Below are 55872 nucleotides of genomic sequence, written 5' to 3'. Positions count from 1 at the left end.
TGGACCGCGCGGGCAAGGCCCGCTGGCTGGCCAGGTTCGCCGAGCAGGCGAAGGTGCCGCTGTCGCAGACGGTGGCGATCGGCGACGGCGCCAACGACCTGGACATGCTGAACGCGGCCGGGCTGGGCGTGGCGTTCAACGCCAAGCCGGTGGTGCGCGAGGCCGCCGACACCGCCGTCAACGTGCCGTTCCTGGACACCGTGCTGTACCTGCTGGGCATCACCCGGGAGGAGGTCGAGGCGGCCGACGCGGTGGACGGCAGCCTGACCGAGTAGAGCCCGAAGACGCACACGAGGGGCGCGCGGACCTGGTCCGCGCGCCCCTCGTCGTCATCGAAGCCCGGAGCCCCGGAGCCCGTACGGAACTCGGAGCTCCGTACCGGGTCAGTCCTGCGGCGTGTAGTACGAGACCAGCGCGGCGGCGCCCGGCTCGACGCCCTTCCACGAGCCGCTGAAGCTGAGCACCGCGATCGCCGCCGTCGGGAAGCCGCCGAGCCGCAGCCGCTCCAGCGCGTCCCGGTCGCCCGCGTCCCCGGCCAGCACCTGGGTCAGGCCCAGCACGCCGGGGTTGTGCCCGACCAGCACCACGTCCGCGTACTCCTCCGGGGTCTCCTGGAGGACGGCGATGATCTCGCCGGGGCTGGCCTCGTAGATGCGGTCCTCGTACACGGTCCTGCGGGCCCGCTTCGGCAGCTCGTGCGCCGCCAGCTTCCACGTCTCGCGGGTGCGCAGCGCGGTGGAGCAGAGCACGTACTCGGGGTTGATGCCGGAGTCGACCAGCCAGCGGCCGGCGTCCGGGGCCTGGTGACGGCCCCGGTCGGCCAGCGGCCGCTCGTGGTCGTCCACGCCGTTGGGCCAGTCGGCCTTGGCATGGCGGAGAACGATGATCCTGCGGGACGTGTCGGCGCTCATACCCAGCAAGCTTGGCAGAAAAGCCGCTCCGGGGCGCGGTGCTCCCGGATGCCGCCACTCGCAGGGGTGGCGGGTGTCATCATCCGCCGTTCGTCCGGCCTTCCGATAAACGGGGGTGGCCGGTGAACGGCGATGCTACGCGGGGGGGGGATGGACCGGATCAGCCTATGGCGGCGGCGACGGAGGCGATGATCGCCACCAGCACCACGATGCCGGCGATCGCCAGGGCGATCTGGCCGAGCTGCTTGCGGCCGTCGGTCGGGTTGGGATCGAGAACGGGCATGTCCGGGATTCTTCCACCCCGAACACGCCCGTCGGTCACCGACCCCTCGGGGTTGGCCGTCCCTTGGTCAGGCCTTGACCTGCGCCACGGGGTGGACCGCCTCGTCCTCGATGTGCCGGGCCATCGCGGCCCGCAGGCCGAACAGCATCTGCGGCACCAGCAGCAGCGCCAGGAAGCCCAGCGGGCCGTACCACTCGCCGGTCATCTGGTAGATCCGGCCGATCAGGATCGGGCCGGGGATGGAGATCAGGTAGCCGACGCCCTGGGCGAAGGCGGAGAGCTGGGCGACCCCGCCGGCGGTGCGGGCGCGCAGCCCGATCATCGTCAGCACCAGCGGGAAGGCGCAGTTGGACAGGCCCACCAGGACCGCCCAGAGCCACGACGCGCCGGCCGGGGCCAGCGCCAGCCCGGCGTACCCGGCGATGCCGCAGGCGGCCAGCACGACGACGAACAGCCGCTGGTCGCCGCGGCGGGCGGCCAGGTTGGGCAGCACGAAGGAGACCGGCACGCCGATCACCATGGTCACCGCGAGCAGCACCCCGGAGGTGCCCTTGTCGACGCCGGCGTCCTGGAAGATCTTCGGCAGCCAGCCCATCACCACGTAGGCGCCGGTGGCCTGGAGGCCGAAGAAGCAGGCCATCGCCCAGGCCGTCCGGCTGCGGGTGATCGGCAGCCTGACGGCGGCGGCCGCCCCGCCCGCGCGCTCGCCGCGCTCGCGCTTGGTCAGCAGCACCGGGAGCCAGAGCAGCAGGGCCAGCGCGGCGAGACCGGCCCAGACACCCAGGCCGTAGCGCCAGTCGCCGCCGAGCGCGCTGGTCATCGGCACGGTGACGGCGGCGGCCAGCGCGGTGCCGGCCGACAGCGCCATCGAGTACAGGCCGATCATCGGACCGACCTTGTCCGGGAAGTAGCGCTTGATCACCACCGGGATCAGCACGTTGGAGACCGCCACACCGGCCAGCGCGAGCGCCGTCAGCAGCAGGAACACCGCGGTGCCGCCGGCGAAGGAGCGGGAGAGCACGCCCAGGGTGATCGCGCCCATGCCGGCGGTGATCACGGCGATCGGGCCGATCCGCCGGGCCATCGAGGGCGCGGCGAAGCCGAACAGGCCGAAGCAGAGCGACGGGACGGCGGTGAGCAGCCCGGCGAGCGTCGGGTTCATCCCGAGGTCGGCGCGGACCTGGTCGAGCAGCGGCCCGAGGCTGGTGACCACGGGGCGCAGGTTGAAGGCGGCGGCGGCGATCGCGACGGCGAACAGCCAGCCCAGGTACTTGCCGGAGGAGGGCGTGGAGGGCCGCTCGGTCTGCGGCCGGGCCTCGGTTCGTGGGGAGGCGGTGGTGTCTGCTGCGGGAGGCATGGGCACCATCATAGAATGATGGGATGAATCGGCGCACCTTCGAATTGGCATGATGTGCCGACCCGCTCCCCCACCGGACGCCGGCCCTCCCACCCGCCGGCCCCGTCCATCGAACCGTAGCCGCAAGGAGTACCCGTGGCGCTGTCCTCGCCGAGGCGCACCCCGCTGTCCGACCAGGTGATCGCGCAGCTGCGCGCCCAGATCACCTCCGGGGAGTGGCCCGTCGGCTCACGCATCCCCACCGAGGCCGCACTCGTCGAACAGCTCGGCGTCGCCCGCAACACCGTCCGCGAGGCCGTCCGTGCCCTCGCCCACAACGGGCTGCTCGACATCCGCCAGGGCTCCGGCACCTACGTGCTCGCCACCAGCGAGCTGGCCGGGGTCATGCACCGCCGCTTCGCCGACGCCGACCAGGCGCAGGTCGCCGAGCTGCGGGCCGCCCTGGAGACCTCCGCGGCCGGCCTCGCCGCGGCCCGCCGCACCGACCGCGACCTCGGCCTGCTGGACGCCGCGCTGGGCCGCCGCGAGAGCGCCTGGCACTCCGGCGACGCCGAGGACTTCATCCAGGCCGATGCCGCGTTCCACCAGGCCGTCGTCGCCGCCGCCCACAACGACGTGCTGGCCGCCGTCTACGCCGACCTCGGCGAGGTCACCCGCGCCCACCTGCGGCACGACGTCGGCCCCGAGCTGATCCCCGAGCGCTACATCGGCCACGCCACCATCCTCGACGCCATCCGGGCCGGCGACGCCCAGCGCGCCTCCGTCGAGGCCGGCCGCGCCATCGGCGCGTGCACCCCCGCCGACGCCTGAGGCGCCCTAGAACGTCCTGGAACGCCGCTGCCCGGCACCCTCTCGTGGGGGTGCCGGGCAGCGGCGTGCGGCGAAGCGGTCAGGCGCCGATGGCGTGCAGCCCACCGTCGACGTGGATGATCTCGCCGGTGGTCTTCGGGAACCAGTCCGAGAGCAGCGCGACGATGCCGCGGCCGGCCGGCTCCGGGTCGGTCAGGTCCCACTTCAGCGGGGAGCGGTGGTTCCAGGTGTCCGCGAGGTCGCCGAAGCCCGGGATGGACTTGGCGGCCATCGAGCCGAGCGGGCCGGCCGAGATCAGGTTGCAGCGGATGTCCCGCTCGCCCAGGTAGCGCGCCAGGTAGCGGTTGGTCGACTCCAGGGCGGCCTTGGCCGGGCCCATCCAGTCGTACTGCGGCCAGGCGAACTGCGCGTCGAAGGTGAGGCCGACGACCGAGCCGCCGTCCTGCATCAGCGGCAGCAGCGCCATGGTCAGCGACTTCAGCGAGAAGGCCGAGACGTTCATCGCGGTGGCCACGGACTCCCACGGGGTGTCCAGGAAGTTGCCGCCCAGGGCGTCCTGCGGGGCGAAGCCGATCGAGTGGACGATGCCGTCCAGGGTCGGCAGGTGCTCGCGGACCGTGTCGGCGATGCCCGCCAGCTCCTCCTCGCTGGAGACGTCCAGCGGCAGCACGGTGACCGGCTTCGGCAGCTTCTTGGCGATCCGCTCGGTCAGGCTCGGGCGCGGGAACGCGGTGAGGATGATCTCCGCACCCTGCTCCTGGGCGAGCTTGGCGGCGTGGAAGGCGATGGAGGACTCCATCAGCACACCCGTGATCAGGATGCGCTTGCCCTCAAGGATTCCAGTCATGCTCAGTGACCCATGCCCAATCCGCCGTCGACGGGAATGACGGCTCCGGTGATGTACGCGGCCTCGTCCGAACCGAGGAACCGCACGGTGGACGCGACCTCGGCGGGCGACGCGTAGCGGCCCAGCGGCACGCCCGAGACGATCTCCGCGCGGCGCTCGTCGCTGAGCACAGCGGTCATGTCGGTGTCGACGAAGCCGGGGGCGACCACGTTGACGGTGATGTTGCGCGGGCCCAGCTCACGCGCCAGCGACCGGGCGAAGCCGACCAGGCCCGCCTTGGACGCGGCGTAGTTCGACTGGCCCGGCGAACCGGACAGGCCCACCACGGAAGAGATCAGCACGACGCGGCCCTTGCGGGCCCGCATCATCAGCTTCGAGGCGCGCTTGACCACCCGGAAGGCGCCGGTCAGGTTGGTGTCCAGGACGGAGGTGAAGTCCTCCTCGGACATGCGCAGCAGCAGGGTGTCGTTGGTGATGCCCGCGTTGGCGACCAGCACCTGGACCGCGCCGTGCTTCTCCTCGATCTCGGTGAAGGCGGCGTCGACCTGCGCGGCGTCCGTGATGTCGCAGCGCACCGCGAGGACGTCGTACTTCTCCAGGGCCTCGGGCACCTCGCCCGAGCGGCTGGTGATGGCGACCTTGTCACCCGCCTCGGCGAAGGCCTGGGCGATCGCGAGGCCGATGCCCCGGTTTCCTCCGGTGACGAGAACCGAGCGGCTCAACGATCCACCTCTCTCCGTGTGTGCGGACGTACGTCGGAACGCGTACGCAGTGTGACGCTATCGGGCGGTCGGCGGTGTCGGCGCATCGGGCTCCCACAGCGCCGCACCGGAGGAACTGTCGCAATCCGACAATCCGTACCCGCAGCGCCCCGCACCTGCTCAGCCGCCCTGACCGAACCACCGCCGGAGCCGAGCCGGAGCCGCCGTACGGGAACAACACGGCCCCGCGCACCCGTTGCCCCCGTGGTGCGGGCCGACCCGGGACCGGCCGTACCGATCCCCGAAGGGTCCCGCGAGGAACGAAGGCAGGGCGCATGACCAAGGCACGGCCCAGGAGCACCCACCGAAACGGACGGCTGCTGGCCCTGACCGCCCTCGCGGCCGGCCTGGGAGCGGCCGCCTGGTCGCTGCGCGACCTGCCGGCGGCGTTCGGCCGACGGCCGGACGGCGAGCACGAGGAGCGGGTGCGCGACTCGCCGCAGTACCGCGACGGCGTCTTCCACAACGCCCCCTCCACCCTGGCCCGGGCCACCACCGCCCCGGACATCGACCGCGGCACCATCCGCCGGATGCTGTTCGACCGCGAGGGCCGCGTCCCCGCCCACCCCGTGCCGACCGTCCGCCCCGCCGGCGGCCCCGGCCCGGCCGCCGAGGGCGTGGCGATCACCTGGTACGGGCACGCCTCCGCGCTGGTGGAGATCGAGGGCTCCCGGGTGCTGCTCGACCCGATCTGGAGCGAGCGCTGCTCCCCCGCCGCGCACGTCGGCCCCAAGCGGTTGCACCCGGTGCCGGTGGAACTGGAGGAGCTGCCGCAGGTCGACGCCGTGCTGATCTCGCACGACCACTACGACCACCTGGACATGGCGACGGTCAAGCGCCTGGTGCGCAGCCAGTCCGCGCCGTTCGCGGTGCCGCTGGGCATCGGCGGCCACCTGCGCCGCTGGGGCGTCCCGGAGCACCGCATCATCGAACTGGACTGGGACGAGACCTGCACCCTCGGCGACCTGGTGCTCACCCTCACCTCGGCGCACCACTTCTCCGGCCGCGGCCTGACCCGCAACACCACCCTGTGGGGCTCCTGGGTGATCGCCGGCCCCGACCGCAAGGTCTTCTACACCGGTGACTCCGGCTACTTCGAGGGCTACGCCCGGATCGGCGACCGGCACGGCCCCTTCGACGCCGCGCTGGTGCAGATCGGCGCCTACGACGCCGCCTGGGCCGACATCCACATGACCCCCGAGGACGCCGTGCGCGCCCACCGCGACCTCCAGGCGGGCCTGCTGGTGCCGGTGCACTGGTGCACCTTCAACCTGGGCCTGCACCCGTGGGCCGAGCCGATCGAGCGGCTGCTGGTCGAGGCCAAGGCGCAGGCCGTCCCGCTGGCCGTGCCGCGCCCCGGCGAGCGGGTCGACGTGGACAACCCGCCGGAGCTGGACGGCTGGTGGGAGATCGTCGGCTGACCGACCGGCCACCACGGCGGCGCACCGGCCGAAATGCGCTGGCCGAAACCCCCTGGACCGGCCATGATGCGGTGCGGGCGCCCCTGTGCGGCGCCGCACCGCCACCCTCCGCGACCAGGGAGCACGATTGCCTCCGATCCCTCCGGCCGACAGCGTCGGCGCCCCGCACGGGCGCGCCGTCGACCCGCTGTTCCTCGCCTTCCCGCTGCGCACCCTCGCCGACGCCGCCCTCACCCGGGCGCGCGAACTCGGCGCCACCCACGCCGACTTCCGTCTGGAGCGGGTCCGCAGCGCCTCCTGGCGGCTGCGCGACGCCCGCCCGGCCGGCACCTCCGACAGCGTGCAACTCGGCTTCGCCGTCCGGGTGCTGCTGGACGGCGCCTGGGGCTTCGCCGCCGGGGTGGACCTCACCACCGACGCGGCGGCGCGGGTCGCCGAGCAGGCCGTCGCGGTGGCCCGCCTGTCCGGCGGGATCAGCCGGGCCGCCGGCTCCGCCGAGCGGGTCGAGCTGGCCGACGAGCCGGTGTACCGGGACGTCACCTGGGTCTCCTCGTACGAGGTGAACCCCTTCGAGGTGCCGGACGCGGAGAAGACCGCGCTGCTCTCCGAGTGGAGTTCGCGGCTGCTGGCCGCCGAGGGCGTCTCGCACGTCCAGGCGAGCCTGCTGACCGTCCAGGAGAACAAGTTCTACGCGGACACCGCGGGCACCGTCACCACCCAGCAGCGGATCCGGCTGCACCCCACGCTGGAGGCCACCTCGGTGGACGAGCGCACCGGGGCCTTCGACTCGATGCGCACGCTGGCCCCGCCGGTCGGGCGCGGCTTCGAGTACCTCACGGGGGTCCGGGGGCCGTCCCCCGACGGCCGGGGCCTGCCCGCAACGGGCTGGGACTGGGACGCCGAACTCGCCGAACTGCCCACCCTGCTGGCCGAGAAGATGAAGGCGCCGAGCGTCCGGGCCGGCCGCTACGACCTGGTCATCGACCCGTCCAACCTCTGGCTGACCATCCACGAGTCGATCGGCCACGCCACCGAGCTGGACCGCGCCCTCGGCTACGAGGCCGCCTACGCCGGCACCTCCTTCGCCACCTTCGACCAGCTCGGCTCGCTCAGGTACGGCTCCGAGCTGATGCACGTCACCGGCGACCGCACCGCCGAGCACGGCCTGTCCACGATCGGCTACGACGACGAGGGCGTCGCCACCCAGTCCTGGGACCTGGTCAAGGACGGCACCCTGGTCGGGTACCAACTCGACCGCGGCATGGCCGAGCTGAAGGGCTTCGAGCGCTCCAACGGCTGTGCCTTCGCGGACTCCCCGGCGCACGTGCCGGTGCAGCGGATGGCCAACGTCTCGCTCCAGCCCGCCGCCGACGGCCCGGACACCGAGGGCCTGTTCGCCGGGGTGGAGAACGGCCTGTACATCGTCGGCGACCGCTCCTGGTCGATCGACATGCAGCGCTACAACTTCCAGTTCACCGGCCAGCGCGCCTACGCCATCAGGAACGGCGAACTCGCCGGCCAGGTCAAGGACTTCGCCTACCAGGCGACCACCACCGACTTCTGGGGCTCGATGACGGCGGTCGGCGGCCCGCAGACCTACGTCCTCGGCGGCGCCTTCAACTGCGGCAAGGCGCAGCCCGGCCAGATCGCGGCGGTCAGCCACGGCTGCCCGTCGGCGCTGTTCCGCAACGTCAACGTGCTCAACACCCAGCAGGAGGCGGGTCACTGATGACCGCGATGCAGCCCCACGAACTGGTCGAGCTGGCACTCGGCCTCGCCCGCGCCGACGGCTGCGTGGTGATCGCCGACGAGGAGTCCACCGCCAACCTGCGCTGGGCCGGCAACTCGCTGACCACCAACGGCGTCACCCGCGGCCGCCGCCTCACCGTGATCGCCACCGTGGCCGGGGCCGAGGGCACCGCCTCCGGCGTGGTCTCCCGCGAGGCCGTCACCCCGGACGAGGTGGAGGGCCTGGTCCGCGCCGCCGAGGAGGCCGCCCGCGCGGCCGGCCCGGCCGAGGACGCCCAGCCGCTGGTGGCCGACCGGCCGTCCTCCCCGGACTTCACCCGGCCACCCGCCGAGACCTCGATCGCGGTGTTCGACTCCTTCGGCCCGGCCCTCGGCGAGGCCTTCGCCCGGGCCGCCGCGCAGGGCGAACTGCTGTACGGCTTCGCCCGGCACGAGGTGGTCAGCAGCTACCTGGGCACCTCCACCGGCCTGCGGCTGCGCCACGACCAGCCGACCGGCATGGTCGAGATCAACGCCAAGACCACCGACCTGTCCGGCTCCGCCTGGGCCGGCGCCGCCACCCGGGACTTCTCCGACGTGGACGTCACCGCCCTGCACACCGAGCTGACCAAGCGCCTCGGCTGGGGCGCCCGCAAGGTGGACCTGCCCGCCGGCCGGTACGAGACGCTGCTGCCGCCCTCGGCCGTCGCCGACCTGATGCTCTGCCTCGCCTGGTCCGCCGTCGGCCGCGACGCCCACGAGGGCCGCACCGTCTTCTCCAAGCCCGGCGGCGGCACCCGGATCGGCGACAAGCTCGCCGGGCTGCCGCTCACGCTGCGCACGGACCCGGCCGAACCCGGCCTGGAGTCGGCGCCGTTCGTCCTCGCGCACTCGACCGGCGGGGACATCTCGGTCTTCGACAACGGCCTGCCGATCGACGCCACCGAGTGGATCCGCGAGGGCGTGTTGACCGACCTGGTCACCAGCCGCCACTCCGCCGGCCTCACCGGCCTGCCGCTGCGCCCGTTCGGCGACAACCTGGTGCTGGAGACGGCCGACCAGGACAGCGCGCCGACCTTGGACGAGATGATCGCCCGCACCGAGCGCGGCCTGCTGCTCACCTGCCTCTGGTACATCCGCGAGGTGGACCCGGCGACGATGCTGCTCACCGGCCTGACCCGGGACGGCGTCTACCTGGTCGAGAACGGCGAAGTCGTCGGCGCGGTCAACAACTTCCGGTTCAACGAGTCCCCGGTGGACCTGCTGGACCGGATCACCGAGGCGGGCCGCACCGAGCGCTGCCTGCCCCGCGAGTGGAGCGACTACTTCACCCGCACCGCGATGCCACCCGTGCGTGTCGCGGACTTCAACATGAGTTCGGTCAGCCAGGCCTCATAGCCACTGACCAACGGGGGGATACGAGAGACATGATGGACGAGAAGCGGCTGGTCAAGACGAGCAAGATGCTGTCGCGCATCCTGCGGCACGAGCCGGAGCGGGTGGGCGTCACGCTGGACGAGTCCGGCTGGATCCGGATCGACGTGCTCCTCACCGCCCTCGCGGCCAAGGGCAACCGGCTGACCAGGGCCGATCTGGACCACGTGGTGGCGACCAACAACAAGCGCCGCTTCGGCTACTCCGCGGACGGTCTCTCGATCCGCGCCAACCAGGGCCACACGGTGGCGGTCGACCTCGGTCTGGCCGCCACCGTGCCTCCCCCGGTGCTCTACCACGGCACCGCCGACCGCCACCTGGCGTCGATCTTCCGGGAGGGCCTGCGCCCGATGGCCAGGCAGGACGTCCACCTGTCCGCGGACACCGAGACCGCGGTGCGGGTCGGCGCCCGGCACGGCCGCCCGGTGGTGCTCACCGTGAACGCGGCCGCGATGGCGGCGGCCGGCCACGAGTTCCGGATCAGCGACAACGGAGTCTGGCTCACCGACGCCGTCCCGCCGCAGTTCCTCTCCCGGCGGTCGTGAGGCCCCTCGCCCCGCCGTTCCGACTACCCGTTCCGATTACCCGCCCCGATCGGCCGTCCCGATCGGCCGGACAGTCCCCTCGCACACCCGACCGGGTGGGTCCGCCCCACCCGGTCTCGTCGTCCCCGCTGCCCAGGCGTACCGTGAGGAGGCCGCGCGGCGAGTCGCGCGGGAGCGTGGACGAGGGCGGTAGGACATGGGCAAGAGCGCTGACGGTGGGCAGGTCCACCGGATCACGGGAGCGCGGAGCAGCCTCACCGAGGACGTCCGCGGGCGGCAGCGCCGCTACGTGGTCTCGATGCTGCTCCGGACGGTCTGCGTGCTGCTCGCCGTGGTGCTGTGGGACGTCCAGCGGTGGCTGGCGTTCGCGGCGCTGGCCGGCGCCGTACTGCTGCCGTACTTCGCCGTCCTGATCGCCAACGCGGGCCGGGAGCGGGCGCCGGGGCTGCCGAGCACCTTCGACATCCCGCTGGACACCCCGCTGATGCTCGGTCCCGGTGGGACGGGTGGGAGGGGTGGGGCGGACGGGGCCCCCGGTACAGGCGGGGCAAAGACCGCTGCCACCGATCCTTCACAGGGCCCGAACTGACCGTCCGTTTCGAGACGTTTCGAGAAAATCCGGCTCGAAGAAAGCTCAGAAGAAGCTCAGATTAATCATGCAAGACCTCCCCAACCGAGGCCCCTGGCGTGACATACTGCGTACGCGCTCCGCATCCCCCGTCGGAGCGACGGACCGACGCCGGGCGGCTCCCCCCGTGGCTGCCCGGCGTCGCCATGCCCGGATCCGGGCGGGCTCCCTCCGGGCCGCGCGGAGCGCGTGAAACACTGGCGGTGCAGACCACCCGCCTAGCGCTGAGGACGACCCGATGGACACCCCGCAGACGCCGATCTGCTCCGCCAAGGGCTGCCGGGCGGACGCCCGTTGGGTGCTGGTGTGGAACAACCCCAAGCTGCACACCCCGGACCGCCGCAAGACCTGGCTCGCCTGCGACGAGCACCGCGAGCACCTGTCCCAGTTCCTCGGCGTGCGCGGCTTCCTCAAGGAGGTCGTCGCCTTCGCCGACTGGACCCCGGAGACGTCCTAGCCGTCCGGGTCGTCCGAGTCGGCCGAGTCGCCCTGACCTCGCGGGACCCGCTAGCCGCCGATCGCCGACATCGGCCGCTCGGGCTGGTGGAACTCCGGGTCGTCGATCCCGGCCCCGGCCTTCTTGCCCCACATCGCCGCCCGCCACAGCGCGCCCAGCTCGGCGTCGTCCGCGCCCGAGCGCAGGGCGGTGCGCAGGTCGGTCTCCCCGGTCGCGAACAGGCAGTTGCGCACCTGCCCGTCGGCGGTCAGCCGGGTCCGGTCGCAGGCCCGGCAGAACGGGCGGGTGACGGAGGCGATCACGCCGACCCGGGCCGGGCCGCCGTCCACCAGCCAGCGTTCGGCGGGCGCCGCGCCCCGGCGGGCGGACGGCTCCGGGGTGAGCGTGAACCGCGCACCGAGCAGGTCGAGGATCTCCTCGGCGGTGACCATCGCGGAGCGGTCCCAGCCGTGCTGGGCGTCCAGCGGCATCTGCTCGATGAAGCGCAGCTCGTACCCGTGCTCCAGGCACCAGGCCAGCAGGTCGGGAGCCTCGTGGCCGTTGACCCCGCGCATCAGCACCGCGTTCAGCTTGACCGGCGTCAGTCCGGCGGCCTCGGCGGCGGCCAGCCCGGCCAGCACGTCCTGGTGGCGGTGGCGGCGGGTGAGGGTGTGGAACACCTCGGGGTCGAGGGTGTCCAGCGAGACGTTGACCCGGTCGAGCCCGGCCTCGCGCAGCGCCGTCGCGGTACGGGCCAGCCCGATGCCGTTGGTGGTGAGGGACAGCTCGGGGCGCGGCTCCAGCTCCGAGCAGGCGGCGACGATGGCGACCAGGCCGGGGCGCAGCAGCGGCTCGCCGCCGGTGAAGCGGACCTCCCGGACGCCCAGGTCGCGCACCGCGAGGGTGACCAGCCGGACGATCTCCTCGTCGGTCAGCAGCTCGGGCTTGGCCAGCCAGCGCAGGCCCTCTTCCGGCATGCAGTAGGTGCAACGGAGGTTGCACCGGTCGGTCAGAGATACCCGCAGGTCGACGGCCTGGCGTCCGAAGGTGTCGAGCAGCACGTGCGTCCCTTCCCGAGAATGCGGCCGGCCCGGCCACCGTCAAGGCGGGCCGGGCCAGCATAGTCATCGCCGGTCGGTGAGTGGGCGCCCGGTCAGTGGGCGCCCAGCCCGGTCAGCGCCCGGACCTCCAGTTCAGCGTACTTCGCCGGGTCGGGTCGGTCCTTGGAGAGCAGGGTGGCGATCCACCCGGCCAGGAAGCCGATCGGGATGGAGACCAGGCCCGGGTTCTCCAGCGGGAACCAGTGGAAGTCGGTGTCCGGGAACAGCGAGGTCTTCGCGCCGGAGACCACCGGGGAGAAGACCACCAGCACGACCGAGCTGATCAGGCCGGCGTAGACCGAGCTGACCGCGCCGGAGGTGGTGAAGCGCTTCCAGAACAGCGAGTAGAGCAGGGTGGGCAGGTTCGCCGAGGCGGCCACCGCGAAGGCCAGGGCGACCAGGGCGGCGGTGTTGAGCTTGCCCGCGAAGAGGCTGAGCACGATGGCCACCGCGCCGATCGCGACGGCGGCCCACTTCGCCGAGAGCACCTCCTGCTTCTCGGTGGCCTTGCCGCGCCGGATCACGTTGGCGTACAGGTCGTGCGCGAAGGAGGCGGAGGACGCCAGGGTGAGTCCGGCGACCACGGCCAGGATGGTGGCGAAGGCGACGGCGGAGATCACCGCGAGCAGGATCGCGCCGCCGGTGGTGCCGGAGCCTCCGCCGAGCACCTCGGCCAGCTGCGGGGCCGCCGTGTTGCCGGAGGCGTTGGCCGCCTTGATCGCCTTGGGGCCGACCAGCGCCGCCGCGCCGAAGCCGAGCGCCAGGGTCATCAGGTAGAAGACGCCGATGATGCCGATCGCCCAGAGCACCGACTTCCGGGCCGCCTTGGCGGTGGGCACGGTGTAGAAGCGGACCAGGATGTGCGGCAGGCCGGCGGTGCCGAGCACCAGCGCGATCCCGAGGCTGATGAAGTCGAGTTTGCTGGTGTCGCTGGCCCCGTACTTCAGCCCCGGTTCGAGGAAGGCCGCGCCCTTGCCGCTCGCGCTGGCGGCGGCGCCGAGCAGTTCCGAGGGGTTGAAGTGGTACTTGGCGAGCACCAGGACGGTCATCAGCGCGGTGCCGGCGATCAGCAGCACGGCCTTGACGATCTGCACCCAGGTGGTGCCCTTCATGCCCCCTATCACCACGTAGACGACCATCAGCGCGCCGACCGCGACGATGGTCCAGCGCTTGGCGGCGTCCCCGTTGACCCCCAGCAGCAGGGCGACCAGCGTCCCGGCGCCGACCATCTGGGCGAGCAGGTAGAAGATCGACACCACGATGGTGGAGACGCCCGCCGCGGTGCGCACCGGGCGCTGGCGCATCCGGAACGCGAGGACGTCCGCCATGGTGAAGCGGCCGGAGTTGCGCAGCGGTTCGGCGATCAGCAGCAGTGCGACCAGCCAGGCGACCAGGAAGCCGATCGAGTAGAGGAAGCCGTCGTAGCCGGAGAGCGCGATGGCGCCGGCGATGCCGAGGAAGGACGCGGCGGACATGTAGTCGCCGGAGATGGCCAGGCCGTTCTGGAATCCGGTGAAGCCGCGGCCGCCGGCGTAGAAGTCGGCCGCGTCCTTGGTCTGCCGCCCGGCCCAGACCGTGATCGCGAGGGTGGCCAGCACGAACAGCCCGAAGAGGGTCATCGTGATGCCGCGGTGCTCCGTGGCGGAGCTGGCGAGCAGGCTCATTCGGCGGACTCCCGGGGAGCGTGGACGACGGCGCCGTGGGCCTCGCGGATCGCGGCGGCGGTCGGGTCGATCCGCCGGTCGGCGTAGCGGGCGTACCAGGCGGCGATGGCGAAGGTGGTGACGAACTGCAGCAGCCCCAGCACCAGGGCCACGTTGATGTGCCCGACGACCTTGGCACCCATCAGGCCGGGCGCGTAGCAGGAGAGCAGCACGTAGAGCAGGTACCAGAGCACGAAGCCGATGGTGACCGGGAAGGCGAAGCTCCGGAACGAGCGCCTCAGGGTACGGAACTCCTCGCTCTCATCGATGAGTTGGACTTCCGTAGGGGTAGTGGTGATCGGCGGCGAATCCACTCTGTCTCTCCTCACTCCTTCGGCGTAGCGGTCGCACACGGGGAACGATCGGACGTGAGGGGCGTCACAATCCGTGTGCGCGCCGCGCAATGCTAGGAGCGCCGCGCCCGCCCCGAAAGGGGTTGACCGCGATCAGCCAGTCGTTCACCCTCTCGCGCTATCCAATTGGCCGAAAACCACCACTCGCGCCACTTCACAACACCGCCGCCACACGCCGAAGGGGCGGCACCGTCCAGCAGCGCCGCCCCTTCTGACACATCGTCAGAAAGAGATCCGGACCTTCAGCGCCGAGCGGTCGTCCATCGCCCGGTAGCCGTCCGGGACACCGTCCAGGCCCACCGTGCGGTCGAACACCAGACCCGGCTCGATGGCCCCGGAGAGGACGTCCGGCAGCAGGTCGGGGATGTAGGCGCGGGCCGGGGCGACGCCGCCATTGAGCGAAACGTTTCGGCCGAACATCTGACCGATGTCGACGCCCGCACTGCCGCCGTGCGGAACGCCGACGTAGCCCACCGCGCCGCCGTCCCGGGCGATCGAGACGGCCGTGCGCATCGACTCCTCGGTCCCGACGGCCTCCAGGACGGCGTGCGCGCCCTGGCCGCCGGTCAGCTCCTTGACCGCCTCGATCGCGGCCTCGCCGCGCTCGGCCACCACGTCGGTCGCGCCGAAGCGCCGGGCCAGGTCGGTGCGGGCGGTGTGCCGGCCCAGCGCGATGATGCGGTCCGCGCCCAGCCGGTGCGCCGCCAGCACGCCGCACAGGCCCACCGCGCCGTCGCCGACCACGGCGACCGTCACGCCCGGGCGCACCCGGGCCGACACGGCGGCGTGGTGCCCGGTGGCCATCACGTCGGACAGCGCCAGCAGCCCCGGCAGCAGCTTCTCGTCGCCCGCGGCCTCCTTCGGCAGCTTCACCAGCGTGCCGTCCGCGAACGGCACCCGCACCGCCTCGCCCTGGCCGCCGTCGGAGCCGACCTGGCCCCAGAACCCGCCGTGCGGGCAGGAGGTCTGCAGGCCCTCCCGACAGAAGTCGCAGCTGCCGTCCGACCAGACGAACGGCGCCACCACCAGGTCGCCCGGCGCGAAGCCGCGCACCTCGGCGCCCGCCTCCTCGACCACGCCCAGGAACTCGTGCCCGATCCGCTGCCCGGCCACCCGCTGGGCCACCCCGCGGTACGCCCACAGGTCGCTGCCGCAGATGCAGGCGTTCACCACCCGCACCACGACGTCCGTCGGGTGCTGGATCACCGGGTCCGGGACCTCTTCGATCCGGATGTCATTGGGGCCGTGGATCACGGTGGCGCGCATGGGAGTTCGTCCTTACGGAGTCGGCCGTCGGGGGGTGTCGACAGCCGGTGGATGGCGTCGACCGGATAGGCGACGCCTATGCGGAATACTCTATTCCGGTCGCTCGGCCGGAACATTTCGACCGGACACGGGCCCGGCGGCGCTTATCCTGTTGGACCATGCAACCGATCCAGCCCGAGACGTACGGCGCGCCGCGGACCGTCCCGGTCCCCGCCCAGCGCACCGCCGCCCCCGCCGAGGGCTTCGCGGTGGTCGACGTCGAGACCACCGGCCTCGGCCGCTCGGACCGCGTCATCTCGGCGGGCGTCTACCAGCTGGACCCGGACGGCGAGGTCACCGACCACTGGTACACCCTGGTCAACCCCCAGCGGGACCCGGGCCCGGTCTGGATCCACGGCCTCACGGCGGAGCTGCTCTCGGGCGCCCCGACCTTCCCGCAGATCGCCGACGAGTTCGCCGACCGGCTGAACGGCCGGGTCCTGGTCGCCCACAACGCGCTCTTCGACTGGAACATGATCTCGCGCGAGTTCTCCCGGGCCGGCCTGCGCGCCCCGGTCGAGCAGCGGATCTGCACCATGGTGCTCTCCCGCGACCTGCGGCTGCCGCTGCCCAACGGCAAGCTGTCCTCGCTCGCCGCCCACTTCGGCGTCCGCCAGCAGCACGCGCACAACGCCCTGGACGACGCCCGGGTGCTCGCCGAGGCGTTCCGCCCCAGCCTGCACCTGGCCCGCCAGGGCGGCGTCCCGCTGCCGGTGCAGGCCTGCGTGGCGGTCACCGACCTCGGCGAGGACGAGCCCGCCACCCCCGGCCGCGCCTCCTGGACCGGCGCCGCCTACCGCCAGGCCAAGAAGCGCCCGCCCTGCCCGTACCCCAACCCCGGACGCTGGGAGGACGGCAAGCCGCTGGTGCAGGGCATGCGGGTGGCCTTCACCGGCGACACCGCCACCGACCGGGAGCTGCTGGAGGACCGCGCCGCCGAGGCCGGCCTGCACATCGCCACCTCGGTGAGCCGGCTCACCAGCCTGCTGGTCACCAACGAGCCGAACAGCTGGAGCGGCAAGGCCCGCCGGGCCCGCGAGGTCGGCACGCCGGTGGTCGGCGAGGACGCCTTCCTCCAACTGCTCCGCGAAGTCGCGCCGCACCCCGGTGCGTGAGCCGGATGTGAGGTCGGCGTACCGTGCCCATGTGTACCGTTTTCTGCTGACCCGCCAGTGGCTGATCACCATGCTGATCGCGCTGCTGCTGATCCCCGCGACGATCGAGCTGGGCTTCTGGCAGCTGCACCGCCACGAGGCGCGGGTGGCCCGGAACGACCTGATCGGCAAGGCCCTCACCGTCGCCCCGGTGCCGTTCGACACGGTGTCGTCGACCCCCGGCTTCGCGGTGCCCAAGGACCTCATCTGGCACCCGGTGACGGCCACCGGGCAGTACGACACGGCGCACGAGTTCGTCGTCCGCAAGCGGACCGACTCCAGCGGGGACACGATCGGCTACTTCGTCATCACCCCGCTCAAGCTCTCCGACGGCAGGGGCAGCGTCCTGGTCAACCGCGGCTGGGTGGCCGGCGACGGCGGCGCCACCGCCTACCCGACGGTCCCGGCCGCCCCGACCGGCGAGGTCTCCCTCACCGGTCGGATGCGCGCCGACGAGACCACGGGCAGCAGCGGCATCAAGGACCGCGCCGGCCTGCCCGACCGGCAGTTCAACCTGATCAACACCGAGCAGCAGGCCAAGGAGACCGGCGTCACCACCGTGCTCGGCGGCTACCTGGAGCTCACCGCCACCACCCCGGCCCCCGCCGACCAGCCCGAGCTGATCCCCGAGCCCAACCACTCCGACATCGGCCCGCACATGGCGTACGCGATCCAGTGGTGGCTGTTCACCGCGATGATCCCGGTCGGGGTCGGGGTGCTGGCCCGCCGCGAGGCCAAGGACCGGGCCAAGCAGGCCGCCGAGGCCGAGGTGCCGGTCGAGGCCGTACCGGCGGCCTGAGGCCCCGGCGCGGAAGGACGGCCCCGCAAACGCCCCGGAGAACCGCCTACAGCACGTCCTCCAGCTCGCGCAGCAGCCGCGCCTTGGCCCGGGCTCCGACCACCGAGCGCACCGGCTCGCCGCCGCGGAACACCATCAGCGTCGGCATCGACAGCACCCCGTACGCGGCCTGGGTGCGCGGATTGCGGTCCACGTCCACGCTGACCACCCGCAGCCGGTGCGCCTCCTCGCGGGCGACGTCCGCCAGCACCGGCGCCATCATCCGGCACGGCGGGCACCAGTCCGCCGTGAAGTCCACCAGCACCGGACCTTCGGCCGCCAGCACCTCCGCGGCGAACGTGTCGTCCGTCACCGCGGGCACCCCTGGGATCTGCACCATCGTCTACTCCTTCGCCCATTCGTTCGCCAGTTCACAGCGCGGCGGCTGTCCGGAGGGCTCGGCCGCCAGCCCGTCCCGGGCCCGTACCGCCCGGTCGAACTGCCCGGCCACCCGGGCCCGGACGTCCTGCAGCCGGGCGATGCACTCGTCCAGTTCGGCGAGCTTGCGCCGGTACACCTCCAGCGAGGCCGGGCAGGAGTCGCCCTCGGGGTGGCCCGCCTGGAGGCACTCCACGAACGGGCGGGTCTCCTCCAGGCCGAACCCGAAGTCCTGCAGCGTCCGGATCTGCCGCAGCAGCCGCAGGTCCTCCTCGTCGTACGCCCGGTAGCCGTTGCCCGCCCGGCGGGCCGGCAGCAGGCCGAGCTGCTCGTAGTACCGCAGCGCCCGGGTGGTCGTCCCCGCCCGCTCCGCCAGCTCCCCGATCCGCATCCCCGCACCCGCTCTCCCGGCCCGCCTCCGCACGCCGCCGGGACCGACGGTAGACCTTGACCCGGACGTCAACGCCAGCCCGCCCCCGGCCCCACCTCACCCCGGCCCCCTCCACCGCCCCCGGCGCCACGCCACCCCGCCCCCAGCCCTCCCCCTCGCGCCCGCCACCCGGCAGGATGGCCCCATGGATCTTGGACTGAAGGACAAGGTGTACGTGGCCACCGGCGCCACCCGGGGCCTCGGCTTCGCCGCCGCCCGGGAGCTGGCCGCCGACGGAGCCCGGGTGCTGGTCAGCGGGCGCGGCAAGGAGTCCGTGGCCACCGCCGTCGCCGAGCTGGACGCCATCGGCGGCGCCGGGACGGCCCACGGCCTGGCCGCCGACAACGCCGACCCGGCGACCGCCGAACGGCTGATCGCCGAGGCGACCGGGCACTTCGGCCGGCTCGACGGCGTGCTGATCAGCGTCGGCGGCCCCCCGGCCGGCCCGGTGGCCACCGCCCCCGAGGAGGCCTGGCGCGACGCGTTCGAGTCGGTCTTCCTCGGCGCGCTGCGGCTCGCCCGCGCCGCCGCCGCAGCCCTCGGCGAGGGCGGCGTGATCGGCTTCGTGCTCTCCGGCTCGGTGCGCCAGCCGATCCCCGGCCTGGGCATCTCCAACGGCCTGCGCCCGGGGCTGGCGATGGCCGCCAAGTCCCTCGCCGACGAACTCGGCCCGCGCGGCATCCGGGTGGTGGGCCTGCTCCCGGCCCGGATCGACACCGACCGGGTGCGCGAGCTGGACTCCCTGGGCGGCGACCCGGACGGCGCCCGCGCCCAGGCCGCCGCGACCATCCCGCTCGGCCGCTACGGCACCCCCGAGGAGTTCGGCAAGGTCGCGGCCTTCCTGCTCTCCCCCGCCGCCTCCTACCTGACCGGTGTGATGATCCCCGTCGACGGCGGCGCCCTGCGCCCCCTCTAGGACGCACACGGGGGCGGGCGTCCGACTCCGCCCGCCCCCGGTTCACTCCACCCGCGGGGGCCTGCGCCGCCCTCGGCGCCGTCGCGACCCGGGCCGGGCGGCCTGGAGGACCCGGATCCGCAGGTCGGCGGGGAGTTCCGGGAGGCCCAGGCTGGTCCGGGCGTCGGTTCGCGGGCCGGTGTCGAAGTGCTCCACTAGGGCCGCCGGATCGCCACCGGGGGTGAGCCGGACAGCGCCCCGCAGCCGCGGATGCCCGGGTGCGCGCACCAGGCGTACGCCCGCGCGCTCGACTTCGGGGAGCGTGGCCGTCCCGTTCTCCAGCGCCTCTTCCAGCGCCCGGGTGCGGACCCGCAGCCGGAGTCCGGTGGCACCTGGCGTCGGCACGACGAGGCCGGCCGGGCCGCTGCGCCGCAGCTGCGCCACCAGCCACCAGGCGGTGCCCGCGATCACCACGGCCAGCCCGCCGATGACGGTGGGCCACCACCAGGTCGAATCCGCCCAGCGGGTGCGCGAGCGGGCACTGAGCACCGGCTGGTCCGGGGAGGTGAGCGGCCACCAGCCCGGCGGGTCGGCGCCGAGCCGCCGGTACAGGTCGAGCCCGCCGGCCAGCACCAGCACGCCGACGGCCAGCAGCACCGCCCCGACCACCCCCAGCAGCAGCCGGTTGACGCCCGTCCGCCTCATCCCGCCGCCCCCACCCCGGGCACCGCCCGCACGTCGAGGCGCAGCGGCCGGGCCAGCGTCACCCGTGCCAGCTCGTCCCGCAGTTGGCACTGGACCGACACCGGGTCCGCCGCCCCGATGAGGGTGACCCGGACGCGCCGGCGGCTGATCCGGATCCGCAGCTCGTCGATGCCCTGGAGTCCGGCGGCGCGGTCGGCGAGCAGGTGCCCGATGCCGGCCCGGTCGATGGCGGCGCCGGTGTCGCCGTGCGGGCGCAGCGGGAGCCAGCGGCCGAGACCGGGGGCGAGGGCCAGCCAGAGCAGCACCCCGCCGAGGAGGACGGCGGCGCCGGCACCCACCAGCACCCACAGGTCGTCGAGGTGACGGGTGGCCAGTTCGTCGGCGATCCGGGCGCGCCACCGGCGGGTCGGGTACCCGGCGCGGACGGCGACCACGTCGTACAGCAGCGCGCCCGCGAGCACCAGCAGCACGGTGGCGACGAGCGCCGCGACGACGGCCCGCGGCGCCCGCGGCCGCCGCACCTTCTCCGGCGGGGGCCCGTCCCCGACCGCCGTCGCCTCCTCGCCGGGCACCGGTTCGCCCCCCACACTCATGACACTCCCCCGGTCACCAGCCGCTCCACGACGACGACCACCTCGGACACCCTGGTCCCGGTGAACCCGGCGACCTGCGCGGCGACGCGTTCGCGGACGGCCCGGGCGAGCGCCGCGAGGTCGGCGGGGAAGGGCAGTGCGACGGCGACCCGGACGGTCACGGTGCTGCCGGGCACGGCCACCGAGACAGTGGGCGGTGCGCCCTTGGCGGTGCGGCCGGTCCAGGCGTCGGCGAGGGCCTCGCGGGCGGCCCGGGCGGCGATGCGGGCGTAGACGCGGTCGGCGATCCGGAGTCGGCCCCGGGCCGCGGGTTCGCGGCGGGCACTGGTGGTGGGAGCCGCCATCAACGGCGCCGGTCGCGGCCGCGGAGCAGGTCGCCGAGGTCGCCCAGCTCGATGTCGCCCTCCAGCAGGCGGCCGGCCACGAAGCCGACCAGCCCGAGTGCGGCGACCAGCAGGAACGCCGCGAAACCGCCGAAGTACCCGGCGAAGCCGAGGGCCATGCCCACCACCAGGCCGACGATGGCCAGGTTCATCCGCTACTCCTCGTCCTCGCTGCCGCCCGCCGCCGGGCGCTTCGTGGGCTCGCTACTTGAGTTTGGGCCGCTGCCCCGCGACGACCGTCTCCTCTTCCTCCTCCTCGACGTCCGGCTCGTCGGGGAGGTGGACGTCGTTGACCGCGATGTTGACCTCGACGACTTCCAGGCCGGTCATCCGCTCGACGGCGTCGATGATGTTCTCCCGTACCTGCCGGGCGAGTTCGGGGATGACCACGCCGTACTCGACGACCAGGGCGATGTCGATGGCGGTCTGCTTCTCGCCGACCTCGGCCTTGATGCCGCGCCCGACGCCGGACTTGCCGCCCGGCACCCGGTCGCGCATCGCGCCGAAGGTGCGGGCGAGGCCCGAGCCGAGGGCGTGGATGCCGTTGACCTCGCGGGCGGCCATCCCGGCGATCTTCTCGACCACGCCGACGGCCAGCGCCGTGCGGCCGCGCTCGCCGGTCGGCTTGCCGGCGTCGGTCGCGGCGGAGGCCGAGGGCGGCGAGGACGGCGCGTGGGCGGCGGAGCCGGCGGCCGCGGCGTGGCCGGGGTTCTTGTGCATGGTGGCGGGGGTCGGAGTGTCAGGCATGGGGGCGCATCTCCCGTCGTACGGCTCCAGCTATATCGCAAATCCCCATAACTCTGGCATTTCGCCACGTTCCGCGCCCGCCGGGAGGGCCACCGGGATGCCTCCGGAACGCCGAGGGCCCGGCCCGGGGAGCACACCCCGGGCCGGGCCCGTTCACACGACGCAGCCTGGCTAGTCGCCGATCCCGGCGAGGTCCCGCAGGCGGCGGGCCTGCGCCGCCCGTTCGGCCGAGCGCTGCTCGTCGAAGGAGCGGCCGGCGGCGCCCTGGAGCAGGGCCTTGGTCTCGATGACGGCGTTGCGCGGCGCGGCCAGCAGGGCGGCGGCGAGGTCGCGGGCGGCGGCGTCCAGTTCCGCACCGGGGACGGCCAGGTTGGCCAGCCCGATGGCGGCGGCCTCCTCGGCGCCGACCCAGCGGCCGGTGGCGCAGATCTCCAGCGCCCGGGCGTAGCCGACGAGTTCGGTGAGCGGCTTGGTGCCGGCCAGGTCGGGGACGAGGCCGAGCGAGGTCTCCTTCATGGCGAACTGGACGTCGTCGGCGACGACGCGCAGGTCGCAGCCGAGGGCGAGCTGGAAGCCGGCGCCGACGGCATGGCCCTGGACGGCGGCGATGGAGACCAGGTCGGGGCGGCGCCACCAGGTGAAGGCCTGCTGGTAGGAGGCGATGGTGTCGTCGAGCTCCTGGTCGGGGGCGCCGGCGAGTTGGAGGAAGGTGGGCTCGCCGGGGATGCCCTCGGGGGTGAACATGGCCCGGTCCAGGCCCGCCGAGAAGGAGACGCCCTCCGCACGCAGCAGGACCACCCGGACGCCGCCGGGCAGGTCACGGCCCGCGGCGGCGAGGGCGCGCCACAGGGCGGGCGACTGGGCGTTGCGCCGCTTGGGCTGACACAGGGTGACGACGGCGAGCTCGCCGTCGATCTCCAGGCGGACGCCGTCCTGCTCCCAGCTCGGGGCCTGCGGGTCGGTGACGGGGGCGGTCATGCGGGGACCTCCGGTGGCGAGGGGCTTGGCTACCGGAGAGTAACAAACCTGGGCGCGCGCCGGCAGGGCGCCGGCCCGGAAAGATCAGCGGAAGGGGAGCACCGGGGGGCGGACGACACCCCGGGCATGACGATCGGCGGCCGGTCCACTCGACCCGAGGGCGGACGATCGGTTCTCGTCTCCCCGGCCGGCGCCCTGCCGCCGCGCCATCCAGCCATGAGCTGACGGACCGTCAGGAACCGGCCCCGGCGGTCGCCTTGTTCTTGCCACGCGTGGCACCACCGCGGCCCCGGAGAATGACTCCGGACTCGCTCAGCATCCGGTGCACAAAGCCGTACGAACGACCGGTCTCCTCCGCGAGAGCGCGAATGCTCGCCCCGGAGTCGTACTTCTTCTTGAGATCGGCCGCGAGCTTCTCACGCGCGGCACCGGTCACCCGGCTGCCCTTTTTCAGAGTCTCGGCCACCCGTGCCTCCTCGTAGCGTTGCTCGGTCAGATTCCCATGATCACCCATCCACCGCTTCCTGGCCACCCATTCGGCAAGGTCGATGTCGGGAATGCGTGGTCCTGCGGTGGTGATCCGAGCGCAGCAGGGCGCTCACGTAGAGTGCGCGCCCCCGGGCGGATTCCGCCATCCGCCGAGAAAGGGCTGATCAGCAGTGTCGGCCCGACCACGATCGAGTGGCGGGCCGACAGGAAGTCCTTAAACGGAATCCAGGCTTTCTTCATTCCCGGACACGCCGTAAGTACTAGTTTTTCTGGTCCTGAAAGCGGAGATCGCGTCTACACCCGGTCAGGCCAGTGAGACCAGATCGGCGTAGGCCGGGCTCCAGAGGTCCTCGACCCCGTCCGGCAGCAGGATGATCCGCTCCGGCTGGAGCGCCTCGACGGCGCCCTCGTCGTGGGTGACCAGCACGACCGCGCCGGAGAACTCCCGCAGCGCGCCGAGGATCTCCTCGCGGCTGGCCGGGTCGAGGTTGTTGGTGGGCTCGTCGAGCAGCAGCACGTTGGCGCTGGAGACCACCAGCGAGGCCAGCGCGAGCCGGGTCTTCTCACCGCCGGAGAGCACCCCGGCCGGCTTGTCGACGTCGTCGCCGGAGAACAGGAAGGAACCGAGGATCTTGCGGATCTGCACCAGGTCGGTGTCCGGCGCGGAGGAACGCATGTTCTCCAGCACCGTGCGGTCCGGGTCCAGGGTCTCGTGCTCCTGGGCGTAGTAGCCGATCTTCAGGCCGTGGCCCGGGATCACCTCGCCGGTGTCCGGCTGCTCCACCCCGGCGAGCATCCGCAGCAGGGTGGTCTTGCCCGCGCCGTTGAAGCCGAGGATGACGACCCGCGAACCGCGGTCGATGGCCAGGCCGACGTCGGTGAAGATCTCCAGCGAACCGTAGGACTTGGAGAGCCCGCTGGCCATCAGCGGGGTCTTGCCGCAGGGAGCCGGGTCCGGGAAGCGCAGCTTGGCGACCTTGTCGTTCTGGCGCACCTGCTCCAGGCCGGAGAGCAGCTTCTCGGCACGGCGGGCCATGTTCTGCGCGGCCACCGTCTTGGTCGCCTTGGCCCGCATCTTGTCGGCCTGGGAGTTGAGGGTCGCGGCCTTCTTCTCGGCGTTGGCCCGCTCGCGCTTGCGGCGCTTCTCGTCGTCCTCACGCTGCTGCTGGTACTGCTTCCAGCCCATGTTGTAGACGTCGATGGCGGAGCGGTTGGCGTCCAGGTAGAAGACCTTGTTGACGACCGTCTCGACCAGCTCGACGTCGTGCGAGATGACGATGAAGCCACCCTTGTAGGTCTTCAGGAAGTCCCGCAGCCAGACGATCGAGTCGGCGTCGAGGTGGTTGGTGGGCTCGTCGAGCAGCAGCACGTCGGAGTCCGAGAACAGGATCCGGGCCAGCTCGACGCGGCGGCGCTGACCACCGGAGAGGGTGTGCAGCTCCTGGTTCAGGATGCGGTCCGGCAGGCCCAGGGCGGCCGCGATGGTGGCGGCCTCGGCCTCGGCGGCGTACCCGCCCTTGGTGAGGAACTCGGTCTCCAGGCGCGCGTACTTCTTCATCGCGTTGTCCCGGGTGGCGCCCTGGCCGTTGGCCATCCGGTCCTCGTTCTCGCGCATCTTCTTGAGCACGGTGTCGAGGCCGCGGGCGGAGAGGATGCGGTCCTTGGCGAGGACGTCCAGGTCGCCGGTGCGCGGGTCCTGCGGGAGGTAGCCGACCTCGCCGGAGCGGGTCACCGTGCCCGAGGCCGGCATGCCCTCGCCGGCCAGCACCTTGGTCAGCGTGGTCTTGCCGGCGCCGTTGCGCCCGACCAGGCCGATCCGGTCGCCGGCGGCGACCTTGAAGTTCGCGGACTCGATCAGGATTCGGGCACCGGCGCGCAGCTCGAGGGCGTTGGCGGAAATCATGGCGGAAACTACTCCTGGGACGTGGGCGGGCGGCCGGACGGGGCCCGGGGCCGGGCAGCGGGAAGGGGCGTCGTCGGTGGTCGGCACAGCGCACGGGGCGGTGCCGCGCGCCCGCTATTGCCCGGAGAAGTCAGCCATGACGGCAAGTCTACCGGGCCGCGCGGGAACCCCCGGGGCTACCGCCCAGGGGTACCGGCGGTCCGGCGTTACTGCTGGGACTGCTGAGGCTGCTGCGCCTCGGGCTGCATGGGCGACTGGCCATCCACCGGGGCGTCCTGACCCACCGGGGCGTCCTGGGCCGGGCTCGCCGCCGGGTCGGTGCAACCGCCCTGCGGACGGACCGCCGCGAACGGTGCGGACGGGCTGCCGCAGGCCGCCTCGGGGGCGGCCGCCTTGGTGTCGAACACCCGGGCCGGAACGATCGGGCCGTCGGTGATCAGCACCCGGCTGCCGTCCAGCGCCTTGACCGAGGCGCTCGGGCCGGTGTTCAGCTGCCAGCCGGTGCTGTCCAGCCGGTACCCGTTGATGCCGCCGGAGACGGCCTGCCCGGCGCTGTTGGTGCAGCTGCGCGGGACGAGCACGGCGTACTCGGTGCCGACCGTGCGCAGCGGGTCGTAGACGCAGCTGCCGGGCGGCTTGGAGTTGTAGCGCAGGTCACCGTCGGCGTCGCGCAGGCCCATGGTCAGGTTCGGGGTCACCACGGCCACCCAGGCGGAGCCGCCCTGCGGGACGGTGTGCAGGGCCGCCGCGGCCCGCTCCTGGGCCAGCTCCTTGCGCTGCGCGTCGGTGCGCTTGTCGGCGCCGGGCTCGCCGTCGCCGCGCAGCCAGTCCGCCAGGCCGGGCACCGCCCGGTGCCAGCGCACCTCGTGGTCGCCCGGGCGCACCGAGGTGACCAGGCCGTCGTCCCAGACCACGATGGCGTTGTCCCCCGCCATCGACAGGTACAGCGCGGTGGCGCCCTCGCGGCGGTAGGACCAGGCCTGCTCGCCGCTCTGCCGGTGGAAGGCCTCCAGTCCGGGGCCGACCTTCAGATCCAGGTCGGCCGTGCTCAGCGACTGCGTGCTGACCGGCGTGGCCTCCGCCTCGCCCGGCCCCGCCACCCGGTCGCCGAACGGCACCGGCTTGTTGGCGTGCGCCGCCGCACCGGCCGCAAGGACCAGCATCACCGCCAGGGCAGGCAGGGTCGAGCGGGGGGTCAGTACACGCAGCGGCTTCCAGGACACGGCCGGAGCGTACCTTTCACCGGGCACGCGAGTCAGCCTGGAATCGCCCCCGCCCCACCCCTCGGACCGCGCGTCCGGCCGCGCGCGCCCTCCCCGCGCACCCGCCCGCCCACCTGCACCGTCGGTGCCGAGGCCGGGCCGCCGCCCGCTCCGGGGCCCGGCGCCGGGGCCCGGCCGGACCGTTACAGAGCTGATACACGCGGCGAGGCCCGGCCGGGCGTTGCGGCAGACGGCGTTCGAATACCGCCCACTTTAGGGTGACATTCGGCTTTTCCGACGCCCGCCGGGCCTACTGTCGGCGAGCGGAGCGCCACGGTCCGTCCAGCGCGCCCCCGCCCCGCGACGCCCGGAGGAGAGACCATGCGAATCGGCCGCCTGACGCTGGCCGCCGCCGCCCTGCTGCTGATGGCCACGGCCAGCGTCCCGGCCGGGTCGCCGCTCAGCCAGACCGAACGGCACACCCTCTCCTCGGACGCCTTCGAGCCGCGCGGCGCCGCCCCCCGCCCGCCCGTCCAGCGGCCCAAGCACGAGCCGCCGTTCGGCGCCTTCGTCGGTTCCTGGGACGACTACATCCCGCAGATCGGCCGGTACGCGCAGTGGCTGGGCGACGCCAACCTGCAAGTCGGCCACACCTACCTGGCGGGCAACAGCTGGGCCGACGTCGAGGGCGAGCTGATGGTGCTCGGCATGTGGTCGCAGTGGCGGCTGGCCGACCCGTCCCGGACGCTCGTCCTCGGCGTGCCGATGCTGGTGCCCAACGAGGCGAACGTGCCGGACGGCGAGGTCGCCAAGCTGCTCGCCCAGGGCGCGCGCGGGGACTTCGACCGGCACTTCCTGCGGCTCGCCCACCGGCTGCTGTCCCTCGGCGGCGCGGACACCGTGCTCACGCTCGGCTGGGAGATGAACGGCGTCACCTACACGCACCGCTGCAAGCCCGACCCGTCCGCGTGGAAGGCGTACTGGCGACGGATCGTCGGCGTGATGCGCTCGGTGCCGGGGCAGCGGTTCCGCTTCGACTTCACCCCGAACCGGGGCCTGGACGCCATCCCGTGGACCAAGTGCTACCCCGGCGACGACGTGGTCGACATCATCGGCATGGACAACTACGACCAGCCCGCCGGGGGCACCTTCGACGACTACGTGCGCGAGCCGTACGGGCTTCAGGACCAGGTGGAGTTCGCCGCCAAGCGCGGCAAGCCGGTCTCCTACCCGGAGTGGGGGCTGTTCCGCAACGGCGACAACCCGGAGTTCGTGCAGCGGATGGTCGAGTGGATGCGCACCCACGACACCGCCTACCAGACCGTCACCGACTACTGCCCGCACGGCTTCTTCGAGTGCGACCGCAACCCGCGCTCCGCCGCCCGGTTCAAGCAGCTGATGTCCGGGTCGAAGGGGGCGCCGCCGGTGGTGCCGACGGCGCCCCAGGCCCCCGTCCCGCCGATCGTCCCGCCGCGCCCGCCCACGCCCTCGGCCGTGCCCGGGGCCCCGAGCGTGGTGCCCGGCCCGTCCGCGAGCCCGTCGCCGGGCCCCTCGGCCACCACGTCGGCGAGCCCCTCGGCGAGCCCGTCCGCGAGTCCCTCGGCGGCCCGGACGCCCGCCCGGCGCTGAGCCCGGGCGGGGGCGGTCAGCCGCGGCGGCGGGCCAGCAGGGCCTCCTTGAGCCGCGGGAAGCGGGTCCGCAGCACGTGCGCCGCCTGCTGGCGGACGCGCACCGCGCCGGACCGGGCGACGGCCGCCGGCGCCGGCCCGGGCGGACCGAACAGCAGGCGCTGGTTGGACAGCTGGTCCGGCCGCCAGCGCTGCTTGTACGGCTCCTGGCCGCGCAGCAGGCCGAGCAGCGGGACGCCCGCGCCGACCGTCTCGTCCAGGGCGGCGCTGAACAGCAGCCCGGCGATGTCCAGCCGCTCGCGCAGCACCGGGTGCGCGCCGTACATGTACAGGCCGCCGAAGGAGGGGCAGAGCAGCAGCAGGTTCACCGCGACCAGTTCGCCGTTCAGCCGGAACTGGTGGACGGCCGCCCTGCCGGTGGCGACCAGGCCGACGGTGGACTCGGTCAGGTGGCGGGCGAAGCGCTCGGTGCGGTGCTCCGGGGTGACGCCGCGTTCCTGCCACTGCAGGAAGTGCAGCCGCAGCAGGCCCTCCAGCGCCGCCGGCACCTCGGCCGCCGGCGTCGAGCTGACCTGCACCCCGGCCTCGGCGATCTTGCGCAGCTTCACCCGGCTGCGCTGCGCGGTCTTGCCGGGCACCCGCTTGAGCAGCCGGTCCATCGGGACGGCCGGCAGGTACTGGCAGAGCGAGTCCTGGTAGCGGCGGCGTCGGCCGTGCCAGTGCTCGTACACCCGCTGCACCGCCGCCTCGGGGTGCACCTCGCGCAGCTCCAGGGAGTGCCACGGGCGGGTGAGCGGGAGGGCGGCGGCGAACTCGGCGGCGGCCCGGTCGGCGCAGTCGTCGTCGAGCAGCACGTCGGAGTAGTCGACCAGCCCGGCGCCCAGGGCGGTCAGCCCACCGAGCGGGCCGCCGCGGCGTCTGAAGGCACCCGCGCCGACCAGCAGGCCGTCCCGGCGGACGAGCACCACCAGCAGGCGGCCCGGGCTGCCGTAGTGGCGCCACCAGGAGCGCTGCCAGTCGGCGGCCTGGAAGAAGGTGGCGGTCCGGCAGCGGGCGGCCAGGTCGTCCCACTCCTCGGCGAGGGTGTCCAGAGCGTCGTCCTCACGGCGCAGCTCGGTGGTCCAGCCCGGCGCAGCCGGCTGGGCGGGGAGGCCGGCGTGCCGGATCTCAGTGCTCATCGCCCGCTCCCGGCCGCGGCCTTCTCCTTGGCCGGGGGCTCCTCGGCGCTCTTCTTCACGGCAGCGGCCTTCCCGGGCCTCCCTTCCGCCTTCTCCGCCTTCTCCGCCTTCTCGGCCTTCTCCGCCTTCTCGGCCTTCTCCGCCTTCTCGGCCTTCTCGGTCTCCTCCGCCTGGCCGGTCTTGCCGGCCTGGTCGGCGGCGGGCGGCTCCTCGCCGCGCGGGCGGGGGGTGGCCGGCGTCGTCGGCTCCACCGGGGCCCCGGCGGCCCCGGCGGGCTCGGCGGCCTCCGGCAGGGCGGCCTCGCCCCGGCGGCGGGTCATCATCACCAGGGCCCCCACCAGCAGCCCGGCCGCGCCACCGACCGCGACGTCCAGCGTGGCGGACGGGGTGGTCGGCTTGTCCGGCTCGGCGGCCGGGGCCAGCGTCACCAGCCGGACGCTGGTGTCCCTGCTGCTGGCGTTCGCGAAGGAGACCAGCGAGCGGGCCACCGCGTCGGCGGTCTGGGCCGCCTCCTGGGGGCGCGTCCCGGTGCCGGTGATCTCGATCATCGGGGCGTCCGGGGAGGTGGTCCCGTGCACCAGGGACTCCAGCTCGGCACGGGTGTGGCCGGTCTCGGCGGCCGCCACCGCGAGCACCTGCGGCTGGCCCGCCAACCGCCCGTACGCCTGGGCGAAGTTGGTCGCGGTGGCGGCCTCCCCCGGGTTCTGCGGCACCACGAGGACGTAGGCGCTGGCGGCGTACGAGGGGTGCGAGACGACGGCGTACCCGGCGCCGGCCGCGGCGCCCAGCGGCACCGCGAGCGCCACCGGCCACCAGCGGCGGACCAGGTGGCGGGCCCTTCGGCGCGGTGTGGTCATGGGTGTGACTCCTTGGGTATGTGACGGCGGTTCCGGCGGCGGCGGGCGGTCAAGCGCGGGCCAGCCGGTCGTAGAGGGCGCCCAGGTCTGCGGCGACCCGGGCGATGTCGTAGTGGCCGACCGCCGGGGGGTGCGGCAGCGGGTCGGAGTTGTGGTCGTTCAGGTGCCGCAGGTCGCGCAGCGCGGCGGCGTACGCGGCGCCCTCGGACGGGATCCGGCGGGCCTGCGGGGCGGCGCTGGGCGGCAGTTCGTCGAGCGCCGGGCAGGCGCTGTGCCGCACCGGCAGGCCGGCCGCGAGGCCCTCCAGGATGCCGAGGCCGAAGGTCTCCGCGGTGGAGGGGGCGGCCAGCACGTCCAGGGCGGTCAGCAGGTCGGGCACGTCGTCGCGCTCGCCGGTGAGCACCAGCCTTTCCCGGACGCCGAGTTCGGCGGCCCGGTGCTCCAGCGCGGCGCGCTCCGGGCCCGCGCCGACCAGCACCAGCCGGGCGGCCGGGTCGAGAGCGGCGAGGGCCTCCAGCAGCACCTCGAAGCGCTTGCCGGGGACCAGCCGGCCGACTCCGCCGACCGCCCAGCTCCCCTCCGGAAGGCCGAGTTCGGCCCGCAGCCGGCGGCGGGTGGCGGCCCGGTCTGCGGCCGGGCGGCGGTAGCGGGCGGTGTCGATGCCGTTGGGGATCAGTTCGACCCGGGCCGGTGGGACGCCCCAGGAGTGCAGCGTCTGGGCGACCTGCCGGGAGACCGCGACGGTGGTGCTGCCGAGTCGCTCGGCCGCCAGGTAGAGGCCCTTGACGCCGCGGGTGACCGGGCGGCCCTCGATCACCCCGGCGTGCAGGGAGTGCTCGGTGGAGACCACCGCGCGGACCCCGGCGAGCCGGGCCGCCAGCCGGCCGTACAGCTGCGCCCGGTACAGGTGGGTGTGCACCAGGTCGTAGCGGCCGGAGCGGACCAGCCGGACCAGCCGGGGCAGCGCGCCCAGGTCGCGGTTGCCGCGCATGCCGAGGTGGTGGACGGTCACCCCGTCGGCGCGCAGCGCGGCGGCGACCGTGCCGGGGTTGGTCAGTGCGACCACCTCGCACTGCTGGTGTGCGGGCAAGTGCCTCAGCAGCAGGTGGAGTTGGCGCTCGGCGCCGCCCGAGGCGAGGCCGGTGACGATGTGCAGGACCCTCACGGCCGGGCCCCCCGCCGGGCGGCCAGGGGGCTTCGGCGCAGCTCGGTGACGGCGTCGCGCAGCCGCTGCCGGCCGCGTTTGGCGCGCAGCCGCCAGGCGCCGTCGCGGTCGCCGACGTAGCAGCGGGGCAGCGCGAAGCGGCCGGTGAGCGGGGAGTGCGCGATGGCGCAGGCGTAGTCGTAGCCGGCGTCGCGCACGGCCTCGGTGGCGGGCAGGTCGACGGCGCCGTACGGGTAGCAGAAGCCGGTGACCGGGCCGCCGACCACCTCCTCCAGGAGGCGCCGGCTCTCCCGGGTCTGCACCGCCAGGACATCGGCCGGCAGGCCGGGCAGCGCCTGGTGGCCGAGGCCGTGCGAGCCGATCTCCCAGCCGGCGGAGGCGAGTTCGGTGACCTCCTGGACGGTGAGCAGCTGCTTGCGCGGCCCCTTCGTGTCCCAGCCGTTGTCCCGGCCGAGCAGGTCGGCGACCACGTACGCGGTGGCGGTGAAGCCGTACGCCTGGAGGATCGGCACGGCGTGGCGCGCGAAGTCCGCGTAGCCGTCGTCGAAGCTCAGCCCGACCAGTCCGTCGTCCCGGCCGACGGCCCGGGCCCGCATCAGCTCGCGCACGGAGACGCCGCGCCGCCCGCGCCGGTGCAGCCAGGCGACCTGCTCGGCGAACCGCTCGGGGCTGACGGTCAGCTGGTACGGGTCCTCCTTCTCGACCGCCACCGAGTGGTACATCAGGATCCACGGCGAGGAGGGACCGGGGCCGGACGGTTCGCCGAGCGGGCGGTGGCTCCTGGGCAGCTGCGCCTCCGGCCCGGCGGGGTCGGTGTACGGGAGGTCGCCGCGTGGTGCGGCTGCGGCCGGTACGGCCTGGCGGCGGACGCCCGCCTGGGCCGAACGGACGGTTCCCCGTTCATTGTCCATGGGGAAGCTTCCCTTCATCGGCGACGGTTGGCGGGTTCAGGGCCCGGGCCACGGCGAGGACCGGACCGCGCACCTCACGCGCGCCGAGGCCGGTGCCGAGGACGGCGAAGGCCAGCGCCACGGTGAGGCCCCCGAGGAGGGTGGAGAGCAGGGGGCCGGCGGCCAGCCCGGCGACGGCGGCGCCGAGGGCGGTGGCGCCGCCGGCGGCGGCCACCAGCCGGGCGTGGCCGCCGAGCACCCGGCGCAGCCGCAGCGGGATGCCGCGCAGCACCAGGCCGTGCAGCAGCAGTGCGGCGGTGGCGGTGATGCCGGCCGCGTTCCCGGCGGCGAGCCCGAGGGCGCCGAAGCGGGGGGTGGCGAGCAGGCTGACCACGACGGTGACGCCGAGGCCGAGCAGCATCGCGGCGACCGGGAACCAGTCCAGCAGCCGACGGCCGCCGTCCTCGGTGCCCGGATCGTCGGCCCGGCGGACCACCGGGCGCAGCGAGAAGTACGGGCGGATCATCACGCCGATCAGTGCCTGGGCGGGCAGGCCGAAACTGTAGACCCGGATGACGGCGGCGGTGGCGGCGGTGTCCTGCGGGCCGAAGGCGCCGCGCTGGAAGAGCAGCGAGACCACCGAGGGGGCGCAGGCCATCAGGAAGGCGGTGCCGCCCAGGACGACCGCCGCGGCCTGGCCGAGGTCCTTCTCGACCCGGTCCCGGGCGGCGGCGAGGTCCCCGGCCGCCAGCGCCCGGGCGACCAGCGGGAAGGTGACGGTGCAGATCAGGATGCCGGCCGTCATGGCCAGTTGGGAGACCTTGGCGGCGTAGTTGAGGTGCGAGATGGTACCGGGCGGCAGCGCCGAGCCGAGGTAGCGCTCGACGAAGACCTGCGACTGGCGGGTCAGGGTGAACGCGGCCACCGGCAGCAGGGCGAACGGCATCAGCACCAGCGCCTTGCGGGAGCGGCGGGCACGGCCCGCGCCGGGGTGCGATCCCGGGCCCGCGCCCTGGCGCAGCCGGCGCAGGAACGGGGCGACCAGCAGCCCGGCCATCAGCAGGCTGCCGAGCGCGACGCCCAGGGCGGCGGAGCGCACGCCCAGGAAGGACTGGCAGCCGAGCAGCACGGCGAGGATGCCGACGTTGTAGGCGACGTAGATGCCGGCCGGCGCGGTGAAGCGGTGGTGGGCGCGCAGCGCGGCGGCGAGGTAGCCGGCCACGCCGAACGGCAGCACGGTGATCGCGGTGATCCGGGTGCAGGTGACGGCGAGGCCGGGGTTGGCCAGGCCGGGGGCGAGCAGCTCGACCAGCTGCGGGGCGCCGAGGGCGGCGGCCAGCGCGAGCCCGCTGAGCGCGAGCAGCAGCCAGGGCAGGGTGGCGCGGACCAGTTGGCGGACCGGGTCGGGGGCGTCCGGATCCTCCTCGCGCAGCACCAGGGCGAGCGCGAAGGCGGGCACCATGAGGAAGGACATGGCGTCCTCGATCAGCAGCGGCGCGGCCGTCTCCGGGACGGTCCAGGCGACCAGGAAGGCGTCGGTGCCCTGGTTGGCGCCGAAGTAGCGGGCCAGCAGGAGGTCGCGCAGCAGGCCGAGGCCGGATCCGGCGGCGCTGAGGACGGCGGTGATGCCGAAGGCCTTGGCGAGGAAGCCGCGCCGGGGGGCCGGGTCGGGCCCGGACGGCGGGCCGTCGGCGGCGCCGCGCGGGGCGGGCACGGCGGAGGCGAGGGCCGGCTGGTCGGTGGTCATCGCGGGTCGGCCTCCGCGACGCAGGCCCGGGCCGCGAGGCCGAGGACGACGGAGGTCAGCACGGTGGTGGTGCCGCCGATGTCCGCGTACAGGAAGTCGACCAGCACCCAGGTGAGCAGGGCCAGGGCGGCGAGGGCCGGGCCGCGGGAGTGGCGCAGGCAGCCGAGCAGCAGGCCGAGGAAGAGCGCGGCGTAGGCGACGATGCCGATCAGACCCTGCTCGCTGAGCACCAGGAAGTACATGTTGTGCGGGGAGAGCAGCGGTTCGCGCTGGAAGCCGATGGTGGGGTCGGCGGCGTCGCTGCCGGAGGAGAGCCGCAGCGGGGCGTGGCTGTCGCGCAGTTGCTGGAAGGCCTTGGGGCCGGCGCCGTGGACGGGGTGGTCCTGCCAGATCCGCCCGGCGGTGGACCACAGGTCGTAGCGGTCGGAGACGGACTGGTCGGGGGCGGCGGAGACGGAGCCGATCGAGCTGAGCCGCTCGGTGACTCCGGAGGCGCCGAGGCCGAGGCCGCCGACCAGGACGACCGCGGCGGCCAGGCCGAGGACGGCGCCGCGGACGGCGAGCCGGGCGTCGGCGCGCAGCAGCAGCACGGTGGCCGCGGCGGCGGTGGCGATCCAGCTGCCGCGGCTGAACGAGACGGCGAGCGGGAAGGCCAGGAAGGCGGCGGCCGCGAACATGGCGCGCCGCAGCCGGACGTCGCCGCCGGGGCGGCGCTCGGCGAGCGCCAGGGCCAGGGCGGCGAGCAGGCCGTAGCTGACGACCGTGGACATCGCCATGATGTCGAGGGCGCCGAAGGTGCCGACGGCCCGGATCGGCTGGCCGGTGTAGGAGGCGCCGGTCCGGGTGAGGTACTGGTGCGCGCCGACCACGCCCTGGATCAGCGCGGCGAGCACGAAGGAGCCGAGGACCAGCCGCTGGTCGACGCGGTCGCGCAGCGAGCAGAGCACCCCGGCCGGCACCAGGACGAACACCTGGGTGAGCCGGACGAAGCCGGTGAGGCTGGTGGCCGGGTCGATCGAGCCGACGGTGGCGACGGCGGCGGCGACCACGATGCCGCCGAACAGCACGCAGGTGGCGCGGCTGACGGCGGGCAGCCGCCCGCGCAGCAGGTTGAGCGCGGTGAGGGCGACCAGGGCCAGCGAGGCCACGTCGGCGGCGGTGACGTGGACGGCGGCGGCGACGTCCTTCTCGCCGGTGGGCACGCAGACCAGCAGGACGGTCGCCGCGGCGAGCGGGCTGGGCCGGTCCGCGAGCGCGGGCAGCGCCTTGCGTAACGCGAGCCGCGGGACGGCGGGAAGGGTCAGGGCCACGCGGGTCAGCTCCCGTCCGGGTGGAGCATCAGGACCGCGGTGCGGCACAGGATCTTGACGTCCTGCCAGAGGCTCCAGCTCTCGATGTAGCGGTTGTCGAACCGGGCCCGGTCCTCGATCGAGGTGTCCCCGCGCAGGCCGTTGACCTGGGCGAGGCCGGTCAGGCCGACCGGGACGCGGTGGCGGTCGGCGTACTCGGGGTAGGCCTGGCCGAACCGCATGACGAAGTAGGGGCGTTCCGGGCGCGGGCCGACCAGGCTCATGTCTCCGCACAGCACGTTCCACAGCTGCGGCAGCTCGTCCAGCGAGCTGCGGCGCAGCAGCCGGCCGACGGCGCCCATCCGGTGGTCCTGGGAGATGTTCCAGCGGGTCGCCGACTCGTGTTCGTTGCTCGGGCGCAGGGTGCGGAACTTGAGGACGGTGAAGACCTTGCCGTCGAGCCCGGTGCGCTGCTGGCGGAAGAGCACGCCGGGGCCGGTGTCGAAGCGGACGGCCAGCGCGCAGAGCACCAGGACGGGGGCGAGCAGCAGCAGGCCGAGCCCGGCGGCGGTGACGTCCAGGACGCGCTTGGCGGCCCAGCCGGGGCGGTGCATCGCCGGGCTGCCGACCCGCAGGCAGGGGAAGCCCCACAGGTGGTCGGCTCCGGCCAGCGGGCCGGCGGGCAGCGAGCCGTGCTCGCGCAGCGCGGGCACCAGCCAGACCTGGCAGCCGAGCCGGGCGGCGTCGCGCAGGGCGGCGGCGGTCTCGGCCTCGTCGGCGGCGCCGGCGGTGGCGACCACGTGGTGGATCCGGTGCCGGCGGACCTCGCGCTCCAGCACCTCGCGGCCGCCGAGGACGGGCAGGTCGGTGTCGCCGGCGAGCAGCGGCGGGTCGGCGTCGAGGAAGCCGACCGGGCGCATCCCGTACTCGCCGCGCTCGCTGAGGGCGGCGGCGACCCGGCGGCCGAGCCGGCCGGCGCCGAGCACCAGGACGGGGTTGGGGCGGCTGCGGCGGATCCGCCGGACCAGGTGGTAGAGCACGGCGCGGCCGACGGCTGCGATCAGCAGCTGGACGCCGAGCAGGACGGTGAGCCGGGCCGGGGTGGCCGGGCCGCAGTCGGGCCAGCGGCCGTCCAGACAGCCGGCCAGGGTGACGGCGAAGGCGGTGGCGACGACGGCCCGGACGGCCAGCGCGGGCAGTTCGTCCAGGACGGAGAGGGTGAGCCGGGTGCGGTAGAGGCCGCCGAACAGGTTGAGCACGAGCAGCAGGGGCAGGACGGCGGCGGCACCGAGCAGCGGCGCGAGCGGGACGGCCGGGTCGACGGCCCGGTTGGCGAGGCCGGTGGCGGTGCACAGCGCGATCGCGTCGACCTGGACCAGCGCGAGCGGCAGGGCGAGCCGGGATCGGACCGCCCCGCGGTGCCGGCGGGGCGGCGGCACCGTCCGGGTCTGGGCGGATCCGGCCGGGCGGTCGAGCAGCCCGGTGCCGGGCCGCCGCGGGCCGGACAGGGACCGACCGGATCGCGGCACGCTGTCGTGGTCAATAGTCATCAGCGCACGAACTCCCCTGCTGTGTGCCCGGGGTGACGGCGCCCCGGCACCGGATGGCGCGGAGCGGCCGTCCCGGCCCGGTGGGCGCGGTCCTGACAGCACCTGCTACCGCTGGCGGCTTTCGGTCCTCTCGCACCGGGCCCGGCCGCGCGGGGCGCGACCATGAAGGGCTCAGTCGCGAATTCCCGGCGTGAAATCGAAACGAAGCAGGCGAAATCCGACAATACATAACCTGGCTGCGTAGGCTGGAAGTTGACTTGCCGTTTCATTCCAGCCGCCCATTAATAGGTATTTCGGATTTGACGCCTCGTCCCTATCCGGTTGAGGGTGCGAATACGACGGCGCCGGATCGGCGGGCATTCACGGCATGTGAAACGATCAGATCCGCTCTGGGACACGGGCCCGGCGCCGCCCGGCCGCCGGACCGGCACCCAGCAGATGGCGGTACAGCGCGTCCACCTGTTCGACCACCGTGCGGACGTCGTGCCGGGCGACCACGTGATCGCGCAGCCTCGCCCCGCGTCGCTCACACTCGATCGAATCGGACAGTGCTTCCGCCATTCGGGTGGCGAGCGCGGTCACGTCCTCGGGCGGCACCACCGCCCGCCCCCGCTCGGCCTGGGGCAGGCACTCCCGGGCGCCCGGCACGTCGGTCAGCAGCACCGGACGGGCCACCGCCATCGCCTCCAGCGGGGCCAGCGCCATGCCCTCCCAGCGCGAGGGCAGCACCACCAGGTCGGCCGCCGCCAGCCACGGCCTCGGGTCCGGCACGTCCCCGACCAGCCGGACCCGGGACGGCTCGGCCGACTCCCGGACCAGGTCCGCCAGCCGGTTCTCCTCGGGGCCGCCGCCGACCAGCGCCAGCCGGGCCTGCGGCACCGCCCGCAGCACCTCCGGCCAGGCCGCCAGCAGCACGTCCTGGCCCTTCTGGCGGCACAGCCGGCCGACGCAGACCGCGAGCGGGGCGTCCAGGTCCAGGCCCAGCGCGATCCGGGCCGCCCGGCGGTCGGCGGGTGCGTAGTGGCGCACGTCCACGCCGTTGGGCACCACCGCCCAGTCCGCGCTCACCCCGGCGGCGACGCCGTCGGCCCGCTCCTGGACGCTGACACAGAGCAGGCGGTGCGCCCAGCGGCCGGCGAAGCGCTCCCAGTGCAGGGTGGCGGTGGCCAGCGGGCCCTCGACGGCGGCGAAGGACCAGGCGTGCGGCTGGAAGACGGTCGGCACCGCGCCGCGCACCGCCAGCCGGCCGGCCAGCCCGGCCTTGGCGCTGTGCAGGTGGACCACGTCGGGCGCGGCCGCCCGGACGATCCGGCGCAGCCGCCACGCCTCGGCGGCGGTGCCCGGGCCCGGCGAGCGCCCGGCGGGCCAGTCGTGGACCAGCGCGCCCACGGCGGCGGCTTCCTCGGCCAGCCGGCCGCCGCCCGGGCAGGCGACCAGCACCCGGTGACCGGCCTCGCGCTGCCCCCGGACCAGATCGGCGACGACGCGGGCGACTCCGCCGTCCACGGGCTGTGAAATGTGAAGGATCGTCATATGCACGGCGGCGAGCCTAGGGTGGCTCCCCCGTGCCGGGCGGCCCTCGTCACCCGGAGGTGGCGGGCCGTCCACCCGTACGGCTTTCCGCTCGTACGGGTGGGCGGGCCGCTCGAATTCCCGGGCGAATTTCCGTGGGAAAGACGAACTCGACGAACTCGGCGGGCTCAGTGAGCTCGGCGGACTCAGCGAGCTCGCGGACTCAGCGGACCTCGGCGGCCAGGTTGGCCAGCACCTGGTCGTGGATCCGGTTCAGGCCCTTCGGGGCGAAGGTGCGCTCGAAGAAGCCGCCGATGCCGCTCGCGCCCTGCCAGGTGGCCGAGACGACGACCTTCGACCGGCCCTCACCGGCCGCCGAGACGGTCCAGGTGATCACCATGCTGGAGTTGGCGTCCTTCTCCACCAGCTGGTCGGGCGAGGGCGCCGAGACGGTGAACAGGCAGTCCCGCACGCGCTTCTCGGTGGCCTGGAGCTTCCAGTGCACCTGGGTGCCGGCGCCGGTGCCGCCGACCCGGACCTCGTACTCGCTGTACTGCGGGGGCAGCAGCTTCGGACGGGTCACCCGGTAGTCGGCCAGCGCCTCGTACACCCGCTCGGGGGCGGCGTCGTAGTCCCGCTCGGTGGTGGCCTGCACCTGTCCCATGGCCTTGCTCTCCTCGTCCGGTGGTCTTCCGATTCTCACCGGCAAGCCAATCACAGCGCCGGGGGCGGAGGCCGACCGGACGGCCCGCCGCGGTGGCGGGGCGGCGGGATAGGGTGGCCGGTGTGCTCGATCTGGTGACAGCAGTGCGCTACGTCGACCCGCTGCGGTCCGGCGGCTCCGTCCCCGGTGTGGTGGAGACCGACGACCTGGGAACCTACGTGGTCAAGTTCACCGGCGCCGCGCAGGGCCGCAAGGCGCTGGTCGCGGAGGTGATCGTCGGCGAGCTGGCCCGGCGGCTCGGCCTGCGCGTCCCCGAGCTGCGGCTGGTGGACTTCGATCCGGCCGTCGCCGCGGACGAGCCCGACGCCGAGATCCAGGACATGCTCAAGGCCAGCGGCGGTCTCAACCTCGGGATGGACCTGCTGCCCGGCGCGCGGGACTACCGGCCGGGCATGATCCCGGTGGACTCCGCCGAGGCCGGGCGGGTGGTCTGGCTGGACGCCCTCACCGGTAACGTCGACCGCACCGTCCACAACCCCAACCTGGTGGTCTGGCACGGACGGCTCTGGCTGATCGACAACGGCGCCGCGCTGATCTTCCACCACCGCTGGACCACCGCCGAGGCGGCGGTCGGCAGGCGCTACGACCTCAGCGCGCACGCGCTGGGCGGCTCGGCCCCGGACGTCCGGCTGGCCGACGAGGAACTCGGCCCGCTGGTCACCGTCGGCCTGCTGGAGGAGGTGCTGGCGCTCGTCCCGGACGAGTGGCTGGCCGACGAGCCCGGCTTCGACTCGGCGGCCGCCGTCCGGCACGCCTACGTGACCCACCTGGCCGCCCGGGTGGTGCTCTCCGCGCAGTGGCTCCCGGAGGGCTTCGCCACCCCCGAGCAGCTGCGCGAGGCCGAACGCCGCCGGGAGGCCCGGACCCGGGCCGGCCGGCCCGCCTGGCTCCAGGAAGTCCCGGACCTGCACGGCAAGCCGTCGGTGGAGACCGGCTGGGGCCAGCACGTCGAGTGAGCGGGCCGGGGCTCGCCCGGAGAGGTCGGCCGGGCGGGCCCGGGCAGGAAACGACCGGGGAGCGGACCCGGATGGGCCCGCTCCCCGGCTCAGTGTTCAGGTGTCGCCGTGGTCAGCGCGTCAGCGCCACCACTGGACCGCCTTCTCGGCGTTGATGATGCCCGCGCCGTAGAAGCCGTTGTCGTCCGCGCCGCCCTCGCAGGTGGCCTTGTACGCGCCGGTGCCGCCCGGGTTGTACTCGCCGGTCGGGCAGGGGTGCGACTCCGCCTGGTTGGTGAGCAGCTCGGTCAGCTCGTCCGGGTTGGCCCACGGGAAGGTGCTGGCGAGCAGCGCGACCACGCCGACGACGTGCGGGGTGGCCATCGAGGTGCCCTGCATGTAGCCGTACTTGTTGCCCGGGATGGTGGAGAGGATCCGGCCGTTCTTGTCCGGGGTGTCCGGGATCTGGTAGCGGGCGTCGCCACCCGGCGCGGCGACGGTCACGACGCCCTTGCCGTAGCTGGAGTAGTACGCCTTGTCGCCCTTGACGCCCACCGAGGAGACGGCGATGACGCCGGGCAGCTCGGTCGGCAGCGACAGGCAGTCGTTGGTGACCGGACGGGTCACCTTGGTGGTGTCGTCCGGGCTGGCGACGTCAACGGTCTTGTGCGCCAGGTCGATGTTCTCGTTGCCCGCCGCGGCGACGTTGAGGACGCCCTTGCGCTGCGAGAACGAGACCGCCTTGCGGACGGCGGCGCTGATCGCGGCCTGGTCCTTGTCGTTCGGGCAGTTGAACATCCACGGGTCGACGTAGTAGCTGTTGTTGGTCACCTTGAACTGGTGCTCACCGGCCCACACGAAGCCGCAGATCGCGTACTCCGGGTAGATGAACCCGCCGTCGTCGACGACCTTGACCGCGGCCAGCTTCACGTTCGGGGCGATGCCGACGACGCCCTTGCCGTTCTTGGCGGCGCCGATCGTGCCGGCCACGTGGGTGCCGTGGTCGCTGGTGGTGGGCTGCCAGGACTTCCAGTCGGTGTTCGGCTTGCCGCCGTCGATGCAGGAGACCGACTGCGAGGCGTCCACGTTGGCGGCCAGGTCCTCGTGCGTCGCGTCGATGCCGGAGTCCAGCACACCGACGGTGACGTTGCGGTTGCCGAGCGAGAGCTTGTGCGCCTTGTCGACACCGATCTGGCGCATGTCCCACTGGTTGGCCTCGTACGGCTCCTGACCGGCGGCGGGCGCGCCGGCGGGCTCGGCGGCGACCTCGGCCTTGGCCTGGTCGGCGGCGGTGATGCCCTTGGTGCGGCTGGCACCGACGGAGTCGACGCCCTTGGCCTGACGCAGCTTCTGCGCGAACGCGGTGTCGTCCGAGCGGGCGATGACGACGCCGATCTGCTCGTACGAGTACACCACCGAGCCGCCGAGGGCGGTGATCGCCTTCTCGACCTTCTGCACCTGGCCGTGGTTGGCCTTGGTGTTGACGACGTAGCTGAGCAGCGGACCGGTCGTCGAGCCCGCCGAGGGGGCCGCGACGGCGGTGCCGGCCGGGAGCGCGAGGGCGCCGGCGGTGGCGAGCACGAGGCCCACCGCCGCGAACCGGGTCCGGCTGATCCGAGGAACTCTCATAGGGGTTGGCCCTCCCGAGTCGTCATGCGGCAGCTGCGGTGTGGCAGGTGCGCCTGGAATGATCGGGACGCTAATGAATATTCGCTGATAAGCGCAAGAGGTAGTCATCTAATCGTCACATGTTGGCCAACATCGGAAGCGAGGAGTCCGGAGGCCCAACACGTCAACAGAGTTGAAGAGTGTTAAAAAGTGACGGTTCGCCGACGTGCTACGGTGCGCCGGGCAGCGAGTACAGCGCGCGGGCGTTGTCCGCGGCGACCAGCCGGGCCAGCCGCCGCGCGTCCGCCGCCGAACAGGCGCCACCCGCCTGCCAGTCGGCCAGCACCGCCCCCAGTCCGTACCGGAACTGGGCGGCGCCCACCAGGTACAACTCGGGCAGCCCGTACGCGTCGGTGGAGAACAACAGCTTGCCGAACGGCGCCAGTTCCAGCATCTCGCCCAGCACCGCCGCCACCCGCGGGCCGGTGTAGGAGGCGGTCAGCCCGAGGTCGGTGTACACCGTCGGGAAGGCCTGGGCCAGCCACCCGGCCTGGCGGTGGTACGGGTAGCAGTGCAGCAGCACCAGCGGGACGCCGCTCGGCTCGGCCGCGCGCACGAAACCGGTCAGCAGCGACGGATCGGCCCGGTGCAGGGTGAGGTCGGGATCGCCGAAGCCGGTGTGGAGTTGGAGCGGCAGGCCCAGCCCGGCGCAGACGTCCACGGCCGTCCAGAGCAGGTGGTGCAGCAGCACCGGGTCGGCCAGCCGGCCCCGCCCGCCGCGCAGCCAGGCGCCGGCCGCGGCCACCACGGCCGCCCGCGCGGGCCGTTCGGCGGGGGCGGCCAGGCCGTGCCGGTAGGCGAGCACCGACTTGACCGCGACCGCACCCGCGGCCGCCGCCGCCAGCGCCTCCCCGACGGCCTGCGGCCAGGACTCGGCCGGGCCCGCCACCGCCTCGGCCACCGACTCCAGCCGAACCACCTCGTGCACCACCGCCCCGGCGGCCGCGGCCAGTTCGCCGAGCGGCAGCAGCGGAAGGCCCGCGGCGGTGGTCAGCCCGGTGTCCACCAGGCAGGTGTCCAGCCCGGCGGCGGCCAGCAGCCGGCGGGTGGCCTCGGCGCCGCCCAGCTCGCGCCGCCGGGCCAGGTAGTCGGCGGCCGGGGCGTGCGCGGGCAGGCCGAGGGCGGGCGGGCACCAGCGCCGGACGGCCAGGCCGAGTGCGCTGTCGAAGGGCGAACAGCCGGGCGCGGGCGGTCGGTCGGACTCGGTGAGCAGCCCGGCCAGGGCGTCGTCGGCGAGGTCGGCCGCCACCACGCTGTGGCAGTGGTGGTCGACCAGCGCGGGCACCGCCAGGGCCCCGGCGGGCACCGGTCAGTACCGCCAGCGGGTGGCGGCGACCAGCTGCTCGGGGGTGGCGACGGCGTACTGCTCGCCCTCGGCCCGGCGCACCGCCAGCACCGCCTCGTACAGCGGCCCGCCGAGCGCCTCGCGCAGCACCGCCGACCGCTCGTACGCGGCCAGCGCCTCCACCGGGCCGGTCGGCAGCCGGGGCACCGCGCCGGGCTCGGCGGCGGCCGGGTCCCCGGTGAACTCCGGAGGCAGCGACAGGTGTCGGTCGAGACCGGCGAGACCGGCGGCGAGCACCGCGCCGACCGCCAGGTACGGATTGGCGCTGGCGTCGAAGCACTTGACCTCGGCGTTGGCGGCGGCGGCCCGCTCCCCCGTGGAGCCCGTCACCAGGCGCAGCGCGGCCTCGCGGTTCTCCAGGCCCCAGCACTGGTAGGCGCCGGCCCAGTGCGAGGGCACCAGCCGCAGGTAGCCGGCCGGGCTGGAGCAGCCGAGCACCAGGAGTTCGGGCAGCGCGCCGAGCACCCCGGCGAGGAAGCCCTCGGCCTCGGCGGTCAGGCCGTGCGGGCCGGGGCCGCCGTGGCCGAGGTTGTGGCCGTCCCGCCAGAGGCTCAGGTGCAGGTGCCCGCCGTTGCCGACCGCGCCGGGCTCGACCACGGGGGCGAAGGAGACCCGCAGGCCGTGCCGGGCGGAGACGGCCCGCACGGTGTGCCGGACCAGGACGGAGGTGTCGGCGGCGCCGACCGGGCCCTCGGGGGCCACCGAGACCTCGAACTGGCCCGGGGCGTACTCGGGGTGGATCTGCAGGACGGTCAGCCCCTGCTCGCCGAGGGCGCGCAGGACGTCCCGCAGGTAGTCGGTGAGGTCGGTGAGCCGGTGCATCCCGTACGCGGGGCCGTGCGTCGGGTACTGCGGCTCGTCCTGCGGGCCGCCGGCGAGGGCGACCACCCACTCGACCTCGATGCCGGCCCGCAGGGTCAGCCCGCGCTCGGCGGCGGCGGCCTCCATCCGGCGGGCGAACAGCCGCTGGCAGCCGGGGTGCGGGGTGCCGGCCTGGGTGTGCCGGTCCCCCGGGGCCCAGGCCCAGCCGGGCTGGGCGGCCAGCGGGACGACCCGGTCGAGGTCGGGGTAGAGCCGCAGGTCCCCGGTGGGGCCGCCGGCGCTCGGGCTGGTGGTGATGCCGTCGTCGGCGAGGAAGACGTCGAAGCAGGGTGCGGCGCCGACGCCCCACTGCGCGGCGTGCACCAGGGCGCCCAGCGGGACGGCCTTGACCCGGGTGATGCCCGCGTTGTCCACCCAGGTGACGGCCACCGCGTCGACGGCGGCGGTGCGCAGCCGGTCGACGGCGGCCTCGGCCTGTTCGACGCGCGCGGCGCACGGGGGCAGCGTGACGGCGGCGAGGTGCCCACCGAGGCCTCCGGCCGGGCCGGTGGAGCCGGTGGCGGACGCGGCGGGGCCGGCGGCGGTTCCGAGGGTCATGCCCCCATGTTGCCCCGCCCGTCGCGGCCGGGTAACTCCCCTATCGAGTGGTCCCCGTGGACGTCCGTCCGTCCGTTCACCCGTTCGGGCCGCCGCCGGCCCCCGCCCCGCCGTCCCGATGCCTTTTGTGACGCCCGCACCCCTTCCTACTCGCGGGTAGCTTCGCTACAGTGGCCGGACGCACCACCGCCGGGCTACGGGAGCCGCACCGGCGGGGGCCTGCGGTCGCCGTGTCCACGGCGGGCGCGCGGTGCGTCATTCACCGGCCGGCGCCGCGAACCGCGGCGGGCCGGGTCTCCTTCCTCGTATCAGAGCCGCTTCCTTTCACCCCTGAGCGCCTGAGCACCACGGCACACCCCTCAGTTCGGCCGGAGCGGACCGGCCGCCGCGGCGGTGTGCCGGAACCCGTCATCTCCCCAGCCCCGCGCGCGGACCCTCCCCCGGCGGCGGCCGCCCCCGCCGCACGCGCGGGCGCGGCGGCCCGGCCGCCGGAGCGTGCGCGGGCCCTTCAGGACTAGGAGTCAGGACAGATGGAGCGTCCCTTTTCCACGGTCGCCGTCGTCGGCCTCGGCACGATGGGTGCCGGTGTCGCGGTGGCCGTCGCCAGGAGCGGCCGCCGGGTGATCGGCATCGAGGCCACCGAGGACTCGGCCGCCCGGGCGCTGGCCCGGATCGAGGAGGCGACCGCGCACGCGGTCGACCGGGAGCGGATCACCGCCGGGGAGCGCACCGCGCTGCTGGCGCTGATCTCGGTCGGCCACGAGCTGTCGGCCGCCGCCGGGGCCGAGCTGGTGATCGAGGAGGTGCCCGAGCAGCTGGAGCTGAAGCGGGAGCTCTTCGCCGAGCTGGACCGGATCTGCCCGGCGGGGACGGTGCTGGCCACCGGCACCACCGCGCTCTCGGTGACCCGGATCGCCGCCGCGACCGCCCGCCCGGAGCGGGTGCTGGGCCTGCACTTCTTCAACCCGGTGCACAGCATGAAGCTGGTCGAGGTGGTCCGCACGGTGCTGACCTCCCCGCAGGTCGCCGAGGACGCCGCCGCGTTCGCCCGGGACCTCGGCAAGGAGCCGGTGGCGGCCGGCGACCGGGCCGGCTTCGTCGTCAACGGCCTGCTGTTCGCGTACCTGAACCAGGCCGCCGCGATGTACGAGTCCAAGTACGCCTCCCGGGAGGACATCGACGCCGCTATGCGGCTCGGCTGCGGCCTGCCGATGGGCCCGCTGGCGCTGCTCGACCTGATCGGCGTGGACACCGCACGGACCGTCCTGGAGGCGATGTACGAGCAGTCCCGGGACCGCCTGCACGCACCCGCCCCGATCCTCGGCCAGCTGGTCGCGGCCGGGCTGCTGGGCCGCAAGTCCGGCCGCGGCTTCTACACCTACGAGGCGCCCGGCTCGTCCAGGGCCGTCGACGCGGCGGCCGGCCCGGCGCGGGCCGCGGTGGCGGGCCGGGAGGTCCGCACGGTCGGCGTCTGCGGCTCGGGCACCATGGCGACCGGCATCGCCGAGGTCTTCGCCAAGGCCGGCCGCCCGGTGCTGCTGGCCGCCCGCAGCCAGGAGAAGGCCGACCGGGCCAAGGCGCAGCTGGCGAAGTCGCTGGCGCGCGCGGTCGACCGGGGCCGGCTGAGCGCGCAGGCGCGGGACGCCGCGCTGGCGCTGGTCACCCCGGTCGGCCAGTACGCCGAGCTGGCCGAGGTGGACCTGGTGATCGAGGCGGTGGCCGAGGACCTGGCGGTCAAGCGCGAGCTGTTCGCCACCCTGGACAAGATCGTCAGGCCGGGAGCGGTGCTCGCCACCACCACCTCCTCGCTGCCGGTGATCAGCTGCGCGACGGCCACCTCGCGGCCGCAGGACGTGATCGGCATGCACTTCTTCAACCCGGCGCCGGCCATGAAGCTGGTCGAGGTGGTCTCCACCGTGCTGACCGCGCCGGACGTCACCGCGACCGTGCTGGAGCTGACCGCCGAGGTCCGCAAGCACCCGGTGGAGTGCGGCGACCGGGCCGGCTTCATCGTCAACGCGCTGCTCTTCCCCTACCTGAACGACGCGGTGCGGATGCTCCAGGAGCACTACGCGACGGTGGACGACATCGACACCGCGATGAAGCTGGGCTGCGGCTACCCGATGGGCCCGTTCGAGCTGTTGGACGTGGTCGGCCTGGACGTCTCGCTGACCATCGAGCAGGTGCTGCACCAGGAGTTCCGCGAACCGGGCCTGGCCGCCGCGCCGCTGCTGGAGCACCTGGTCGCCGCCGGCTGCCTGGGCCGCAAGACCGGCCGCGGCTTCCGCGACCACGCGCGCCGGTGACCACGCCGGCTGCCGGGGGCGCCGCCGCGCGCGAGGCGGCGCCGCCCGGGACCGGGTCGGGCCCGGCCAGACCGGGCTGGAGCCCGGGGACGGTGTCCGCGCGCTGGCCCAGACCGGCCGTCACCGGCCCGGTCGCACCGGTCCGTCGGGGAAGGGCCGCGGCCGAACCGCCGGGGCCGTGTAGCGTTCCGGACATGGATCGGGTTCAGTCAGCCACCCCGCAGCACTCCGCCGGACCGCGCGGCGCCGACCGGACGGCCTCCTCGACCGGGGGCACCGGGCCGGAAGGGGGGCCGGGCAGCCGCCGGGCGGCGGCGCAGCGCCAGCAGATGCGTCAGGACCTGGCCACGGCCGCGATGGAGCTGTTCTCCTCGCAGGGCTACGAGGAGACCACGGTCGACCAGATCGCGGCCGCCGCCGGGGTGGCCCGGCGGACCTTCTTCCGGTACTTCCGGTCGAAGGAGGAGGCGATCTTCCCGGACCACGACGACACCCTCGTCCGGGTGGCCGACCTGCTGGCCAGCGCCGAGCCGGAGGAGCACCCGCTGGACGTGGTCTGCCGCGGCATCAAGGAGGTGCTGCGGATGTACGCCTCGACGCCGGGGGTGTCGGTCGCGCGGTACCAGCTGATCCGTCAGGTCCCGGCGCTGCGCGAGCGGGAGATCGCCGTGGTGGCCCGGTACGAGCGGCTGTTCACCCGGTACCTGCTGGGCCGCTTCGACACCGGGGAGTCCATCCCGTCGGGCTGGCAGCGCGGCGGCGAGGACGACTCGATGCTGGCCGAGGTGTCGGCGGCGGCGGTCGTCGCGGCGCACAACCACGTGCTGCGGCGCTGGCTGCGGGCCGGCGGGCGCGGGGACGTGGAGGCGCAGCTGGACCACTCCTTCGAGGTGATCCGGCGGACCTTCTGGGCCTCCAGCACGCCGGGTGCCAGACGCCGCGGCTCCCTGGTGGCACCGGGTGCCAATGGGGCTCCCGGTGACGTGCTGGCCGAGAGCGCACTGAGTGCCAGTCCTGGAGGTGAGGTGCTCATCACAGTCGCCCGGACGGACGCTCCGCTGGACGTGGTGGTGGACAGCATCCGGGCCGCGCTGAGTGGCGCCAGGGAGTCCTGAGCCCATCATCTAGCCAGGTCAGAGCGATATCGAGGGCCCGCGTCGAGCAGTCGATGCGGGCCCTTTCGACATCCGCCGCAGCGCGTTCAGGGGCCGCTCCAGCGCGCCGGAATTCGTGACACCCGGTGTCTTTACGAGTGGCACAGGGTGCCACTACCTTGTTACTCACCAGTCGCGGCGCCGCGGCTCCCCACCTCGGCGCGCCGTCGTCCGGCGTTCCCACACCCCGGGAGCAGTGCGCGTTCGGCCCGGTCCACCCCGGGCGCCCAGCCCGACCACCCACCACCCACCTCAGCGAAGCCGGTGTCCGCTCCCGGCTACCCCAGACGCCCTGTGCCCTCACACAGGTACGCCTTCGGAGGCAGCCATGCAGGAAATCCTCGACGCGATCCTCAGCAACGACGCCACGTCGGAGGACTTCGCCGCCGTCAAGCTTCCCGAGTCCTACCGAGCGGTGACGCTCCACAAGGACGAGGAGCAGCTGTTCGCGGGCCTCGACAGCCGCGACAAGGACCCCCGCAAGTCCCTTCACCTCGACGAGGTCGCCCTGCCCGAGCTGGGCCCCGGCGAGGCGCTGGTCGCCGTCATGGCCAGCGCGGTGAACTACAACACCGTCTGGAGCTCGATCTTCGAGCCGGTCTCCACCTTCTCCTTCCTGGAGCGCTACGGCCGGCTGTCGCCGCTCACCAAGCGCCACGACCTGCCGTACCACGTCCTCGGCTCCGACCTCGCGGGCGTGGTGCTGCGCACCGGCGCCGGCGTCAACGCCTGGAAGCCCGGCGACGAGGTCGTCGCGCACTGCCTCTCCGTCGAGCTGGAGTCCCCGGACGGCCACAACGACACGATGATGGACCCGGAGCAGCGCATCTGGGGCTTCGAGACCAACTTCGGCGGGCTGGCCCAGATCGCCCTGGTGAAGACCAACCAGCTGCTGCCCAAGCCCAAGCACCTCACCTGGGAGGAGGCCGCCTCCCCCGGTCTGGTCAACTCCACCGCGTACCGCCAGCTGGTCTCGCGCAACGGCGCCGGCATGAAGCAGGGCGACAACGTGCTGATCTGGGGAGCCAGCGGCGGCCTCGGCTCGTACGCCACCCAGTACGCGCTGGCCGGCGGCGCCACCCCGATCTGCGTGGTCTCCAACGACCAGAAGGCCGCCATCTGCCGCGCCATGGGCGCCGAGGCGATCATCGACCGCTCCGCCGAGGGCTACCGGTTCTGGAAGGACGAGCACACCCAGGACCCGCGCGAGTGGAAGCGCCTGGGCGCGAAGATCCGCGAGTTCACCGGCGGCGAGGACGTCGACATCGTCTTCGAGCACCCGGGCCGGGAGACCTTCGGCGCCTCGGTGTACGTCACCCGCAAGGGCGGCACCATCGTCACCTGCGCCTCCACCTCCGGCTTCATGCACCAGTACGACAACCGCTACCTGTGGATGTCGCTCAAGCGCATCGTCGGCTCGCACTTCGCCAACTACCGCGAGGCCTTCGAGGCCAACCGCCTGGTCGCCAAGGGCCGGATCCACCCGACCCTGTCCAAGGTCTACTCCCTGGAGGAGACCGGTCAGGCCGCCCTCGACGTGCACCACAACAAGCACCAGGGCAAGGTCGGCGTGCTCTGCCTGGCGCCGGAGGAGGGCCTGGGCGTGCGCGACCACGCGCTGCGCGAGCAGCACCTGCCGGCGATCAACCGCTTCCGGAACGTCTGAGGCCGACCCGATGACCGATCAGCACAAGCGCGACCGCCCCTGGCTGATGCGCACCTACGCCGGGCACTCCACCGCGAGCGACTCCAACGCGCTCTACCGGCGGAACCTGGCGAAGGGCCAGACGGGCCTCTCCGTCGCCTTCGACCTGCCGACCCAGACCGGCTACGACTCCGACCACCTCCTCGCCCGCGGCGAGGTGGGCCGGGTCGGCGTCCCGGTCGGCCACGTCGGCGACATGCGCACCCTGTTCGACGGCATCCCGCTCGAACAGACCAACACCTCCATGACGATCAACGCCACCGCGATGTGGCTGCTGGCGCTCTACCAGGTGGTCGCCGAGGAGCAGGGCGCCGACATCGCCAAGCTCACCGGCACCACCCAGAACGACATCGTCAAGGAGTACCTCTCGCGCGGGACGCACGTCTTCCCGCCCGGCCCCTCGGTGCGCCTGATCACCGACATGATCGCCTACACCGTCGGCCGCATCCCCAAGTGGAACCCGATCAACATCTGCAGCTACCACCTGCAGGAGGCCGGGGCCACCCCCGTCCAGGAGATCGCCTACGCGATGTGCACCGCCATCTCGGTGCTCGACGCCGTCCGCGACTCCGGCCAGGTGCCGGCCGAGCGGATGGGCGAGGTGGTCGCCCGGATCTCCTTCTTCGTCAACGCCGGCGTGCGCTTCGTCGAGGAGATGTGCAAGATGCGCGCCTTCGCCCAGCTGTGGGAGAAGGTCACGCTGGAGCGCTACGGCGTCCAGGACCCGAAGCAGCGCCGCTTCCGCTACGGCGTCCAGGTCAACTCGCTCGGCCTGACCGAGGCCCAGCCGGAGAACAACGTCCAGCGGATCGTCCTGGAGATGCTGGCCGTCACCCTCTCCAAGGACGCCCGCGCCCGCGCCGTCCAACTGCCCGCCTGGAACGAGGCGCTGGGCCTGCCCCGGCCCTGGGACCAGCAGTGGTCGCTGCGGATCCAGCAGGTGCTGGCCTACGAGTCGGACCTGCTGGAGTACGGCGACCTCTTCAACGGCTCCGAGGTGGTCGAGGCCAAGACCGCCGACCTGCTGGCCGGCGCCGAGGCGGAGATCGCCAAGGTGCTGGCCATGGGCGGGGTGATTCCGGCCGTGGAGTCCGGCTACCTGAAGTCCAACCTGGTCTCCTCGCACGCCGCCCGGCGGGCCCGGATCGAGTCCGGCGAGGACAGGATCGTCGGCGTCAACTGCTTCGACACCACCGAGGAGAGCCCGCTCACGGCCGACCTCGACACCGCCATCATGGTCGTCGACCCGGCCTCCGAGCAGTCCGTGCTCGCCGCCCTGGAGGCCTGGCGCGGGCAGCGCGACGAGGCCGCCGTCCAGACCGCGCTGGCCGAGCTCAAGGCCACCGCGGCCACCGACGCCAACCTGGTGCCGGCCACGCTCGCCTGTGCCCGGGCCGGCGTCACCACCGGCGAGTGGGCCTTCGCCCTGCGCGAGGTCTTCGGCGAGTACCGCGCGCCCACCGGCGTCGGCGGCGCCCCGGTCGCGGTGGCCGCCGAACCCGGCGGGGAACTGGCCGCGGTGCGCGCCGCCGTCGCCGCCACCGCCGAGGAGCTGGGCTCCGGCAAGCTGCGCCTGCTGGTCGGCAAGCCCGGCCTGGACGGGCACTCCAACGGCGCCGAGCAGATCGCCGTCCGGGCCCGCGACGCCGGGTTCGAGGTGGTCTACCAGGGCATCCGGCTGACCCCCGAGCAGATCGTCTCCGCCGCCGTCGCGGAGGACGTGCACTGCGTGGGCCTGTCGATCCTCTCCGGCGCCCACTGCGAGCTGGTGCCCGACGTCCTGCGCCGGCTGCGCCGGGCCGGGGTGCAGGATGTCCCGGTGATCGTGGGTGGCATCATCCCGGCAGCGGACGGCGAGGCCCTCAAGGCCGCCGGCGTCGCCGCCGTGTTCACCCCGAAGGACTTCGGCATCACCACCATCATCGGCCGGATCGTGGACGAGATCCGGCTCGCCAACAAGCTCCAGCCCTGGACGCCCGCACCCGCGCCCACCAGCTGACCACTGGGAAGGAACCGACCCACCCTCATGTCTGCCCACCCGTCGCCCGCCGCCACCTTCAACCGTCTGCGCCCGCGCCGCTCCTGCCTCGCCGTGCCCGGCAGCAACCCGCGCTTCCTGGAGAAGGCCCAGGGCCTCCCCGCCGACCAGGTCTTCCTCGACCTGGAGGACGCCTGCGCCCCCCTCGTCAAGGAGAGCGCCCGCCACCACATCGTCGACGCGCTCAACAACGGCGACTGGGGCGGCAAGACCCGCGTCGTCCGGGTCAACGACTGGACCACCCACTGGACCTACCGCGACGTGATCACCGTCGTCGAGGGCGCCGGCCCCAACCTCGACTGCATCATGCTGCCCAAGGTCCAGGACGCCGAACAGGTCAAGGCGCTCGACCTGCTGCTCACCCAGATCGAGAAGACCATGGGCTTCGAGGTCGGCCGGATCGGCATCGAGGCGCAGATCGAGAACGCCAAGGGCCTGGTCAACGTCGACGCCATCGCCGAGGCCTCGCCCCGGCTGGAGACCATCATCTTCGGCCCCGCCGACTTCATGGCCTCCATCAACATGAAGTCCCTGGTGGTCGGCGAGCAGCCGGCCGGCTACCCGGCCGACGCCTACCACTACATCCTGATGCGCATCCTGATGGCCGCCCGCGCCAACGACCTCCAGGCGATCGACGGCCCGTACCTGCAGATCCGCAACCAGGAGGGCTACCGCGAGGTCGCCCGGCGCGCCGCAGCCCTCGGCTTCGACGGCAAGTGGGTGCTCCACCCCGACCAGGTCGGCGCCGCGAACGAGATCTTCTCGCCCTCCCAGGAGGACTACGACCACGCCGAGCTGATCCTCGACGCCTACGACTGGTGCACCTCCGAGGCGGGCGGCGCCAAGGGCTCCGCGATGCTCGGCGACGAGATGATCGACGAGGCCAGCCGCAAGATGGCCCTGGTCATCGCCGGTAAGGGCCGGGCCGCCGGCCTGGAGCGCACCGCCAAGTTCGAGATCCCGGAAAGCTGAGGCCGACGCGATGCAGTTCGGACGCACCTACGAGGAGTTCGAGGTCGGCGCGGTCTACAAGCACTGGCCCGGCAAGACCGTCACCGAGTACGACGACCACCTCTTCTGCCTGCTCACCATGAACCACCACCCGCTCCACCTGGACACCAACTACGCCGAGCGGACGACGGACTTCGGCAGGAACGTGGTGGTGGGCAACTACGTCTACTCCCTGCTGCTGGGCATGTCCGTCCCGGACGTCTCCGGCAAGGCCATCGCCAACCTGGAGATCGAGTCGCTGCGGCACGTCGCGCCGACCTTCCACGGCGACACCCTCTACGGCGAGACCACCGTCCTCGACAAGTGGCCGTCCAAGTCCAGGGACGACCGCGGCATCGTGTACGTCGAGACCAAGGGGTACAAGCAGGACGGCACGGTCGTCTGCATCTTCCGCCGCAAGGTGATGGTGCCGACCGAGACGTACGTCAAGGAGCGCGGCGGCGAGCAGCCCGGCCGCCCGACTCCCCTCTCCTAGGGGCCCCGAATCCCCTGAGACCCCGGAGGGGCCGGCCGCCGTCATCGGCCGGCCCCCACCCGGAACGGGGGCCCTGCCGCCGCAGCCACGCCGGCAGGGCCCCCGGCAATCCCCCCCCCCGCCCCCTTAAACCTTTCGGAGCCGCACGATGGGACGCCTGGCACAGACCGACGGCCTCACCGAGATCCAGCGGGACATCCTCGCCACCGTGCGGGATTTCGTCGACAAGGAGATCATTCCGGTCGCGACCGAGCTGGAACACCAGGACGAGTACCCGACCGCCATCGTCGAGGGGATGAAGCAGCTCGGCCTCTTCGGCCTCACCATCCCCGAGGAGTACGGCGGCCTCGGCGAGTCGCTGCTCACCTACGCCCTGGTGGTCGAGGAGATCGCCCGCGGCTGGATGAGCGTGTCCGGCATCGTCAACACCCACTTCATCGTGGCGCACATGATCAACGCCCACGGCACCCAGGAGCAGAAGGACCACTTCCTGCCGAGGATGGCCGCCGGGGAAATCCGCGGCGCGTTCTCGATGTCCGAGCCCGGCCTCGGCTCCGACGTTTCGGCCATCTCCACCAAGGGCGTCAAGGACGGGGAGTCCTACGTCCTCAACGGCCAGAAGATGTGGCTCACCAACGGCGGCACCTCCACCCTCGTCGCGGTCCTGTGCAAGACCGACGAGGGCGGCAGCACCCCGTACAAGAACATGACCACCTTCCTGATCGAGAAGACCCCCGGATTCGGCCCGAACCCGACCGTCCCCGGCCTCACCGTGCCCGGGAAGATCGAGAAGATGGGCTACAAGGGCGTCGACACCACCGAACTGGTCCTCCAGGACGTCCGGATCCCGGCCGACCGCGTCCTCGGCGGCGTCCCCGGGCGCGGCTTCTACCAGATGATGGACGGCGTCGAGGTCGGCCGCGTCAACGTCGCCGCCCGAGGCTGCGGCGTCGCCCGCCGCGCCTTCGAACTCGGCATCTCCTACGCCCAGCAGCGCTCCACCTTCGGCAAGAAGATCGCCGAGCACCAGGCCATCCAGTTCAAGCTCGCCGAGATGGCCACCAAGGTCGAGGCCGCCCACCAGATGATGGTCTTGGCCGCCCGCAAGAAGGACGGCGGCGAGCGCAACGACCTCGAGGCCGGCATGGCCAAGTACCTCGCCTCCGAGTACTGCAAGGAGGTCGTCGAGGACGCGTTCCGCATCCACGGCGGCTACGGCTTCTCCAAGGAGTACGAGATCGAGCGGCTCTACCGCGAGGCCCCGATGCTGCTCATCGGTGAAGGAACTGCGGAGATCCAGAAGATGATCGTCGGACGCCGGCTCCTGGAGGAGTACCGGATCGCGGAGTGAGCACCGGGTCACCCCGGCTCGACGAGCGGCCCCCGGGGCGCTCCGGGCCGGCTGGACGACCCCTTCCGAACCGCCGGTCGACGGGCGTGCGGGCCCGTCCCGGCCACCCGCCGTGCCATCACGGCCCCGGCCTGGTCCGCCTGGGTCCGGCACGGCCCTCCGGAAGCGGCCGCAGGGCGTACAGCTGCGGCGACACGCCCCGCGGCCGCTTCCGCACACCCTCGACGGGCCGTGTCCCGCACCCCGGCGGACCGCGAACGGCCCGTTCCGCCCACCGGGTTCCGCCGACAGGCCTGTTGAGACAAGTGTCACCAGCCCCGTCCGGTCCCTTGGGAACCGGACCGGGGCGAGCTACGGTCGTAGAGGTGGGACGCGCACACGCGCTTCCACCGGACACGTGAACGAGCAGGCGGGTTGCCCACCCACCGTGTGCTCCCGATAGCATCCACCGGGACAGCAAGCCGTCCCTCTATTACCCGATCCCGCGGTGGCCCCCGTCCAGCGGCCATGATCCCCCGCGACAAAGGTCTTCGATGCCCATCAGCCCGTCCCCTCACACCTCCGTCACGGACCGCGATGCCCTCGCAGCCACGACGGCCGGTCGGCGACCCCGCGTGACCATCGCGCGCGGAGCCACCCCCTGGTTCGTCCCCACCCTCGCCACGGCCGCCGTGACCACCGCCCTCACCCGGCGCAGCGGCAAGTGGGCCCTGGCAGCGGTACCCGCCTGTGCGCTCGGCGCGGGCATGCTGTGGTTCTTCCGCGACCCCGAGCGTGAGATCGGCGCGGGCAGAGTGATCTCCCCCGCCGACGGCGTGGTGCAGAGCATCGACGCCTGGCCGGACGGCCGCACCCGGGTCGCGATCTTCATGAGCCCGCTCAACGTCCATGTCAACCGCGCGCCCCTGCCCGGCACGGTGACGTCGGTCGAGCACGTCGCGGGCGGCTTCGTCCCCGCGTTCAACAAGGACAGCGACCAGAACGAGCGGGTCGTCTGGCACTTCGACACCGAGCTCGGCGACATCGAGATGGTGCAGATCGCGGGGGCCGTGGCCCGTCGCATCGTGCCGTACGTCGCCGCCGGTACCAAGGTCGAGCAGGGCGACCGGATCGGTCTGATCCGGTTCGGCTCCCGGGTCGACACCTACCTGCCGGCCGGCGTCGAGGTCGGCGTCGAGGTCGGCCAGAAGACCACAGCCGGGGTGACGCGCCTTGACCGTGACTGATCCTGAGACAATCGTCGGCCTGGACGACGAGGAGACGGCCCTGCGCCGTCGCCGCTGGGCCCGCGACCGCGAGCTGCGCGCCCCGCGCTCTCCCCAGCACCTGTCCACCGCCGACTTCCTGACCCTGGGGAACGCCGTCTGCGGCTTCCTGGCGATCTACTCGATCACCACCGGGGTCCTGGTCCCGCACATCACCAACCCGGACGCCGCACCCGACCGGCACAGCGCCGCCACCGCGGTCACGCTGCTGCTCATCGGCTCCATGTGCGACCTCTTCGACGGGCTGGTGGCGCGCAAGCTCCGCTCCTCCGCCCTCGGAGCGGAACTGGACAACCTGGCCGACCTGATCAGCTTCGGCATCGCGCCGGCCTACTTCGTCGCC

At 73.5% G+C, this 55872-nt stretch carries 54 protein-coding genes (2 of these 54 running past the window's edge); 22 read left to right on the top strand and 32 right to left on the bottom strand.

What is annotated here, in order from left to right; genetic code table 11:
* A protein-coding gene (gene serB, locus ACIO9K_RS30555) for a phosphoserine phosphatase SerB (protein WP_363589438.1) crosses the window boundary here: on the top strand, positions 1-275 show its 3' portion. It extends 982 nt beyond the left edge of the window; the window shows 275 of its 1257 coding nt (coding positions 983-1257); the start codon falls outside the window, past its left edge; the stop codon is at positions 273-275.
* Between the two features lie 108 nt (positions 276-383).
* On the opposite strand, the gene ACIO9K_RS30550 is transcribed toward serB, so the two are convergent.
* The 3 genes from ACIO9K_RS30550 to ACIO9K_RS30540 form a co-directional block, all read right to left on the bottom strand.
* The gene (locus ACIO9K_RS30550) at positions 384-911 is read right to left on the bottom strand and encodes a histidine phosphatase family protein (protein ID WP_363618519.1); all 528 of its coding nucleotides are present in this window, start codon (positions 909-911) and stop codon (positions 384-386) included.
* Between the two features lie 160 nt (positions 912-1071).
* Complete coding sequence (locus ACIO9K_RS30545; RefSeq protein ID WP_279634939.1) at positions 1072-1194, bottom strand: SGM_5486 family transporter-associated protein; 123 nt, start codon at positions 1192-1194, stop codon at positions 1072-1074.
* A 67-nt stretch (positions 1195-1261) separates the two neighbouring features.
* The gene (locus tag ACIO9K_RS30540; protein WP_363618521.1) at positions 1262-2551 is read right to left on the bottom strand and encodes an MFS transporter; all 1290 of its coding nucleotides are present in this window, start codon (positions 2549-2551) and stop codon (positions 1262-1264) included.
* 135 nt (positions 2552-2686) lie between these two features.
* On the opposite strand from ACIO9K_RS30540, the gene ACIO9K_RS30535 reads away from it, so the two are divergent.
* A complete protein-coding gene (locus ACIO9K_RS30535) occupies positions 2687-3361 on the top strand; it encodes a FadR/GntR family transcriptional regulator (RefSeq protein WP_363618523.1) in 675 nt (224 codons plus the stop codon).
* A gap of 79 nt (positions 3362-3440) precedes the next feature.
* On the opposite strand, the gene fabI is transcribed toward ACIO9K_RS30535, so the two are convergent.
* Both fabI and fabG read right to left on the bottom strand, forming a co-directional pair.
* On the bottom strand, positions 3441-4208 hold the full coding sequence (gene fabI, locus ACIO9K_RS30530) for an enoyl-ACP reductase FabI (protein ID WP_063349628.1): 768 nt from the start codon (positions 4206-4208) through the stop codon (positions 3441-3443).
* 2 nt (positions 4209-4210) lie between these two features.
* Positions 4211-4930 (bottom strand): 3-oxoacyl-[acyl-carrier-protein] reductase, encoded by a 720-nt coding sequence (fabG, locus tag ACIO9K_RS30525; RefSeq protein ID WP_350887665.1) that lies wholly within the window; start codon positions 4928-4930, stop codon positions 4211-4213.
* Positions 4931-5244: 314 nt separating this feature from the next.
* Here fabG and ACIO9K_RS30520 point away from each other — a divergent pair, with 314 nt between their 5' ends.
* The 6 genes from ACIO9K_RS30520 (at position 5245) to ACIO9K_RS30495 (ending at position 11182) form a co-directional block, all read left to right on the top strand.
* Positions 5245-6390, top strand: coding sequence for an MBL fold metallo-hydrolase (locus ACIO9K_RS30520; RefSeq protein ID WP_363580659.1), 1146 nt, complete (start codon positions 5245-5247; stop codon positions 6388-6390).
* 127 nt (positions 6391-6517) lie between these two features.
* Positions 6518-8119 (top strand): TldD/PmbA family protein, encoded by a 1602-nt coding sequence (locus tag ACIO9K_RS30515; RefSeq protein ID WP_400334760.1) that lies wholly within the window; start codon positions 6518-6520, stop codon positions 8117-8119.
* On the top strand, positions 8119-9516 hold the full coding sequence (locus tag ACIO9K_RS30510; protein ID WP_363618527.1) for a metallopeptidase TldD-related protein: 1398 nt from the start codon (positions 8119-8121) through the stop codon (positions 9514-9516). The genes ACIO9K_RS30515 and ACIO9K_RS30510 overlap by 1 nt, the downstream gene beginning before the upstream one ends.
* Before the next feature lie 32 nt (positions 9517-9548).
* Complete coding sequence (locus ACIO9K_RS30505) at positions 9549-10097, top strand: RNA 2'-phosphotransferase (protein WP_063351459.1); 549 nt, start codon at positions 9549-9551, stop codon at positions 10095-10097.
* Positions 10098-10293: 196 nt separating this feature from the next.
* The gene (locus ACIO9K_RS30500; RefSeq protein ID WP_363618529.1) at positions 10294-10686 is read left to right on the top strand and encodes a DUF3099 domain-containing protein; all 393 of its coding nucleotides are present in this window, start codon (positions 10294-10296) and stop codon (positions 10684-10686) included.
* Positions 10687-10963: 277 nt separating this feature from the next.
* Positions 10964-11182, top strand: a complete 219-nt coding sequence (locus ACIO9K_RS30495) for a hypothetical protein (protein ID WP_363580651.1) — start codon at positions 10964-10966, stop codon at positions 11180-11182.
* Between the two features lie 50 nt (positions 11183-11232).
* Here ACIO9K_RS30495 and moaA read toward each other — a convergent pair whose 3' ends face one another.
* The 4 genes from moaA to ACIO9K_RS30475 form a co-directional block, all read right to left on the bottom strand.
* On the bottom strand, positions 11233-12222 hold the full coding sequence (moaA, locus tag ACIO9K_RS30490; protein ID WP_363580649.1) for a GTP 3',8-cyclase MoaA: 990 nt from the start codon (positions 12220-12222) through the stop codon (positions 11233-11235).
* Positions 12223-12314: 92 nt separating this feature from the next.
* Positions 12315-13925: a cation acetate symporter gene (locus ACIO9K_RS30485; protein ID WP_350880245.1), complete on the bottom strand. Its 1611-nt coding sequence runs from the start codon at positions 13923-13925 to the stop codon at positions 12315-12317.
* Positions 13922-14278 (bottom strand): DUF485 domain-containing protein, encoded by a 357-nt coding sequence (locus ACIO9K_RS30480; protein ID WP_063349620.1) that lies wholly within the window; start codon positions 14276-14278, stop codon positions 13922-13924. Before ACIO9K_RS30480 ends, ACIO9K_RS30485 begins: the two co-directional genes overlap by 4 nt.
* Before the next feature lie 261 nt (positions 14279-14539).
* A complete protein-coding gene (locus ACIO9K_RS30475; RefSeq protein ID WP_363618533.1) occupies positions 14540-15583 on the bottom strand; it encodes a zinc-dependent alcohol dehydrogenase family protein in 1044 nt (347 codons plus the stop codon).
* Positions 15584-15741: 158 nt separating this feature from the next.
* Between ACIO9K_RS30475 and ACIO9K_RS30470 the strand changes: the two genes are divergently transcribed.
* Positions 15742-16737, top strand: coding sequence for a DEDDh family exonuclease (locus ACIO9K_RS30470; RefSeq protein ID WP_363580645.1), 996 nt, complete (start codon positions 15742-15744; stop codon positions 16735-16737).
* Positions 16738-16768: 31 nt separating this feature from the next.
* Positions 16769-17575 carry an SURF1 family protein gene (locus ACIO9K_RS30465; protein WP_400334756.1) on the top strand — a complete coding sequence of 269 codons (807 nt, stop codon included), beginning with the start codon at positions 16769-16771 and terminating at the stop codon, positions 17573-17575.
* 46 nt (positions 17576-17621) lie between these two features.
* Here ACIO9K_RS30465 and trxA read toward each other — a convergent pair whose 3' ends face one another.
* Together trxA and ACIO9K_RS30455 are read right to left on the bottom strand one after the other, a co-directional pair.
* Positions 17622-17954, bottom strand: a complete 333-nt coding sequence (trxA, locus tag ACIO9K_RS30460; RefSeq protein ID WP_063349617.1) for a thioredoxin — start codon at positions 17952-17954, stop codon at positions 17622-17624.
* Positions 17955-17957: 3 nt separating this feature from the next.
* Positions 17958-18383, bottom strand: a complete 426-nt coding sequence (locus ACIO9K_RS30455; protein WP_350880255.1) for a MerR family transcriptional regulator — start codon at positions 18381-18383, stop codon at positions 17958-17960.
* 184 nt (positions 18384-18567) lie between these two features.
* On the opposite strand from ACIO9K_RS30455, the gene ACIO9K_RS30450 reads away from it, so the two are divergent.
* Positions 18568-19338, top strand: a complete 771-nt coding sequence (locus ACIO9K_RS30450; RefSeq protein WP_400334754.1) for an SDR family oxidoreductase — start codon at positions 18568-18570, stop codon at positions 19336-19338.
* Positions 19339-19380: 42 nt separating this feature from the next.
* Here ACIO9K_RS30450 and ACIO9K_RS30445 read toward each other — a convergent pair whose 3' ends face one another.
* From ACIO9K_RS30445 to ACIO9K_RS30405, 9 genes are all read right to left on the bottom strand, one after another.
* Positions 19381-20022: an alkaline shock response membrane anchor protein AmaP gene (locus ACIO9K_RS30445; RefSeq protein WP_400334752.1), complete on the bottom strand. Its 642-nt coding sequence runs from the start codon at positions 20020-20022 to the stop codon at positions 19381-19383.
* The gene (locus ACIO9K_RS30440; RefSeq protein ID WP_363618541.1) at positions 20019-20615 is read right to left on the bottom strand and encodes a DUF6286 domain-containing protein; all 597 of its coding nucleotides are present in this window, start codon (positions 20613-20615) and stop codon (positions 20019-20021) included. The genes ACIO9K_RS30445 and ACIO9K_RS30440 overlap by 4 nt, the downstream gene beginning before the upstream one ends.
* Positions 20612-20959, bottom strand: coding sequence for an Asp23/Gls24 family envelope stress response protein (locus ACIO9K_RS30435; protein ID WP_363580635.1), 348 nt, complete (start codon positions 20957-20959; stop codon positions 20612-20614). Before ACIO9K_RS30435 ends, ACIO9K_RS30440 begins: the two co-directional genes overlap by 4 nt.
* Positions 20959-21150 (bottom strand): hypothetical protein, encoded by a 192-nt coding sequence (locus ACIO9K_RS30430; RefSeq protein WP_063349611.1) that lies wholly within the window; start codon positions 21148-21150, stop codon positions 20959-20961. Before ACIO9K_RS30430 ends, ACIO9K_RS30435 begins: the two co-directional genes overlap by 1 nt.
* A 52-nt stretch (positions 21151-21202) precedes the next feature.
* Positions 21203-21718 (bottom strand): Asp23/Gls24 family envelope stress response protein, encoded by a 516-nt coding sequence (locus tag ACIO9K_RS30425; RefSeq protein WP_400334775.1) that lies wholly within the window; start codon positions 21716-21718, stop codon positions 21203-21205.
* 198 nt (positions 21719-21916) lie between these two features.
* Positions 21917-22723 carry an enoyl-CoA hydratase/isomerase family protein gene (locus tag ACIO9K_RS30420; protein WP_363580631.1) on the bottom strand — a complete coding sequence of 269 codons (807 nt, stop codon included), beginning with the start codon at positions 22721-22723 and terminating at the stop codon, positions 21917-21919.
* A gap of 232 nt (positions 22724-22955) precedes the next feature.
* A complete protein-coding gene (locus ACIO9K_RS30415; RefSeq protein ID WP_030059940.1) occupies positions 22956-23189 on the bottom strand; it encodes a helix-turn-helix domain-containing protein in 234 nt (77 codons plus the stop codon).
* A gap of 327 nt (positions 23190-23516) precedes the next feature.
* Positions 23517-25115 (bottom strand): ribosomal protection-like ABC-F family protein, encoded by a 1599-nt coding sequence (abc-f, locus tag ACIO9K_RS30410; protein ID WP_363618545.1) that lies wholly within the window; start codon positions 25113-25115, stop codon positions 23517-23519.
* Between the two features lie 206 nt (positions 25116-25321).
* Entirely contained in the window at positions 25322-26338 is a 1017-nt protein-coding gene (locus ACIO9K_RS30405; RefSeq protein WP_400334750.1) for a hypothetical protein, read from the bottom strand.
* Positions 26339-26698: 360 nt separating this feature from the next.
* Here ACIO9K_RS30405 and ACIO9K_RS30400 point away from each other — a divergent pair, with 360 nt between their 5' ends.
* On the top strand, positions 26699-27946 hold the full coding sequence (locus tag ACIO9K_RS30400) for a glycoside hydrolase family 26 protein (protein ID WP_400334748.1): 1248 nt from the start codon (positions 26699-26701) through the stop codon (positions 27944-27946).
* 16 nt (positions 27947-27962) lie between these two features.
* Here the strand turns inward: ACIO9K_RS30400 and ACIO9K_RS30395 are convergent, their stop codons facing one another.
* The 9 genes from ACIO9K_RS30395 to ACIO9K_RS30355 all read right to left on the bottom strand — a co-directional run bounded on the left by ACIO9K_RS30395 (position 27963) and on the right by ACIO9K_RS30355 (position 38797).
* The gene (locus ACIO9K_RS30395; protein ID WP_363618551.1) at positions 27963-29123 is read right to left on the bottom strand and encodes a GNAT family N-acetyltransferase; all 1161 of its coding nucleotides are present in this window, start codon (positions 29121-29123) and stop codon (positions 27963-27965) included.
* Positions 29120-29980 carry a Wzz/FepE/Etk N-terminal domain-containing protein gene (locus ACIO9K_RS30390; RefSeq protein WP_400334746.1) on the bottom strand — a complete coding sequence of 287 codons (861 nt, stop codon included), beginning with the start codon at positions 29978-29980 and terminating at the stop codon, positions 29120-29122. The genes ACIO9K_RS30395 and ACIO9K_RS30390 overlap by 4 nt, the downstream gene beginning before the upstream one ends.
* Positions 29981-30029: 49 nt before the next feature.
* Positions 30030-31145 carry a glycosyltransferase gene (locus ACIO9K_RS30385; protein WP_363618555.1) on the bottom strand — a complete coding sequence of 372 codons (1116 nt, stop codon included), beginning with the start codon at positions 31143-31145 and terminating at the stop codon, positions 30030-30032.
* Positions 31142-32056 (bottom strand): polysaccharide deacetylase family protein, encoded by a 915-nt coding sequence (locus ACIO9K_RS30380; protein WP_363618557.1) that lies wholly within the window; start codon positions 32054-32056, stop codon positions 31142-31144. The genes ACIO9K_RS30385 and ACIO9K_RS30380 overlap by 4 nt, the downstream gene beginning before the upstream one ends.
* On the bottom strand, positions 32046-33782 hold the full coding sequence (locus ACIO9K_RS30375) for a lipid II flippase MurJ (RefSeq protein WP_400334743.1): 1737 nt from the start codon (positions 33780-33782) through the stop codon (positions 32046-32048). The genes ACIO9K_RS30380 and ACIO9K_RS30375 overlap by 11 nt, the downstream gene beginning before the upstream one ends.
* A complete protein-coding gene (locus tag ACIO9K_RS30370) occupies positions 33779-35092 on the bottom strand; it encodes an O-antigen ligase family protein (protein ID WP_363580613.1) in 1314 nt (437 codons plus the stop codon). The genes ACIO9K_RS30375 and ACIO9K_RS30370 overlap by 4 nt, the downstream gene beginning before the upstream one ends.
* Positions 35093-35097: 5 nt before the next feature.
* Positions 35098-36621 carry a sugar transferase gene (locus ACIO9K_RS30365; protein ID WP_400334741.1) on the bottom strand — a complete coding sequence of 508 codons (1524 nt, stop codon included), beginning with the start codon at positions 36619-36621 and terminating at the stop codon, positions 35098-35100.
* Positions 36622-36999: 378 nt separating this feature from the next.
* Positions 37000-38154 (bottom strand): glycosyltransferase, encoded by a 1155-nt coding sequence (locus ACIO9K_RS30360; protein WP_363618563.1) that lies wholly within the window; start codon positions 38152-38154, stop codon positions 37000-37002.
* A 202-nt stretch (positions 38155-38356) separates the two neighbouring features.
* Positions 38357-38797 carry an SRPBCC family protein gene (locus ACIO9K_RS30355; RefSeq protein WP_363580607.1) on the bottom strand — a complete coding sequence of 147 codons (441 nt, stop codon included), beginning with the start codon at positions 38795-38797 and terminating at the stop codon, positions 38357-38359.
* Positions 38798-38919: 122 nt separating this feature from the next.
* On the opposite strand from ACIO9K_RS30355, the gene ACIO9K_RS30350 reads away from it, so the two are divergent.
* Positions 38920-39813: a HipA family kinase gene (locus tag ACIO9K_RS30350; RefSeq protein WP_400334738.1), complete on the top strand. Its 894-nt coding sequence runs from the start codon at positions 38920-38922 to the stop codon at positions 39811-39813.
* A gap of 120 nt (positions 39814-39933) precedes the next feature.
* Here ACIO9K_RS30350 and ACIO9K_RS30345 read toward each other — a convergent pair whose 3' ends face one another.
* The 3 genes from ACIO9K_RS30345 to ACIO9K_RS30335 all read right to left on the bottom strand — a co-directional run bounded on the left by ACIO9K_RS30345 (position 39934) and on the right by ACIO9K_RS30335 (position 44224).
* Positions 39934-41421 (bottom strand): S8 family serine peptidase, encoded by a 1488-nt coding sequence (locus ACIO9K_RS30345; protein ID WP_363580603.1) that lies wholly within the window; start codon positions 41419-41421, stop codon positions 39934-39936.
* Between the two features lie 208 nt (positions 41422-41629).
* Positions 41630-42766, bottom strand: coding sequence for an amidohydrolase family protein (locus ACIO9K_RS30340; protein WP_400334736.1), 1137 nt, complete (start codon positions 42764-42766; stop codon positions 41630-41632).
* 3 nt (positions 42767-42769) lie between these two features.
* Positions 42770-44224, bottom strand: coding sequence for a glutamine synthetase (locus ACIO9K_RS30335; RefSeq protein WP_400334734.1), 1455 nt, complete (start codon positions 44222-44224; stop codon positions 42770-42772).
* Positions 44225-44754: 530 nt separating this feature from the next.
* On the opposite strand from ACIO9K_RS30335, the gene ACIO9K_RS30330 reads away from it, so the two are divergent.
* The 9 genes from ACIO9K_RS30330 to ACIO9K_RS30290 form a co-directional block, all read left to right on the top strand.
* The gene (locus ACIO9K_RS30330) at positions 44755-46530 is read left to right on the top strand and encodes a 3-hydroxybutyryl-CoA dehydrogenase (protein ID WP_363618571.1); all 1776 of its coding nucleotides are present in this window, start codon (positions 44755-44757) and stop codon (positions 46528-46530) included.
* A gap of 194 nt (positions 46531-46724) precedes the next feature.
* Positions 46725-47645 carry a TetR family transcriptional regulator gene (locus tag ACIO9K_RS30325; RefSeq protein ID WP_400334732.1) on the top strand — a complete coding sequence of 307 codons (921 nt, stop codon included), beginning with the start codon at positions 46725-46727 and terminating at the stop codon, positions 47643-47645.
* Between the two features lie 367 nt (positions 47646-48012).
* Positions 48013-49350: a crotonyl-CoA carboxylase/reductase gene (ccrA, locus tag ACIO9K_RS30320; protein WP_363618575.1), complete on the top strand. Its 1338-nt coding sequence runs from the start codon at positions 48013-48015 to the stop codon at positions 49348-49350.
* 10 nt (positions 49351-49360) lie between these two features.
* Positions 49361-51388: a protein meaA gene (locus tag ACIO9K_RS30315; RefSeq protein ID WP_363618577.1), complete on the top strand. Its 2028-nt coding sequence runs from the start codon at positions 49361-49363 to the stop codon at positions 51386-51388.
* A 27-nt stretch (positions 51389-51415) separates the two neighbouring features.
* On the top strand, positions 51416-52399 hold the full coding sequence (locus tag ACIO9K_RS30310) for a CoA ester lyase (protein ID WP_363618579.1): 984 nt from the start codon (positions 51416-51418) through the stop codon (positions 52397-52399).
* A gap of 10 nt (positions 52400-52409) precedes the next feature.
* Positions 52410-52913 carry a MaoC family dehydratase gene (locus tag ACIO9K_RS30305; RefSeq protein ID WP_363618581.1) on the top strand — a complete coding sequence of 168 codons (504 nt, stop codon included), beginning with the start codon at positions 52410-52412 and terminating at the stop codon, positions 52911-52913.
* A 148-nt stretch (positions 52914-53061) separates the two neighbouring features.
* A complete protein-coding gene (locus ACIO9K_RS30300; protein ID WP_400334729.1) occupies positions 53062-54264 on the top strand; it encodes an acyl-CoA dehydrogenase family protein in 1203 nt (400 codons plus the stop codon).
* Positions 54265-54797: 533 nt separating this feature from the next.
* Positions 54798-55490 carry a phosphatidylserine decarboxylase gene (locus tag ACIO9K_RS30295; protein WP_363580583.1) on the top strand — a complete coding sequence of 231 codons (693 nt, stop codon included), beginning with the start codon at positions 54798-54800 and terminating at the stop codon, positions 55488-55490.
* Positions 55477-55872, top strand: the beginning of a protein-coding gene (locus ACIO9K_RS30290; RefSeq protein ID WP_030059975.1) for a CDP-alcohol phosphatidyltransferase family protein. It continues 483 nt past the right edge of the window; 396 of the gene's 879 nt are visible here — the first part of the coding sequence; it begins with the start codon at positions 55477-55479; its stop codon lies beyond the right edge, outside the window. The genes ACIO9K_RS30295 and ACIO9K_RS30290 overlap by 14 nt, the downstream gene beginning before the upstream one ends.

The sequence above is a fragment of the Kitasatospora sp. NPDC087271 genome (assembly GCF_044744605.1).
GTDB lineage: Bacteria > Actinomycetota > Actinomycetes > Streptomycetales > Streptomycetaceae > Kitasatospora.
The sequence above is the reverse complement of the archived record's forward strand: the minus strand, read 5'-3'. Positions and strand labels throughout refer to the sequence as shown.

Coding starts and splice junctions, on each gene's coding strand:
- ACIO9K_RS30550 (WP_363618519.1), bottom strand. CDS start 911: ATGAGCGCCGACACGTCCCGCAGGATCATCGTTCTCCGCCATGCCAAG.
- ACIO9K_RS30545 (WP_279634939.1), bottom strand. CDS start 1,194: ATGCCCGTTCTCGATCCCAACCCGACCGACGGCCGCAAGCAGCTCGGC.
- ACIO9K_RS30540 (WP_363618521.1), bottom strand. CDS start 2,551: ATGCCTCCCGCAGCAGACACCACCGCCTCCCCACGAACCGAGGCCCGG.
- fabI (WP_063349628.1), bottom strand. CDS start 4,208: ATGACTGGAATCCTTGAGGGCAAGCGCATCCTGATCACGGGTGTGCTG.
- ACIO9K_RS30520 (WP_363580659.1), top strand. CDS start 5,245: ATGACCAAGGCACGGCCCAGGAGCACCCACCGAAACGGACGGCTGCTG.
- ACIO9K_RS30510 (WP_363618527.1), top strand. CDS start 8,119: ATGACCGCGATGCAGCCCCACGAACTGGTCGAGCTGGCACTCGGCCTC.
- ACIO9K_RS30505 (WP_063351459.1), top strand. CDS start 9,549: ATGGACGAGAAGCGGCTGGTCAAGACGAGCAAGATGCTGTCGCGCATC.
- ACIO9K_RS30500 (WP_363618529.1), top strand. CDS start 10,294: ATGGGCAAGAGCGCTGACGGTGGGCAGGTCCACCGGATCACGGGAGCG.
- ACIO9K_RS30495 (WP_363580651.1), top strand. CDS start 10,964: ATGGACACCCCGCAGACGCCGATCTGCTCCGCCAAGGGCTGCCGGGCG.
- ACIO9K_RS30485 (WP_350880245.1), bottom strand. CDS start 13,925: ATGAGCCTGCTCGCCAGCTCCGCCACGGAGCACCGCGGCATCACGATG.
- ACIO9K_RS30475 (WP_363618533.1), bottom strand. CDS start 15,583: ATGCGCGCCACCGTGATCCACGGCCCCAATGACATCCGGATCGAAGAG.
- ACIO9K_RS30470 (WP_363580645.1), top strand. CDS start 15,742: ATGCAACCGATCCAGCCCGAGACGTACGGCGCGCCGCGGACCGTCCCG.
- trxA (WP_063349617.1), bottom strand. CDS start 17,954: ATGGTGCAGATCCCAGGGGTGCCCGCGGTGACGGACGACACGTTCGCC.
- ACIO9K_RS30455 (WP_350880255.1), bottom strand. CDS start 18,383: ATGCGGATCGGGGAGCTGGCGGAGCGGGCGGGGACGACCACCCGGGCG.
- ACIO9K_RS30450 (WP_400334754.1), top strand. CDS start 18,568: ATGGATCTTGGACTGAAGGACAAGGTGTACGTGGCCACCGGCGCCACC.
- ACIO9K_RS30445 (WP_400334752.1), bottom strand. CDS start 20,022: ATGAGGCGGACGGGCGTCAACCGGCTGCTGCTGGGGGTGGTCGGGGCG.
- ACIO9K_RS30440 (WP_363618541.1), bottom strand. CDS start 20,615: ATGAGTGTGGGGGGCGAACCGGTGCCCGGCGAGGAGGCGACGGCGGTC.
- ACIO9K_RS30435 (WP_363580635.1), bottom strand. CDS start 20,959: ATGGCGGCTCCCACCACCAGTGCCCGCCGCGAACCCGCGGCCCGGGGC.
- ACIO9K_RS30430 (WP_063349611.1), bottom strand. CDS start 21,150: ATGAACCTGGCCATCGTCGGCCTGGTGGTGGGCATGGCCCTCGGCTTC.
- ACIO9K_RS30425 (WP_400334775.1), bottom strand. CDS start 21,718: ATGCACAAGAACCCCGGCCACGCCGCGGCCGCCGGCTCCGCCGCCCAC.
- ACIO9K_RS30420 (WP_363580631.1), bottom strand. CDS start 22,723: ATGACCGCCCCCGTCACCGACCCGCAGGCCCCGAGCTGGGAGCAGGAC.
- abc-f (WP_363618545.1), bottom strand. CDS start 25,115: ATGATTTCCGCCAACGCCCTCGAGCTGCGCGCCGGTGCCCGAATCCTG.
- ACIO9K_RS30400 (WP_400334748.1), top strand. CDS start 26,699: ATGCGAATCGGCCGCCTGACGCTGGCCGCCGCCGCCCTGCTGCTGATG.
- ACIO9K_RS30395 (WP_363618551.1), bottom strand. CDS start 29,123: ATGAGCACTGAGATCCGGCACGCCGGCCTCCCCGCCCAGCCGGCTGCG.
- ACIO9K_RS30390 (WP_400334746.1), bottom strand. CDS start 29,980: ATGACCACACCGCGCCGAAGGGCCCGCCACCTGGTCCGCCGCTGGTGG.
- ACIO9K_RS30380 (WP_363618557.1), bottom strand. CDS start 32,056: ATGGACAATGAACGGGGAACCGTCCGTTCGGCCCAGGCGGGCGTCCGC.
- ACIO9K_RS30375 (WP_400334743.1), bottom strand. CDS start 33,782: ATGACCACCGACCAGCCGGCCCTCGCCTCCGCCGTGCCCGCCCCGCGC.
- ACIO9K_RS30365 (WP_400334741.1), bottom strand. CDS start 36,621: ATGACTATTGACCACGACAGCGTGCCGCGATCCGGTCGGTCCCTGTCC.
- ACIO9K_RS30360 (WP_363618563.1), bottom strand. CDS start 38,154: ATGACGATCCTTCACATTTCACAGCCCGTGGACGGCGGAGTCGCCCGC.
- ACIO9K_RS30355 (WP_363580607.1), bottom strand. CDS start 38,797: ATGGGACAGGTGCAGGCCACCACCGAGCGGGACTACGACGCCGCCCCC.
- ACIO9K_RS30345 (WP_363580603.1), bottom strand. CDS start 41,421: ATGAGAGTTCCTCGGATCAGCCGGACCCGGTTCGCGGCGGTGGGCCTC.
- ACIO9K_RS30335 (WP_400334734.1), bottom strand. CDS start 44,224: ATGACCCTCGGAACCGCCGCCGGCCCCGCCGCGTCCGCCACCGGCTCC.
- ACIO9K_RS30330 (WP_363618571.1), top strand. CDS start 44,755: ATGGAGCGTCCCTTTTCCACGGTCGCCGTCGTCGGCCTCGGCACGATG.
- ACIO9K_RS30325 (WP_400334732.1), top strand. CDS start 46,725: ATGGATCGGGTTCAGTCAGCCACCCCGCAGCACTCCGCCGGACCGCGC.
- ccrA (WP_363618575.1), top strand. CDS start 48,013: ATGCAGGAAATCCTCGACGCGATCCTCAGCAACGACGCCACGTCGGAG.
- ACIO9K_RS30315 (WP_363618577.1), top strand. CDS start 49,361: ATGACCGATCAGCACAAGCGCGACCGCCCCTGGCTGATGCGCACCTAC.
- ACIO9K_RS30310 (WP_363618579.1), top strand. CDS start 51,416: ATGTCTGCCCACCCGTCGCCCGCCGCCACCTTCAACCGTCTGCGCCCG.
- ACIO9K_RS30305 (WP_363618581.1), top strand. CDS start 52,410: ATGCAGTTCGGACGCACCTACGAGGAGTTCGAGGTCGGCGCGGTCTAC.
- ACIO9K_RS30300 (WP_400334729.1), top strand. CDS start 53,062: ATGGGACGCCTGGCACAGACCGACGGCCTCACCGAGATCCAGCGGGAC.
- ACIO9K_RS30295 (WP_363580583.1), top strand. CDS start 54,798: ATGCCCATCAGCCCGTCCCCTCACACCTCCGTCACGGACCGCGATGCC.